Annotated in this window: 53 protein-coding genes and 1 tRNA gene (2 of these 54 cut by a window edge); 28 read left to right on the top strand and 26 right to left on the bottom strand. The window is 64.4% G+C overall.

Annotation, left to right across the window (positions count from 1 at the left end; genetic code table 11):
• From ACFDR6_RS16015 to ACFDR6_RS16005, 3 genes are all read right to left on the bottom strand, one after another.
• Positions 1–412, bottom strand: the 5' portion of a protein-coding gene (locus tag ACFDR6_RS16015) for a GFA family protein (RefSeq protein ID WP_212080031.1). It extends 92 nt beyond the left edge of the window; 412 of the gene's 504 nt are visible here — the first part of the coding sequence; the start codon lies at positions 410–412; its stop codon lies off the left edge, out of view.
• 122 nt (positions 413–534) lie between these two features.
• Positions 535–1,662: an alkene reductase gene (locus ACFDR6_RS16010; protein ID WP_375858834.1), complete on the bottom strand. Its 1,128-nt coding sequence runs from the start codon at positions 1,660–1,662 to the stop codon at positions 535–537.
• A gap of 115 nt (positions 1,663–1,777) precedes the next feature.
• The gene (locus ACFDR6_RS16005; protein WP_212080027.1) at positions 1,778–3,274 is read right to left on the bottom strand and encodes an aldehyde dehydrogenase family protein; all 1,497 of its coding nucleotides are present in this window, start codon (positions 3,272–3,274) and stop codon (positions 1,778–1,780) included.
• Between the two features lie 181 nt (positions 3,275–3,455).
• Between ACFDR6_RS16005 and ACFDR6_RS16000 the strand changes: the two genes are divergently transcribed.
• Positions 3,456–4,301 (top strand): SDR family NAD(P)-dependent oxidoreductase, encoded by an 846-nt coding sequence (locus ACFDR6_RS16000; protein ID WP_317242268.1) that lies wholly within the window; start codon positions 3,456–3,458, stop codon positions 4,299–4,301.
• A gap of 36 nt (positions 4,302–4,337) precedes the next feature.
• Here the strand turns inward: ACFDR6_RS16000 and ACFDR6_RS15995 are convergent, their stop codons facing one another.
• The 3 genes from ACFDR6_RS15995 to ACFDR6_RS15985 all read right to left on the bottom strand — a co-directional run bounded on the left by ACFDR6_RS15995 (position 4,338) and on the right by ACFDR6_RS15985 (position 5,742).
• Positions 4,338–4,544: a hypothetical protein gene (locus tag ACFDR6_RS15995; protein WP_008145196.1), complete on the bottom strand. Its 207-nt coding sequence runs from the start codon at positions 4,542–4,544 to the stop codon at positions 4,338–4,340.
• 193 nt (positions 4,545–4,737) lie between these two features.
• Positions 4,738–5,013, bottom strand: coding sequence for a YiaA/YiaB family inner membrane protein (locus tag ACFDR6_RS15990; protein WP_212080023.1), 276 nt, complete (start codon positions 5,011–5,013; stop codon positions 4,738–4,740).
• Positions 5,014–5,046: 33 nt separating this feature from the next.
• A complete protein-coding gene (locus ACFDR6_RS15985) occupies positions 5,047–5,742 on the bottom strand; it encodes a PspA/IM30 family protein (RefSeq protein ID WP_212080021.1) in 696 nt (231 codons plus the stop codon).
• Between the two features lie 101 nt (positions 5,743–5,843).
• Between ACFDR6_RS15985 and ACFDR6_RS15980 the strand changes: the two genes are divergently transcribed.
• The gene (locus ACFDR6_RS15980) at positions 5,844–6,452 is read left to right on the top strand and encodes a TetR/AcrR family transcriptional regulator (protein WP_375858833.1); all 609 of its coding nucleotides are present in this window, start codon (positions 5,844–5,846) and stop codon (positions 6,450–6,452) included.
• Positions 6,453–6,508: 56 nt separating this feature from the next.
• Positions 6,509–8,128, top strand: a complete 1,620-nt coding sequence (locus tag ACFDR6_RS15975) for an ABC transporter substrate-binding protein (RefSeq protein WP_375858832.1) — start codon at positions 6,509–6,511, stop codon at positions 8,126–8,128.
• Positions 8,129–8,225: 97 nt separating this feature from the next.
• Here the strand turns inward: ACFDR6_RS15975 and ACFDR6_RS15970 are convergent, their stop codons facing one another.
• Positions 8,226–9,569, bottom strand: coding sequence for a glycoside hydrolase family 3 N-terminal domain-containing protein (locus tag ACFDR6_RS15970; protein ID WP_375858831.1), 1,344 nt, complete (start codon positions 9,567–9,569; stop codon positions 8,226–8,228).
• Positions 9,570–9,758: 189 nt separating this feature from the next.
• Between ACFDR6_RS15970 and ACFDR6_RS15965 the strand changes: the two genes are divergently transcribed.
• From ACFDR6_RS15965 to ACFDR6_RS15955, 3 genes are read left to right on the top strand one after another with little or no spacing between them, the layout of a single operon-like run.
• Complete coding sequence (locus ACFDR6_RS15965) at positions 9,759–11,255, top strand: DUF4153 domain-containing protein (RefSeq protein ID WP_375858830.1); 1,497 nt, start codon at positions 9,759–9,761, stop codon at positions 11,253–11,255.
• 18 nt (positions 11,256–11,273) lie between these two features.
• Positions 11,274–11,978, top strand: coding sequence for a response regulator transcription factor (locus tag ACFDR6_RS15960; protein WP_375858829.1), 705 nt, complete (start codon positions 11,274–11,276; stop codon positions 11,976–11,978).
• A complete protein-coding gene (locus ACFDR6_RS15955) occupies positions 11,975–13,561 on the top strand; it encodes an ATP-binding protein (RefSeq protein WP_375858828.1) in 1,587 nt (528 codons plus the stop codon). The genes ACFDR6_RS15960 and ACFDR6_RS15955 overlap by 4 nt, the downstream gene beginning before the upstream one ends.
• Here the strand turns inward: ACFDR6_RS15955 and ACFDR6_RS15950 are convergent.
• Complete coding sequence (locus ACFDR6_RS15950) at positions 13,558–13,698, bottom strand: hypothetical protein (protein WP_008133926.1); 141 nt, start codon at positions 13,696–13,698, stop codon at positions 13,558–13,560. The genes ACFDR6_RS15955 and ACFDR6_RS15950 overlap by 4 nt on opposite strands.
• Positions 13,699–13,777: 79 nt before the next feature.
• Here ACFDR6_RS15950 and ACFDR6_RS15945 point away from each other — a divergent pair, with 79 nt between their 5' ends.
• From ACFDR6_RS15945 to ACFDR6_RS15935, 3 genes are all read left to right on the top strand, one after another.
• Positions 13,778–14,347 carry an alpha-ketoglutarate-dependent dioxygenase AlkB gene (locus tag ACFDR6_RS15945; protein ID WP_375858827.1) on the top strand — a complete coding sequence of 190 codons (570 nt, stop codon included), beginning with the start codon at positions 13,778–13,780 and terminating at the stop codon, positions 14,345–14,347.
• A 240-nt stretch (positions 14,348–14,587) separates the two neighbouring features.
• Positions 14,588–15,517 carry an alpha/beta hydrolase gene (locus ACFDR6_RS15940; RefSeq protein WP_317243842.1) on the top strand — a complete coding sequence of 310 codons (930 nt, stop codon included), beginning with the start codon at positions 14,588–14,590 and terminating at the stop codon, positions 15,515–15,517.
• A gap of 399 nt (positions 15,518–15,916) precedes the next feature.
• Positions 15,917–17,140 (top strand): ABC transporter substrate-binding protein, encoded by a 1,224-nt coding sequence (locus tag ACFDR6_RS15935; protein ID WP_212080766.1) that lies wholly within the window; start codon positions 15,917–15,919, stop codon positions 17,138–17,140.
• Between the two features lie 196 nt (positions 17,141–17,336).
• Here ACFDR6_RS15935 and ACFDR6_RS15930 read toward each other — a convergent pair whose 3' ends face one another.
• On the bottom strand, positions 17,337–18,899 hold the full coding sequence (locus ACFDR6_RS15930) for an adenylate/guanylate cyclase domain-containing protein (protein WP_212080012.1): 1,563 nt from the start codon (positions 18,897–18,899) through the stop codon (positions 17,337–17,339).
• 189 nt (positions 18,900–19,088) lie between these two features.
• Between ACFDR6_RS15930 and ACFDR6_RS15925 the strand changes: the two genes are divergently transcribed.
• Positions 19,089–20,180, top strand: coding sequence for an enolase C-terminal domain-like protein (locus tag ACFDR6_RS15925; protein WP_375858826.1), 1,092 nt, complete (start codon positions 19,089–19,091; stop codon positions 20,178–20,180).
• Between the two features lie 45 nt (positions 20,181–20,225).
• Here the strand turns inward: ACFDR6_RS15925 and ACFDR6_RS15920 are convergent, their stop codons facing one another.
• Positions 20,226–20,888, bottom strand: a complete 663-nt coding sequence (locus tag ACFDR6_RS15920) for a phytochelatin synthase family protein (RefSeq protein WP_375858825.1) — start codon at positions 20,886–20,888, stop codon at positions 20,226–20,228.
• 263 nt (positions 20,889–21,151) lie between these two features.
• Here ACFDR6_RS15920 and ACFDR6_RS15915 point away from each other — a divergent pair, with 263 nt between their 5' ends.
• From ACFDR6_RS15915 to ACFDR6_RS15905, 3 genes are all read left to right on the top strand, one after another.
• The gene (locus tag ACFDR6_RS15915) at positions 21,152–21,367 is read left to right on the top strand and encodes a dodecin family protein (protein WP_166813554.1); all 216 of its coding nucleotides are present in this window, start codon (positions 21,152–21,154) and stop codon (positions 21,365–21,367) included.
• 160 nt (positions 21,368–21,527) lie between these two features.
• The gene (locus tag ACFDR6_RS15910) at positions 21,528–21,839 is read left to right on the top strand and encodes a hypothetical protein (RefSeq protein ID WP_212080008.1); all 312 of its coding nucleotides are present in this window, start codon (positions 21,528–21,530) and stop codon (positions 21,837–21,839) included.
• Positions 21,840–21,993: 154 nt separating this feature from the next.
• Positions 21,994–22,185 (top strand): hypothetical protein, encoded by a 192-nt coding sequence (locus ACFDR6_RS15905; protein WP_375858824.1) that lies wholly within the window; start codon positions 21,994–21,996, stop codon positions 22,183–22,185.
• A 171-nt stretch (positions 22,186–22,356) separates the two neighbouring features.
• Here the strand turns inward: ACFDR6_RS15905 and ACFDR6_RS15900 are convergent, their stop codons facing one another.
• The gene (locus ACFDR6_RS15900) at positions 22,357–22,776 is read right to left on the bottom strand and encodes a hypothetical protein (protein ID WP_375858823.1); all 420 of its coding nucleotides are present in this window, start codon (positions 22,774–22,776) and stop codon (positions 22,357–22,359) included.
• Between the two features lie 89 nt (positions 22,777–22,865).
• On the opposite strand from ACFDR6_RS15900, the gene ACFDR6_RS15895 reads away from it, so the two are divergent.
• Positions 22,866–23,336: an NUDIX hydrolase gene (locus ACFDR6_RS15895; protein ID WP_375858822.1), complete on the top strand. Its 471-nt coding sequence runs from the start codon at positions 22,866–22,868 to the stop codon at positions 23,334–23,336.
• Positions 23,337–23,396: 60 nt separating this feature from the next.
• On the opposite strand, the gene ACFDR6_RS15890 is transcribed toward ACFDR6_RS15895, so the two are convergent.
• From ACFDR6_RS15890 to cpdR, 3 genes are all read right to left on the bottom strand, one after another.
• Positions 23,397–24,506, bottom strand: a complete 1,110-nt coding sequence (locus ACFDR6_RS15890; RefSeq protein WP_375859122.1) for an ABC transporter substrate-binding protein — start codon at positions 24,504–24,506, stop codon at positions 23,397–23,399.
• Between the two features lie 389 nt (positions 24,507–24,895).
• Positions 24,896–24,970 (bottom strand) — tRNA-Val (locus ACFDR6_RS15885).
• Between the two features lie 77 nt (positions 24,971–25,047).
• Positions 25,048–25,407 (bottom strand): cell cycle two-component system response regulator CpdR, encoded by a 360-nt coding sequence (gene cpdR, locus ACFDR6_RS15880; RefSeq protein WP_007597092.1) that lies wholly within the window; start codon positions 25,405–25,407, stop codon positions 25,048–25,050.
• A gap of 331 nt (positions 25,408–25,738) precedes the next feature.
• Between cpdR and ACFDR6_RS15875 the strand changes: the two genes are divergently transcribed.
• The 3 genes from ACFDR6_RS15875 (at position 25,739) to ACFDR6_RS15865 (ending at position 28,294) form a co-directional block, all read left to right on the top strand.
• A complete protein-coding gene (locus ACFDR6_RS15875; RefSeq protein WP_375858821.1) occupies positions 25,739–26,629 on the top strand; it encodes an N-formylglutamate amidohydrolase in 891 nt (296 codons plus the stop codon).
• A gap of 546 nt (positions 26,630–27,175) precedes the next feature.
• Positions 27,176–27,958, top strand: coding sequence for a histidinol-phosphatase (gene hisN, locus ACFDR6_RS15870; RefSeq protein WP_212080003.1), 783 nt, complete (start codon positions 27,176–27,178; stop codon positions 27,956–27,958).
• A gap of 18 nt (positions 27,959–27,976) precedes the next feature.
• Positions 27,977–28,294 (top strand): hypothetical protein, encoded by a 318-nt coding sequence (locus ACFDR6_RS15865; RefSeq protein WP_375858820.1) that lies wholly within the window; start codon positions 27,977–27,979, stop codon positions 28,292–28,294.
• A 360-nt stretch (positions 28,295–28,654) separates the two neighbouring features.
• Here ACFDR6_RS15865 and ACFDR6_RS15860 read toward each other — a convergent pair whose 3' ends face one another.
• Positions 28,655–28,828, bottom strand: a complete 174-nt coding sequence (locus ACFDR6_RS15860) for a hypothetical protein (RefSeq protein WP_212079998.1) — start codon at positions 28,826–28,828, stop codon at positions 28,655–28,657.
• Between the two features lie 184 nt (positions 28,829–29,012).
• On the opposite strand from ACFDR6_RS15860, the gene ACFDR6_RS15855 reads away from it, so the two are divergent.
• Positions 29,013–29,195, top strand: coding sequence for a hypothetical protein (locus tag ACFDR6_RS15855; protein ID WP_375858819.1), 183 nt, complete (start codon positions 29,013–29,015; stop codon positions 29,193–29,195).
• Between the two features lie 44 nt (positions 29,196–29,239).
• Here the strand turns inward: ACFDR6_RS15855 and ACFDR6_RS15850 are convergent, their stop codons facing one another.
• A complete protein-coding gene (locus ACFDR6_RS15850) occupies positions 29,240–30,130 on the bottom strand; it encodes a LysR substrate-binding domain-containing protein (RefSeq protein ID WP_212079996.1) in 891 nt (296 codons plus the stop codon).
• A gap of 170 nt (positions 30,131–30,300) precedes the next feature.
• Between ACFDR6_RS15850 and ACFDR6_RS15845 the strand changes: the two genes are divergently transcribed.
• The gene (locus tag ACFDR6_RS15845; protein WP_375858818.1) at positions 30,301–31,053 is read left to right on the top strand and encodes a sulfite exporter TauE/SafE family protein; all 753 of its coding nucleotides are present in this window, start codon (positions 30,301–30,303) and stop codon (positions 31,051–31,053) included.
• 28 nt (positions 31,054–31,081) lie between these two features.
• On the opposite strand, the gene ACFDR6_RS15840 is transcribed toward ACFDR6_RS15845, so the two are convergent.
• Together ACFDR6_RS15840 and ACFDR6_RS15835 are read right to left on the bottom strand one after the other, a co-directional pair.
• On the bottom strand, positions 31,082–31,492 hold the full coding sequence (locus ACFDR6_RS15840; protein ID WP_212079994.1) for a GFA family protein: 411 nt from the start codon (positions 31,490–31,492) through the stop codon (positions 31,082–31,084).
• Between the two features lie 63 nt (positions 31,493–31,555).
• A complete protein-coding gene (locus ACFDR6_RS15835) occupies positions 31,556–32,188 on the bottom strand; it encodes a LysE family translocator (RefSeq protein WP_317242251.1) in 633 nt (210 codons plus the stop codon).
• Between the two features lie 222 nt (positions 32,189–32,410).
• Between ACFDR6_RS15835 and ACFDR6_RS15830 the strand changes: the two genes are divergently transcribed.
• Both ACFDR6_RS15830 and ACFDR6_RS15825 read left to right on the top strand, forming a co-directional pair.
• The gene (locus tag ACFDR6_RS15830) at positions 32,411–34,207 is read left to right on the top strand and encodes an adenylate/guanylate cyclase domain-containing protein (RefSeq protein WP_375858817.1); all 1,797 of its coding nucleotides are present in this window, start codon (positions 32,411–32,413) and stop codon (positions 34,205–34,207) included.
• A 194-nt stretch (positions 34,208–34,401) separates the two neighbouring features.
• Positions 34,402–37,161, top strand: coding sequence for a di-heme-cytochrome C peroxidase (locus tag ACFDR6_RS15825; protein ID WP_375858816.1), 2,760 nt, complete (start codon positions 34,402–34,404; stop codon positions 37,159–37,161).
• Between the two features lie 21 nt (positions 37,162–37,182).
• Here ACFDR6_RS15825 and ACFDR6_RS15820 read toward each other — a convergent pair whose 3' ends face one another.
• Positions 37,183–38,130 (bottom strand): alpha/beta fold hydrolase, encoded by a 948-nt coding sequence (locus ACFDR6_RS15820; protein WP_375858815.1) that lies wholly within the window; start codon positions 38,128–38,130, stop codon positions 37,183–37,185.
• A 219-nt stretch (positions 38,131–38,349) separates the two neighbouring features.
• On the opposite strand from ACFDR6_RS15820, the gene ACFDR6_RS15815 reads away from it, so the two are divergent.
• Both ACFDR6_RS15815 and ACFDR6_RS15810 read left to right on the top strand, forming a co-directional pair.
• Positions 38,350–38,820 (top strand): Hsp20 family protein, encoded by a 471-nt coding sequence (locus ACFDR6_RS15815; protein ID WP_212079985.1) that lies wholly within the window; start codon positions 38,350–38,352, stop codon positions 38,818–38,820.
• 148 nt (positions 38,821–38,968) lie between these two features.
• Positions 38,969–39,739, top strand: coding sequence for an alpha/beta fold hydrolase (locus ACFDR6_RS15810; protein ID WP_375858814.1), 771 nt, complete (start codon positions 38,969–38,971; stop codon positions 39,737–39,739).
• Between the two features lie 124 nt (positions 39,740–39,863).
• Here the strand turns inward: ACFDR6_RS15810 and ACFDR6_RS15805 are convergent, their stop codons facing one another.
• Entirely contained in the window at positions 39,864–40,637 is a 774-nt protein-coding gene (locus ACFDR6_RS15805; RefSeq protein ID WP_375858813.1) for a hypothetical protein, read from the bottom strand.
• A 491-nt stretch (positions 40,638–41,128) separates the two neighbouring features.
• On the opposite strand from ACFDR6_RS15805, the gene gltB reads away from it, so the two are divergent.
• Both gltB and ACFDR6_RS15795 read left to right on the top strand, forming a co-directional pair.
• On the top strand, positions 41,129–45,874 hold the full coding sequence (gltB, locus tag ACFDR6_RS15800; protein ID WP_212079980.1) for a glutamate synthase large subunit: 4,746 nt from the start codon (positions 41,129–41,131) through the stop codon (positions 45,872–45,874).
• 156 nt (positions 45,875–46,030) lie between these two features.
• A complete protein-coding gene (locus ACFDR6_RS15795) occupies positions 46,031–47,482 on the top strand; it encodes a glutamate synthase subunit beta (protein WP_375858812.1) in 1,452 nt (483 codons plus the stop codon).
• Positions 47,483–47,672: 190 nt separating this feature from the next.
• On the opposite strand, the gene ACFDR6_RS15790 is transcribed toward ACFDR6_RS15795, so the two are convergent.
• Positions 47,673–49,430 (bottom strand): outer membrane beta-barrel protein, encoded by a 1,758-nt coding sequence (locus ACFDR6_RS15790; protein WP_375858811.1) that lies wholly within the window; start codon positions 49,428–49,430, stop codon positions 47,673–47,675.
• Positions 49,431–49,624: 194 nt separating this feature from the next.
• Here ACFDR6_RS15790 and ACFDR6_RS15785 point away from each other — a divergent pair, with 194 nt between their 5' ends.
• Complete coding sequence (locus tag ACFDR6_RS15785) at positions 49,625–50,632, top strand: KpsF/GutQ family sugar-phosphate isomerase (protein WP_212079973.1); 1,008 nt, start codon at positions 49,625–49,627, stop codon at positions 50,630–50,632.
• Positions 50,633–50,797: 165 nt separating this feature from the next.
• Here ACFDR6_RS15785 and ACFDR6_RS15780 read toward each other — a convergent pair whose 3' ends face one another.
• The gene (locus ACFDR6_RS15780; protein ID WP_375858810.1) at positions 50,798–51,349 is read right to left on the bottom strand and encodes a carboxymuconolactone decarboxylase family protein; all 552 of its coding nucleotides are present in this window, start codon (positions 51,347–51,349) and stop codon (positions 50,798–50,800) included.
• 73 nt (positions 51,350–51,422) lie between these two features.
• On the opposite strand from ACFDR6_RS15780, the gene ACFDR6_RS15775 reads away from it, so the two are divergent.
• Entirely contained in the window at positions 51,423–51,749 is a 327-nt protein-coding gene (locus ACFDR6_RS15775) for a winged helix-turn-helix transcriptional regulator (RefSeq protein ID WP_212079969.1), read from the top strand.
• A gap of 170 nt (positions 51,750–51,919) precedes the next feature.
• On the opposite strand, the gene ACFDR6_RS15770 is transcribed toward ACFDR6_RS15775, so the two are convergent.
• From ACFDR6_RS15770 to hemH, 4 genes are all read right to left on the bottom strand, one after another.
• A complete protein-coding gene (locus ACFDR6_RS15770) occupies positions 51,920–52,363 on the bottom strand; it encodes an NfeD family protein (RefSeq protein WP_212079968.1) in 444 nt (147 codons plus the stop codon).
• A gap of 55 nt (positions 52,364–52,418) precedes the next feature.
• Entirely contained in the window at positions 52,419–53,420 is a 1,002-nt protein-coding gene (locus ACFDR6_RS15765; RefSeq protein WP_212079967.1) for an SPFH domain-containing protein, read from the bottom strand.
• A 198-nt stretch (positions 53,421–53,618) separates the two neighbouring features.
• Positions 53,619–54,587, bottom strand: a complete 969-nt coding sequence (locus ACFDR6_RS15760) for an ABC transporter substrate-binding protein (protein ID WP_375858809.1) — start codon at positions 54,585–54,587, stop codon at positions 53,619–53,621.
• A 4-nt stretch (positions 54,588–54,591) separates the two neighbouring features.
• Complete coding sequence (gene hemH / locus ACFDR6_RS15755; RefSeq protein ID WP_375858808.1) at positions 54,592–55,629, bottom strand: ferrochelatase; 1,038 nt, start codon at positions 55,627–55,629, stop codon at positions 54,592–54,594.
• A gap of 81 nt (positions 55,630–55,710) precedes the next feature.
• Between hemH and ACFDR6_RS15750 the strand changes: the two genes are divergently transcribed.
• Positions 55,711–55,734 carry the 5' portion of an MAPEG family protein gene (locus ACFDR6_RS15750; protein WP_212079951.1) on the top strand. Its footprint extends 375 nt past the window's final position, so only the first 24 of its 399 coding nucleotides appear in the window; the start codon lies at positions 55,711–55,713; its stop codon lies beyond the right edge, outside the window.

Raw genomic sequence — 55,734 nt, 5'->3', positions numbered from 1 at the left:
TCAGCGGCACCAGCGGCTCGCCGGTATAGGCCCATTCCTGCAGCTCTTCGATCGCGATGTGATAGAGCGGCTGGCGGCCGGTGCGTTCCTTGAAAAGCGCACGGGGGATGTTGACCATGTGCGGCCCGCGCGGGCGCTCATAGGCGATCGGCGTGCCGCAATGCGAGCAGAAGCTGCGGGCGGTCTTCGTTGTCTTATCCTCGTATCGGCTAAGCGCCGACTTGCCCGAAATGATGCGAAACCGCTTCGTCCAGCTTCCGACATAGGTCGCGTAGGCCGCGCCGTGGGCGCGGCGGCTGGCGGCGGAGTGATCGTGCCAGGCCCAGCGCGCAGGGACGTCGATCTCGAAGCGGATTTTGCCGCAGAGGCATTGGCCGGTGGCTTTACCTGCGGCGGCTGCGGCTTTGGCCATGGTGTCTCCTCATCGTCATTCCGGGACGCGCCGAAGGCGCGGGCCCGGAATCCATCGAGCGGCAGTCCAAGAACGAAGATGGATTCCGGGCTCGACGCTTCGCGTCGCCCCGGAATGACTGGTCAGGCCGGCGTCAGTTCGTCATACGTCGGATAATCCGTATACCCCTTCTCCTCGCCGCCGTAGAACGTCGCACGATTGTACGGCGTGATCGGGTAGTCATGCTGCATGCGGCGCGGCAGGTCCGGATTGGAGATGAAGATGCGGCCGAAGGCGATGATGTCGGCGTGGCCATCGGCGATCGCCGCGTTCGCAGTCTCGCCGGTGAAGCCGCCGGCGGTCATCAGCACGCCACTATAGAGCGGCCGGAACAGCACCATCGCGGAGGGCACATTCTCCCAATGGACGTCGGCACGGCCGGCGCCGCTGGAGCGCGGCTCGATGAAGTGCAGATAGGCAAGCCCGAGCTTGTCGAGCGCCTTCACCACGTGGGTATAGAGCGGCATCGGAGCGGGCTCGCCGGAATCATTGGCGATGCCGTGCGGCGACAGCCGGACGGCGACGCGGTTCGCGCCCCAGACGTCGATCGCGGCTTGCGTGACTTCGAGCAACAGGCGCGCGCGGTTCTCGATCGAGCCGCCATATTGATCGGTGCGCTGGTTGCTGCGCGATTGCAGGAATTGCTCGAGCAGGTAACCGTTGGCGCCGTGGATCTCGACGCCGTCGAAGCCGGCGGCGAGCGCATTCCTGGCGCCTTGCCGGAAAGCTTCGACGATACCCTTGACCTCCTCGGTCTCCAGCGCGCGCGGCGTCTCATAGTCGGAGATCTTGCCGTCTGCCGTCATCGCCTTCATGCCTTCCGCCTTGATCGGGATCGCGGAGGCCGAAACCGGCAGCTCGCCGCCGTGGAAGGATGAATGCGAGACGCGGCCGACATGCCAGAGCTGGAGGAAGATGATGCCGCCCTTGGCGTGGACCGCGTCGACCACCTTGCGCCAGCCGGCGATCTGCGCCTCCGAATAGATGCCCGGTGTCGCCGGATTGCCGCGGCCATGCGAGAGCACCGGCGAGGCTTCGGCGATGATCAGGCCGCCCTTTGTGGCGCGCTGGCCATAATATTCGGCGTTGAGCGGCCGCGGTGAGAAAGTCTCGCGCTCGGCGCGCATGCGCGTCAGCGGCGCCATCGCGACGCGATGTGCAAGCTTGTACGGACCGACCTGCAACGGTTTGAACAACGCCTCGAATTTCATGTGGTCCCCGGATGTCTATGAAAGGATGTGGATCATATAGCGAGGGGGCGGTCGCCGGAAAGGCGCCGCCCCAAGTAGATATTCCCCCTCGTGGAAGGCGGAAGAGGACAGATCTTTAAGCCGTCTTGATCCAGACGGCCTTCACGTTGAGATATTCCTCGACATGCTGCTTGCCGGACTCGCGGCCGTAGCCGCTCATCTTGTAGCCGCCGAAGGGCACGGCAGGATCCATCGCCTGGTAGCAATTCACCCACACCGAACCTGCGCGCAGCGATTTTGCAACCGCGTGCGCCTTGCTGACGTCGCGCGTCCACAGGCCGGAGCCGAGGCCGAAGGTGGTATTGTTGGCGCGCTTGACGAGTTCGTCCATGTCCTTGAACGCGATCGCGGAGATGACGGGACCAAAAATCTCCTCCTGCGCGATGCGCATATTGTCCTGGACGCCCGCGAACACCGTCGGCGAGACGAAGAAGCCCTTCGACAGCGCGCCTTCGGTAGCTCGGCCACCGCCGGCGAGTGCCTTCGCGCCTTCCTTCTGGCCGATGTCGAGATAGCCGGTGACGCGCTTGAGTTGCTCTTCGGACACGAGCGGGCCGATCTGCACATTGGGATCGAGACCGTTGCCGACCTGCAGCTTCTTGCCGAACTCGGCGACGCGGCCGACGAACTCCTCGTAGATCGACTGCTCGACGAACAGCCGCGTACCTGCGCTGCAGATCTGGCCCGAATTGGCGAACACCGCCATCGCCGCGCCGGGCACGGCGGCATCGAGATCGGCATCCGCGAACACGATGTCCGGCGACTTGCCGCCGAGCTCGAGCGAAACACGCTTCAAGTTTCCGGCCGAGGCGCGGATGATCGACTGGCCCGTGACGTGCGAGCCGGTGAATGCAACCTTGTCCACGTCATGATGCGAGGCGAGCGCGGCGCCCGCGGTCTCGCCGTAGCCGGGCACGACGTTGATGACGCCGGGCGGAATGCCTGCCTCCATCGCCAGCTCGGCGATGCGCAGCGAGGTCAGCGGCGCCTCTTCGGCGGGCTTGAGCACCACGGTGCAGCCGGTCGCGATTGCCGGGCCGATCTTCCAGATCGTCGCGGTGAGCGGACCGTTCCAGGGGATGATGGCGCCGACGACGCCGATCGGCTCCTTCAACGTATAGGAGAAGATTTCGCCAGGCAGCGAGTTCTCGATGGTCTCGCCGTGGATCGCCGTGGTCTGGCCGGCGTAGTAGCGCAGCATGCCGACGGCGCGCAGGCGATAGGCGCGGGTGCGGCTGAGCGGCGCGCCCATGTCGAGCGTGTCGAGCTGCGACAATTCGTCGAAATTCTTCTCGACGAGATCGGCAAGCTTCAGAAGCAGGTTCTGCCGTTCGAACGGCTTGACCTTGCTCCAGGGTCCTTCGAAGGCGCGGCGGGCGGCGGCAACCGCACGATCGATGTCTTCCTTGTCACCCTCGGCGACCGTTGCGAGCAGCTCGCCTGTCGCGGGATTGCGGGTCTCGAAGCGCTTGCCTGAGGCTGCATCGACCCACTTCCCGTCGATCAGCATCTGCTTGTAGGACCCGTTCGCGAACGGATGACGCGTGATCGGAATAGCCTGCGACACAGCCATGGCTGCACTCCCTGTCAGGTGATTGATTGGTTCGATCTGGGCGGGATCGTTGCGTTGAAGGATACAGCGGTGCCGGATAGGCGTAAAGGCAGCGCGGAACGAAGACCTCCCATGCCGACTTGTGCGGGGTCACAGCAGCGCCATGTTATAGCTCGAGCAAGCCCCGCTCCGGAGACGTCCCATGCCACATCCCGCCATCGTGAAAAACAATGTTGCCGTGATCACCGGTGGCGCGTCCGGCATCGGATTGGCTGCAGCCATGGCCTTCGCGCGCGCCGGAATGAAGGTGTGTATCGCGGATGTCGATGAGGCTCGACTGACCGAGGCCGCAACAAAACTCTCATCCGTTACCGATGCCACAAAGGTGATGACCTCCGTCGTCGATGTCAGCAGGGCCGAGAGCGTGATGGAACTGGAGCGCGCCGTGGGCGCGCATTTCGGCGGAACCGACCTGCTCATGAACAATGCCGGCATCCAGCCGGGCAGCACGCTGCTCGGCGAACCCGACCATTGGCAGCGCATCATCGCCGTCAACATGTGGGGCATCATCAACGGCTCGCGCATCTTCGCGCCCCAGATGATCGCGCGTGGCAAAGGCGGCCTCATCATCAACACGGGCTCGAAGCAGGGCATCACTACACCGCCGGGCGATCCCGCCTACAACGTCTCCAAGGCCGGGGTGAAGGCGTTCACCGAAGCGCTCCAGCACGAGCTGCGCAACACAAAAGACTGTCGCATCACGGCACACCTGCTGATACCGGGCTTCGTCTTCACCGGCCTCACCGCAAAGGGGCGCACCGAAAAGCCGGCCGGCGCCTGGACGCCGGAGCAGACGATCGATTTCATGCTGGCGCGGCTGGAGATGGGCGATTTCTACATTCTCTGCCCGGACAATGACGTACCGCGCGTGCTCGACGAGAAGCGCATGGAATGGGCCGCCGGCGACATCATCGAGAACCGCCCGCCGCTGTCGCGCTGGCACCCGGACTATGCGGATGCATTCAAGAGGTTTGTGGAGGGGAACTAGATCTTTCCTTCTCCCTTGAGGGAGAGGGTTAAAACCCTACAGCGTCTCCTGCTGATGCCCACAATTCTTGCAGGCGAACTTGACCCGGGTCTGGCCTTTCTCCGCCTGGACCCGGTTCGGCGCGCCGCACTTGCCGCAGACGGCCTCGATGCGGGTCGCGCCCTGCTTGACGACGATGGTCTTCTTTTCCATCGATTCGCGGATCAGGCGCTCGGCCTCTTCACGCAGCGATTGTTTCGACAAAGCTCGTCTCCGCCTCTGAAAAGCGCGAGAGCCATATCCCACTTGCAGCCGAAGCACAATGCGCCACGGGGATCGCAACCATCAAGACGTCATTCCGGACGGTTGCGGACGCGAGAGCCGCGGCGCCAGTTGCTCCGCGGCTCTCTTGCTTCTCGTCCGGATCAGCTCGAGGCATTTTTCACGCGGCCATTCTTCACGCGGCCTTGGAAACCTCCATCAGCAGCCGCTCGGCCTTCGCGTCCTCGATGCGGTTCACCAGCCGGCTGCTCTCGTGATTGTCACGCACGGTCTTGGTCAGGGTGATGCAGGTCTGGACCAGCATCACGATACCCATGGTGAGATAACCCTTCATCCAGACGTCGATCGGCAGGAAGAAGACACCGATGGCGACGAGGAAAGCGGAGGCTGCAAAGGACGCGTAAGTGAAGCTCACCCAGGCGCTGCTGTGGGGCTGGCCGTTCTGGTTCATGATGGTCTCCTGTTGGCTCGAATGATGATGGGGTCAGGCAGCCGGCGTCCGGTTGGACTTCAACCGCGCCAGCACGTCGTCTGCAGTCGTCTTCAGCCGCGGGCCAAAGCCCTGCTCCGCCAATCTTTCGGCGGTGGCGAGGGGACCCATCGCCGCATCGAGCTCGACGAGCGCATCGTCGGCAGCCTGGGCTTCCATCTGCCGATCGCGCAGCCGCCTCAGGGTGCTCTCCGCCTCCGGCAACGTGGATTCGTAGGGACGCGCCGCTTCGATGCCGCTGCGGCGAAGCGAGCGCACCGCCTCCGAGGCGCGGGCGACGCGACGGCCCCGATCGAGCTCGGTGATGCGGGCCTGCGCATTTGCGACGTGCCGCTTCAGCCTGATGATCTCGGTCGCGAACAACGCACGGGCCGTCATCGCCGCATCGCGGTCGGCCTCCAGGCCTGCGATGGCCTCCGCCGCGTCCCTGGCGAGATCCTCACGGCCGCCGTCGAGTGCCGCAACCGCGCGCGTTTCCAGATCCGCGATACGGGCGACGGTCGCCGCGAGCTTGCGGCCTTCCTGCTGATCCTGCGCGATCGCCAAGGCCAGCGTCCGCTTGCTGCGCTCGACGGCCGCGGCCGCATCGCGCATCTGCTGGTCGAGGATCAGAAGGGCCGTACGGTCTTCCAGCTCTTCACCCGCGGCTGCCACGCTACCGCGGAAAAGTGTCACGACTGTCTTGAACATCTGTAGCTCCTTGTTATGAGCGTTGCTCATGATCCTTTGTAGCAAGATCCCTGAACATCGTTCAATAAAAATTTGAGCGACGCTCAAAATTTGGTTCGCCTATGTCTAAAGCCTTGAAACGTCGAGAGAAACTTCGGTCCGACCTGATCCTGGCGGCGGAGCGGATAATCGCCGAGCGCGGATTGTCCGGTCTGAAAACCCGCGATCTCGCCCGCGAGATCGGCTGCGCCAATGGCGCGGTCTACAATCTCGTGGCCGACATGGACGAGCTGATCCTGCGCGTGGGCTCCCGCACGCTGCTCCGGCTCGACGAGGCGCTCCGCGCCGCGGTCAGCGCGGGCGAGGCAATACCGCAAGAGACGCTGGTCCGCATCGCCATCGCCTATTGCGATTTTGCGGCGGAGAATCTCCAGCTCTGGCGTGCGCTGTTCGAGCACCGCATGGAGTCCGACAAGACCGTCCCCGACTGGTCCGTCGAAGACCAGATGCAACTGTTCCGCCACATCTACCAACCGCTGGCCACGCTATTTCCGAAGCGTAGCCCCGAGGAGCTCGGCATCACCGCGCGCAGCCTGTTCTCGGCGGTGCATGGCATGGTGGCACTGGGACTGGAGCAGAAGCTGGTTGCCGTGCCGCTGCCGGCGCTGCGCGAGGAAATCGCTCGCCTCGTGCGTGCGATGATCGAAGGGTTGATTGCGCACCAGAGCTAGCTGCGCATGGCATGCGCCTTGCCTCCTCATCGTGCAATTCTCTCGAGGAGGCGGCGATGAGCGCATCATCTTTCGACATCAACCGGCGTAGCGTCGTGCTCGGCGGCCTCGGCATCGCCGGGACGACCCTTGCCCCGCGCTTCGCATCAGCGCAGGCGCGCAGCGAGACGCTGCTGGTGGTGCAGGAGCTCGGGCCGAACTCGCTCGACATGCAGGGCGTCGGCTCCAACCAGACTGTGAACGGCCTGTCCTGGAACTGCTACGACCGGCTGCTGAGCTACGCCTCGAAGACGCTCCCTGACGGGACGCTCTCGTACGACCGCGAGAAGCTAGCACCCGAACTCGCCGAGAGCTGGCAGGTCGCCGCCGACGGCATGTCCTGCACCTTCAAGCTCCGCAAGGACGCGAAATTCCACGACGGCACGCCTGTTGCCGCCAAGGACGTCAAATGGTCGTTCGACCGTGCGGTGAAGGTCGGCGGCTTTCCGACCTTCCAGATGTCGGCGGGATCGCTGGAGAAGCCCGAGCAGTTCGTCGTGGTCGACGACCACACCTTCCGCATCGACTATGTCCGCAAGGACAAGATGCTGCTGTTCAACGTCGCGGTCGTCGTGCCCTTCATCATCAACTCCGAGCTTGCGAAAAAGAATGCGACGCCGGAAGACCCCTGGGCTTTGGCGTGGCTCAGGAACAACGAGGCCGGCGGTGGCGCCTACAAGATCGAGAGCTGGAAGCCGGGCAGCGAAACCGTGCTGGCGCGGTTCGACGACTGGAAGAGCGGCCCGCTGCCGAAAGTCAGGCGCGTGATCGCGCGCGACGTCCCCTCCGCCGGCACGCGCCGCGCCATGCTGGAGCGGGGCGATGCGGACATCTCCAGCGGCTTTGCGCCGCGCGATTTCGAGCAGATCATCAGGGAGGGCAAGGTCAAGGTGTCGGGCGTGCCGATCCCGAACGCGCTCTGGTCCCTCGCGCTCAACACCGCGAAGCCGCCGTTCAACAATGTGAAGCTGCGCCAGGCCATCGCCTGGGCGATGCCATATGAGCAGATCCAGAGCAGTGCGTTCTTTGGGCGCGCCGTTCCGATGTACGGCGGAGCGGCAGAGGTCTCAAAGCCGGTCTGGCCGCAGCCGTTTCCCTATGTCACCGATCTCGACAAGGCCAAGGCGCTGATGAAGGAAGCAGGCTTCGAGTCCGGCCTGGAGACGACGTTGTCGCTCGACACGGGTACCGCCACTGTCGGCGAGCCGACAGCGATCCTGATCCAGGAGAGCCTCGCCAAGATCGGCATCAAGGCGGCCATCGAAAAGATCCCCGGCGCCAACTGGCGCACCACGCTGAACAAGAAGGAGCTGCCGCTTGCGCTCAACCGCTTCAGCGGCTGGCTGGACTATCCCGAATATTACTTCTACTGGAATTTCCACGGCAACAACTCGATCTTCAACATCTCGTCCTATCAGAACAAGGAGATGGACGCGCTGATCGACAAGGCGCGGTTCACGGTCGATACCGCGGAGTACGACCGGTGCGTGAAGGATTTCATCGCGCTCTGCATGCGCGACGTTCCCGTCGTTCCGCTCAACCAGCCGATCCACGATGTCGCGATGCAGAAGGCCGTCACAGGCTACGAGTTCTGGTTTCACCGCGAACCGGACTACCGCCAGTTCGTCAAGGGCTGAGGCATGATCCGGAAAAGTGCGCAGCGGTTTTCCGAAAAGATCATGCCTAAGCAACAACATAAAGCGCGGTGACGATTCATACTGATTGCATCGCGCTTTAGTGCCTATCGACGAGGCGGAGCACACCTGACGCCGCGCGCGCCTGCTCGAGCGAGAAACCCCGCTCCAGCCGCGCCGCGCTCGCGCGCAGCATGGCCGCGTCGAGCCTGCCTTGCCGCGCCCCGTCAAGGGCGCAGGCGAAGACGCGGTAGAACTGCGTGCCGTCATAGGCGACCAGCAGCAGATCGACGCCGGCATTGATCGCCTCGACCACAGCCTTGCAGACGTCGTTCTGGTAGATCGCGCCCATCACGAGGTCGTCGGTCATCACCACCCCCTGGTAACCCCACGTCTCGCGGAGGATGCCCTGGACGACGCGTTTCGAATGCGATGCGGCGCGATCGGGATCGACGGCGGTGAGCGTGACATGGCCGACCATGAGCGCGCTGCGCGAATGCGCCAGCAGGCCGCGGAACGGGAGCCAGTCGGATGCCTCCAGCTCCTTCACCGGCGTGTCGAGATTGGCGCTGAAATGATGTGTGTCGGCACGCACCCGGCCGATGCCCGGAAAGTGCTTGAGCGTGGCACCGACGCCTGACTGCTCCAGCCCGCGCACATAGGCGCTCGCGATCGTGCTGACGACAGCCGGATCGGTCGCGATCGCGCGCTGCCCGATCAGCGTGTGGAAATCGAGCCGGTTGCGCCGCGCCGGCGGCTTGAGGTCGACCACCGGGGCGAGATTGAGGTTGACGCCGAGGTCCGCGAGTTCGCGGCCATGGATCCGGCCGAACTCTTCGGCCTTGGCCTGCTGGTCGTCTGGACCGAGTTCGGCGAGCGTCGCCAGCGCCGGCACCTTGGTCAGTGGCGGTGCGAGATGACCGACGATGCCGCCCTCCTGGTCGGCCGCGACGACCAGCGGCGGCAAGCCGGCGGCGCGCCTGATGTCCTGGAGCGCCGCGATCTCGGCGCGCAGCGTCTCGACGGTCCGGCCGCGGATGTTGTGCCGGGTGACATAGACGCCGCCAATCAATCCCTGCCCGGCAAGGCGCGCCACCTCGGGAAACGAGGAATAGCCGACCATGAAGTGCGGTCCGAGCTGACGCGCTTCCGCCGCGCTGACGCCGAGGACATCGCTCTTTCGCAGCTCGAACTTCAGATGCGCCGCCGACATCAGGACCGGCGGCAGGCACCAGAGCATGACGAGCAGCTTGCCCGCGACGGTGCGCCAACGCCCGCTGCGCAGCAGGAGGATGACGATCACGATGCTTGCGACGACAAGCGCGATGTTTCCGGCGCCGCGCAATGTCAACAGATAGGGATCGTTCTTGTTCGCAGCCGCGAAGGCGACGACAGGCGCGGCAAGCCAGAGCAGAATGAGGCCGATATTGCGGAGCAATTGCATGATGCATCACGTGCTGGGAGTGGCGAATGCTTCGCACCTATCAAAGCAATTTGCGCCGGGCGAGAGGCAAGAGGCCGTCTGCACGAAATCTGCAGAAGACTCCTGAAACCATGCAGACGTTGATCCCGGCTTCTGCACAAGCACCCTTCAGACTTCGTGATGCCACATATCACGAAAGGTCTTTTGGACATGACGAGCCTTGCTTCGACGATCGCAGCGGACCTCCAGCCGATCAGGGATCCCGCCGTTCCGGCCAAGCTCGGTCTCGCGCTGGCGCTGGCCGCACTGGCCGACTGGCTGTTCTACGGCGAACGCATCGGCCTGTCGCTGACGCTCTTTGCGGTCGCGATCGTTGGCGTGTCGGTGCTGTTCAATCATGCGGCTCTGGATCTGCGGCGTGCGATGACAGGCGTGGCCATTCTGGTCGCCGGTCTCGTACCTGTTATCGAGGAGCTCAACACGCTGTCGTTCCTGATCCTCGTCGCGGCGCTGCTCATGGCCCTGCTGCTCGCGACCAATCCGGAAACGACCGGTCTCGCCGAGCGTGCCCGCGCACTCCGCAACTTCGTCCTGCTCGGTCCCTTCAGTTTCTTTCCCGACGCGCTCCAGATCTTCAACATGTCGGCCTTCACCCGCGGCATCGCGCTGTGGCTGCTGCCGGCAGCGCTGAGCGCCGTCTTCGTCGCGTTGTTCGCAGCGGCCAATCCGGTCATCGAGCAATGGCTGTCCCTGCTCAATCCAAAACGCATCTTCGAATATATCAGCGTCCCGCGCGTGCTGTTCTGGACCGCCATGCTCGCGCTGGTCTGGCCCTTCATCCATGTGCGCTGGCGGCGCAAGAAGGTTGCCATCGCCAGCGAAGCCGGTGCCGTAGAGCCGCCCCCGCTTCCGCCCTTCGTCTCGCCGGAATTTCTGGGCCCCGCCGCCATTCTGCGCTCGCTGATCCTGTTCAATCTGCTGTTCGCGGCGCAGTCGATTCTCGACGGCATCTATCTCTGGGGGCACGCGGCGCTGCCCGCCAATATGACCTATGCGGCCTACGCCCATCGCGGCGCCTACCCGCTGATCGTAACCGCCCTGCTCGCCGCGGCCTTCGTGCTGGTGGCGATGCGGCCGGGCGGACCGGCCGAAAAGTCGAGGGTGATTCGGGCGCTGGTTTATCTTTGGGTCGGACAGAACGTGCTGCTGGTCGCCTCGTCCATCCTTCGGCTCGATCTTTACGTCGACATCTACATGCTGACCTACTGGCGCATCGCGGCCTTCATCTGGATGGGGCTGGTGGCGCTGGGATTGATCCTGATCATGGCCCGCATCGCTCTCAACCGGCCCAACCGCTGGCTCGTGGGCGCCAATCTGATCGCGCTCGCGATCGTACTCTATGGTAGCTCGCTCGTGAACTTCGACGCCCTCATCGCCGACTACAATGTCGCCCACAGCCGGGAAGCATCGGGGAAAGGCGTGCAGATCGACATCGACTATCTCCTGACGCTCGGCCCGCAGGCGCTGCCTGCCATCGACAAGGCGATCGCGCTGCGACCTGCCGCCGGAGAGGGCTACCTTGTGCCACGCCGCGACCGCCTTGTAGAACAGCAGCGTCAGGACCTGGCCTGGCGAAGCTGGGGGTTTCGCAACTGGCGGCTCCGGCACAGGCTGGATACGCAGGCGACGAACCAGCCGGCGGGCTGACGGGCAGCGGAGAGTTTCTTGGCGCATCGCATCCTCATCGTCGACGACGAAGGCCATATCCGCGAGGTCATCCGGGTCGCCCTGAAGAAGGCGGGCATGGACGTGATCGAGGCGCGCGACGGCAGGGAGGCGCTCGCCCGCGTCGCCGCCGACAGGCCCGATCTGATCGTGCTCGACATCGGCATGCCTGAGTTCGACGGGCTCGACGTCTGCCGCGAGATCCGCAAGGGCTCCGACGTTCCGATCCTGTTCCTGTCGGCGCGCGACGAGGAAATTGACCGCATCCTCGGCCTCGAGATCGGCGGCGACGACTACGTGACCAAGCCGTTCAGCCCGCGCGAGCTGGTGGCGCGGGTCAACGTCATCCTGCGCCGCCTCAGCCCGCGCAATGGCGAGGTCAAGGCTGGACCCACCGCGCTTGCCCAAGGCGGCCTGCTGCTCGATCCCGATCAGCATGTCGCGACGTTTGCAGGCACGCCGCTGAAACTCACCGCGATCGAGTTCGGTATTCTGCGCGCGTTCCTGACCCGGCCGACCTCGGTGTTCAACCGCGAGCAGCTGATGCGGGCAGCTTATCAGCTCAACATCCAGGTCTCCGATCGCACCATCGACAGCCACATCCGCAACATCCGCGCCAAGCTTGCGGCGCAAAATTGCGAGAACGTCATCGAAACCATCCACGGCGTCGGCTTCAAGCTCGGCCGCTGCGAGACAGAGGCATGAGGGCGGCCCCCGACAAATGGCGGCCGTCGCTGGGGCTCGTGATCTTCACGGTGCTGGCGACCGTCGCCGTGCTGCCGCTGGTCGGCCTGTTCTTCTTCCGCCTCTACGACAACCAGCTCATCCGCCAGACTCAGGCCGAGCTGATCGCGCAGAGCCGCGTGCTGGCGACGATCTATGCACAGGAGGTCACGACGAGGCTCGACAGCGGCCTCGCGCTCGGCGCCGAGGTGCCGCCGGGCGTGCTGCCCGACCCCGGCGATCAGGTCACCCCGATCCGTCCCGCGCTCGATCTCACGGCCAACGACCTGCTGCGGCGGCGTCCGGATGCGCAAGCAGCCCCCCAGCCCGCGCAGCCTGCCTATGTCGAGATCGGCGCAAGACTGACGCCGATCATCCGCGAGACCCAGAAGGTGACGCTGGCGGGCTTTCGCATCCTCGATCCGCAAGGCGTGGTGATCGCCGGGCGGCAGGAGGTCGGGCAGTCGCTCGCCCATATCGAGGAAGTCGCGGACGCGCTGCACGGGCAATACCGCGCCACCTTGCGCAACCGCGTGCCGGACAAGCCGCCGCCGCCGATCTATTCCTTCAGCCGAGGCCTCGGCATGCACGTGTTCTCGGCCATGCCCGTCATCGTCAACAACCGCGTCGCCGGCGTGATCTACACCACGCGGACGCCGAGTAACATTTTCGATCATCTCTACCAGGAGCGGGCCAAGTTCGTGCTGGCGGGGCTGGCCGTCATCCTCGGCACCATCGCGATCGGCCTGGTGTTCTCACGCACCATCACGCTGCCGATGCGCGAGCTGATCGACCGGGCCGCTCGAATCGGCCGGGGCGACCGCGAGGCATTCAAGCCGCTCCGCCATTACGGCACGCGCGAGTTCGCCCAGCTCTCGCACAGCTTCCTCGGCATGGCCGAGCAGCTGGCGCGGCGCTCGGACTACATCGCGACGTTCTCGGCCCACCTCACCCACGAGCTGAAATCGCCGCTGACCTCGATCAAGGGCGCGGCCGAGTTGTTGCAGGATTCGGTTCAAGGCAAATCCGAGGGCCTGACGCCGGCCGAGCAGAACACGTTCATCGCCAACATCCTGTCCGACACGCAGCGGCTGGAGGCGATGGCGCAGCGGCTGCGGGAACTGGCCCGTGCCGAAAGCCTGCCGCAGAACGAGCGTACGGAGCTCGCGCCGGTGATCGCCGACCTGAGGAGCCGGTTTCCGACAAGCGATATCTCGGCCAGTGGCAGCCTCGACCGGCCCATCGGCATGTCCGGCGAAAAGGCGCTGATCGTGCTGTCGCATCTCGCCGACAACGCGATGCGGCACAAGGCGCGGTCAATCAGGCTGGAGGCGAGCTTTGAGCGGACGACCTTGCGTTTGACGGTGAGCAATGACGGCGAACCGATCTCGGCACCGAACCGCGACAGGATCTTTGATGCGTTCTTCACCACCCGCCGCGATCAGGGCGGCACCGGGATGGGGCTGGCGATCGCACGCGCGGTGATGGCGAGCCATGGCGGCTCGATCAGCCTCAGGCCGACCGACGCGGGCGCGGCCTTCGAGCTTCAGTTTCCGATTGCCTAGATCGCGAACACCCAGGCGGCGACGATGGTGCCGATGGTGACCAGACCGGCGATGGTCCAGCCGGCGGCATATTCCAGCTCGGGATGACCGGTCGCCCGCATGATCTCCGTGGGATCGGCGGTATGCTTATGTGCCATGACAGCCTCGCACGTTACTCCCCGCGTCCTATGTAAGTCGCTTGGGGCGCCAAAAGGTTCCGTCACGGAAATGCGAGGAATGACGCAGTTGGGCTTGTTCGCCGAACCGCTGGCGGGGCCTGCCGGGCTTCGCCATGCGGACAATTTTATCGATGCCGCCCTCGAGCAGGAATTGATCGGCCGCATCGCAGCATTGCCGCTCCAGCGCTTCCAGTTCGGCGCGTTCGAGGGCAACCGCCGGGTGGCCTCGTTCGGCTATCGCTACGACTATTCGCTGCAGCGGCTGGCCGAAGCGGAGCCGATCCCGGGCTGGGTGACACCTGTCGTGCGCCAGGTCGAGCAATGGGCGGGGCTGCCGGAGGCCAGCGTCCGGCAGGTGCTCTGCACCGAATATGAGGTCGGCGTCGGCATCGGCTGGCACCGCGACAAACCGCATTTCGACAAGGTCCTTGGCCTATCGCTCGGCGCGCCCTGCAAGTTCCGTTTCCGTCGCCGCAGTGGCGAGCGATGGGAGCGCCACACGCTCGAAGCCCTGCCGCGCTCGCTCTACATGATGGACGGCGAGGCGCGGTCGCAATGGGAGCACAGCATCCCGCCGGTCGAGGCGCGCCGCTACTCCATCACGTTCCGGACGATGAAGCGGGCCTGACCGGTCGTCCAAAACAAAAAATGCGAAAACAACCCCATGCACAGTCGAGCGCAAGCGTCCCGGGCCTTCGGAGGTGCCTTCCAAACGCGGCGGCTTGCCGCACCGGCCGCCGTTCCGCGCCAGCCGCCTGCCCGCCAAGGGTGCCGTGAATTCGCCTCAAGGCCAGCCAACTAATGAGACGAATTGAAAAGACGGGCCATATCTGCGAGCCAGTATGAGACCCGCAAGGCCGACATCACCATGAAGAATTATCTGACATTTTTCCTGCTTCTGACCATGACCACAGCCTCCGCGCATGGACCTGTGCCGGCCCGGCTCTCGCCGCCGTCCGATCTCATGCAAGTGGGCCTCACCGATTCCGACACTACCGCCGGCGGCACCGCGCGGCTATGCGAACGGGTCACCTTCTCGCGCGGCCTGCGCTACGGCGAGAGCGAGGCCCACGTGCTCGACGTCGCCACCAGCGAGACCAAGGCGGATACGCCGCGGCCGGTGCTGCTGTTCGTGGTCGGCGACACTTTTGCCGGCGACCGCGCCGCGCCGGAACTGTCGCGCCAGGTCCAGGACCAGGCCATGTGCTTCGCCGCGCGCAACGACATGATCGGGGTCCGCGTCAACTATCGCCTCGCTCCCGCAGCGACCTGGCCGATGGGAGCGACCGACGTGGCGGCGGCGCTGTCCTGGGTTCACGGCAATATCGACCTGTTCAACGGCGACGCCCGCGAGATCGTCGCAGTCGGTTACGGCGCCGGCGCCTTTCATGTCGCGACCCTGCTGTCGCATCCCGAGTTTCAGACCGATCGCGCCGATGTCGCCGCCGTCGTGCTGGTGTCCGGCATCTACCGCGCCGGCAAGGACGCCAGCGACAGCGAGAAGGCCTATCTCGGCACCGACGCCAGCCAATATAACAGCCGCTCGGTCTTCCCCGGCATCCTCAATGTCGACGTGCCAATCGTGCTGGCCTGGGCCGCGGACGATTCCGCGGGAACCGTGGCGCAGGGCGAGACGCTGAAGAAGACGCTCTGTGGCGCCGGCCATTGTCCGCGCAGCGCGCTGCTGCGCAGCCGCGACGGCATCGCCAGCGCCTTCGGCCTCGACGGCTCCGGCGACAGCCTCGCCGAGCCGACGCTGCTGCTGGTGCGTCAGCTGGAGGCGCGGGGGCTGCCGTAGCGGGGGCTACTCAATATCGACCACTTACACCATTTGCTGGGCCATCCCTCTCCCCCGCCCTCCCCCGCAAGGGGGGAAGGAGCGCACCGGAGTGCGCGGTTGCACTGCGGCTCATCGAAGTGCTTGGTGAATCACCGCGCACGCGCACCGTGTGTCCCCTCCCCCTTGCGGGGGAAGGCTAGGGAGAGGGGTACCGCACGGGGACTCTCTCGATCAGGGAAGCGCTCCGTACGCAAACCGCCGCAACGGCCCGTCAACGTGCCTGCCATTTCATTCGTCCACAGATGCGCTCGCTGAAGTGCCGCCAAGCCACACGATCGCCAAACGCTTGACGTAGATCAACTCCCCTAGGTGCGGAATGAGCCGACCTCGTTGGGGGCCAACGACAAGGTGTCGAGCATGCGCGTCACCGGCAGATTGCTGTTCGTTCTGGTCGTTGCCTCGACATCGCTGGGAGCGATGTCCCTGCAGCGCGCGGAGCAACCCACCACCGACAAGGAAATCCGCATCGGCAACGTCATGCCGTATTCGGGACCGCTCTCGGAATTCGGTGCCATCGGCCAGGCAGAGGCCGCCTATTTCGACATGGTCAACGCGCGTGGCGGCATCAACGGTCGCAAGATCCGCTTCATATCGCGCGACGACAATTCTGATCCGGCAACCGCCCTGGAGCTGACGCGCAAGCTGGTCGAAACCGACGACGTGCATCTGATGTTCGGATCATTCGGCACGCCCGGCAATCTCGCCACGCGCTGGTACCTGAACGAGAAGAAGATCCCGCAGCTGTTCGTCGCCTCTGGCGACGAGGAGCTGAGCCAGCCAAGCGCTTTTCCCTGGACCATGGGCTGGCAGCCCTCGTTACGATCGGAAGGGCGCATCTACGCCAACTACATCCAGGCCTATTACCCCAGGAAGAAGATCGTCGTGCTCTGGCAGAACGACCAGTTTGGCCGCATGCTCTACAAGGGCATCCAGGAAGGGCTTGGCGACCTCAACCGCCATGTCCTCGTCGACATCGCGTTCGACATCAATGACGAGCATCTCGACGGGCATGTCTCGATCCTCAAGCGCTCCGGCGCCGATATCTTCGTCTTCCTGGGCGTGCCGTCGACTGCCTCCAAGGTGATCAAGCTGGCGGCATCAATGAATTGGCGCCCCGTCTTCATCGTCAACGATGCCTCAGCCACCATCGCCAATGCGATGGCGCCGGCGGGCCTCGAGAATTCAGCCGGCGTGATCTCGGCGGCCTTCTTGAAAGACCCAAGCGATCCTGCCTGGAAAGACGATCCCGCCATGAAGGAATGGTTCGCGTTCATGGACAAGTATCACCAGGTCGAAAGCACCAACAACAGCGCGGCGGTCTACGGCTACGCCGCGGCCGAAGCGCTGTCGAAAGTGCTGAGACAATGCGGCGACGACTTTTCGCGCGAGAACATCATGCGTCAAGCGGCCTCCCTCAGGGATCACCAGCCCTCCGTTACTCTGCCCAACATCAGGATGAGCACCTCGCCCAGCAACTATCTGCCGATCAAGCAGATGCGGCTCGTCCAGTTCGACGGCCGATCCTGGCAGCCTTTCGGCGAGGTGATCGAGACGGCCTTCACGGAGGGCGCGGCAAGGTGAGGTAACTCACACGGACCTTTTGCTGGGCTACCCCTCTCCCCCGCAAGGGGGGAGGGAGCGCAGCGGAGTGCGTGGTGGCACTGTGCTTCGGCGGATCGCTTCCATTGGCAACAAAGGTCGGTTCCCTCCCCCCTTGCGGGGGAGGGTTAGGGAGAGGGGTATCACGCGGGGAGTCTCTCGATCAGAAACCGCACCCTCACGCCGGCTTGAGCGAGGCCAGCGCGTTCTCCAGCAACGAGCGGACGCGGGCGGCATCGCCCGATTTCACCATGGCGGGGTCGAGATAGAGCTCGAGCCCCGGCGCACGCTCGGTGATGACGCCGCTTCGCTCTGCCGCCCCGTCGGCCAGCGCGTCGACCGAATAGGGAATGACCTCGCGGCTGATGCCCTTCATCGTGATCGCCGGCAGGGCATGGGCGCGGACGATGTCGCTGACGAGCGCAAAGGTCTCATAACTCAGCACGATGCCGCCGGGCTCGGCGATCGATTGCAGGCGCGCGGCGAGGTTCGCTTCCGCACCGATGATGGTGTAGTCCATGCGGTCGGCGCTACCGAAATTGCCGACATTGCAATAGCCCGAATTGATGCCCATGCGCGAGCGGAACGGCTGTTCGATGCCGGAGGCGCGCCATTTCGCGTTGAGCTCGGCCAGGCGCTGCTGCATGCGCCAGGCCATCTGGAGACAGGCCTGTGCATCGGCCCGGTCGCCCCTGGTCTCGGGATCGCCGAAGAAGATCAGCATGGCGTCGCCGATGAACTTGTCGATGGTGCCGCCATAGTCGTGGGCGATCGCCGACATCTCGGTGAAATACTCGTTGAGGAGCTGGGTCAGCTGCTCCGGCTGCAGCCGCTCGGCCGTGGCGGTGAAGTTCTGAATGTCGGAGAAGAAGATGGTGAGCTTCTTGCGCTCGGTGTGGATGGTGACGTCCTTCTGGCCCGAGAAGATGCTCTTGTAGATCTGGGGCGGGATATAGCGCGAGATCTTCATCGACAGCGACGCCAGGAAGTCGTTGGCGGATTCGAGCTCCTTGTTCATGGTCTTGATGCGGCTCGCCTGCCGGCGCTGAAGCGACATGAAGGCGAGGCCGCTGCCCGCGGCGATCACGAAATAGGCCAGCAGGTATTTGAACGAGAAGATGTTGGCGGCGATCGGCTGCGCGATGATGACCTCCTGGATGCCGCGGACGTCGCCGACCTTCCAGTCCTTCTTCGGGCTCTCGGGATGGCTGTTGTGGCAGCTCACGCAGGCCGGCCCCATCATGACCGGCGCAACCAAGCGGACCTTGTCGTTGAACAGCGAGGTCTCGGTGTCCACGATCTTCCGCTCGGGGTCCTGGCGCAGCGCATCGAGCGCATCCTTCTCGAACTTGTCGAGCTGGTGCGGCGCGCGGTTCTGGAACGGGAAGTCCGAGACGAAGCGGTAGGTGATGTTCTCCTGCTGCGCGCCGATCACGCGGCCGAGTTCCAGCGACAGCGTCGCCGGGATCGGGATCGCACCGGGAACGGATTCGTAATTGTGCACGACCTTGGTGGTGCCGTCGGGGTTGGCAAGCACGCGCCCGACCACGTTGGAGGCGTAATAGCTGCGCACGCTCGATATCACCGAATTGAGATCGACGGCCTGCCGCCGCAGCGCGGTCTTGCTGAGCTCTGTCAGGTCCAGCCACACCGCAAGCGGCAGAGCGAGCAGGAGGAAGGCGATCACCGTGCCCGTCAGGATGCCGCTCTTGCGCTGCTCTTCGGAGATCTCTTGTTTCACTCGCTGGCTCCGTTGTGTGCGATTTGTCGCAAATCCCTCGAAATCCGCGGCAAGGAATGCGGCGGCACAGAGCCAATAATTGCTGGCCGGCGCAACCCCATTTTATGGTGGTCGGGCGAAGCGGCTTTTCGTTTGATCACGGATGCTTAAGATCGGACCGACTTGCATCCGTCCCGCCGGGAGAGACCCATGACCGAGACCATCCGCATCAAGCGCCTTCAGGCGCGACCCGTGATCGTGCCGATGAACCTGCCGCTCCAGACTTCGACCGGATCGGTCGCCAAGGCACCGCTGGTGCTGATCGACTGCGAGACCGACCAGGGCGCGGTCGGGCACGCCTATCTGTTCTCGATCACACCATCGGCCTTGAAGCCGCTGACGGCGATGGTCACGGAAATGTCAGCGCTTATCGCCGGGGACGAACTGCTGCCGTTCGAGATCGAGCGCAAGCTGGCCCAGCGTTTCACGCTGTTGGGGCTCGCGGGCCTGCAACGGCTGGCGCAATCCGGCATCGACATGGCCGCCTGGGACGCGCTCGCACGAGCGAAGGGCCTGCCGCTGGCACGCCTGCTCGGCGGGGCACCGAAGCCGATCAGGGCCTACAATTCGAAGGGGCTCGGCATCATGCCGGCGGGCGCCGCAGTCGAGGAGGCGCACAAGCTGTTGGCCGAGGGATTCCAGGCCGCCAAGATCCGCGTCGGCCGGCCCGATGCGCGGGAGGATGTCGCCGTCGTCCGCGCTGTGCGCAAGGCCGTCGGCGATCAGGTCACGCTGATGTGCGACTACAATCAGGCGCTGACGGTGACCGAGGCGATCCGCCGTGGCGAGATGCTGGATAACGAGGGTTTGAGCTGGATCGAGGAGCCGATCCGCCACGACGACTATGAGGGCAGCGCCCGCATCGCGGACGAGCTTTTCACCCCGATCCAGATCGGCGAAAATTTCGACAGCGCCTTTTCGATGCAGGCGGCACTCTCCGCGGAAGCCTGCGATTACGTGATGCCTGACGTGCAGCGCATCGGCGGCGTCACCGGCTGGCTGCGCGCCGCCGCCCTCGCCCATGCCGCCGGCATCGAGATGTCCTCGCATTTGTTCTCGGAAGTCAGCGCGCATCTGCTCTGCGTGACGCCGACTGCGCATTGGCTGGAATATGTCGACTGGGCCGACGCGGTGCTTTCGACGCGGCTGAAGATCAAGGACGGTTTTGCGTTGCCGGGCGAGGAGCCTGGGAATGGGATCGCGTGGGACGAGGCGGCGGTGAAGAAATATCTCGTTGGGTGACCGTCCTGGCGAAAGTCGCCGAGAGCCAAGGCGACATGCGGTATATTACTCGATGAACAGCAGTCCCCGCTTTTGATCGCCGTCGAACGTATTCACGGCGTCGAACAGCCGCTTCCGCTCGACGAGCCATGGCTGGAAATCAACGTTGACATCGAGCACGAAAACGAGGTCCTCGGCTTCGAAATAGCCCCCAATTGGGGAATGATGTCCGCTACCAGCGCCAAAGATTTGAGCGCGATCGAAATTCACGATGTAGCGTCGCCCCGGATCGTTTGAGCGACGCAGATGCTCCAGAAACTGCATCTCGCTGAGATCACGCAAGACCGTAACGTTCCGGCTGGTATGCGACTGGGCGACTTTGGCCAGCTCGTCGAGCGTGAGTCCCATTATGCATACCCCCGTCCAGCAGCTCCACGTGCCGGCCAACACTTCGCCCTCCGTCCTTGCCGCCTCGCCAAGGGACCGGTACGCATTCGCAACAGCGGCAGGTCCGCAGCGAGAGCCATTTGACTGCCAATCGACGTGTCTTTGAAATGTGGCTGCCACGGGCAGGTGCCACGCACGCTCCATGAGTTCAGGAGTACGTGTTACCGATGAAGCTATGGCTTCTGATGGAACGTGGGTTCGACTGACGACCAGGGCCCCGGCACACACCAGACCCACGGCGACAACGATGCTGCTGATGCTTACGCGGTGCCATCGCTTCATGGGTCAGAACCTTAGCGGCAATGACGACATCGGCCTGCAGAACTCTATTCAGATCAGAAACCAACCAGCGGGAAGAGCATTCCATATGCGCGTCCGTCCGGGCTGAAAATGCAATCGCATCTTGCGACGGGCGCCCGAGTTCCTTCTTGCGCGAACAGAAAAAGTGACAGCCAAACGAACCTTTCTCCGCGGCATCCGCGGACAGGTATCGGCGTCGAGATCCAGATGCTAGATTTCCCGGCCCTACCGGATAGGAGGACGACATGCCCGAGAGCGTCTACAAGGTCATTGAACTGATCGGTACCAGTAAAGACTCGTGGGAGAAGGCGGCCGCCAACGCGGTCGAGCAAGCTGCCAAATCTCTCCGAGATCTTCGCATCGCAGAGGTCGTCAAGCTCGATATGCAATTGGATGACAAGGGAAAGGTCGAGGCCTATCGCGCCAAGCTCAACGTATCGTTCAAGTTCGAGGGCACCTGAGCCTCAGCACCTCGCCCCTTTGCGGGCGAGGATGGCTCATTGGAAAAGGCGTGTTGCGTGGTCCGCCCAACTGGACGCTGTGGCATCCCGGAATTTGGCACTGGTCCGATTGGGACCGATATGCTCTGATCGAGGGGCGCGCATGAGACGTGGTGGCCCCATGTACATGGTCATTCGCAAGTACACGAATGTTCGTTCGGTCGCGGACGCCGCCCGTCGCGCCAAGAGCGGCGTCGGTGAGATCCTGAGGCAATCGCAGGGATTTAGATCCTACCATGTGCTGGATGCGGGCGGCGGCATCGGTATCGCCGTGATGATATTTGATGACCGCGAGAGCGCCAACGCAGCCAACGCAAAGGTACTGGCGTTTGTTGAGGCTAGCCTACATGATCTCGATCTTGGGATTCCCGAAGTGATCAGCGGCGAACTTTTGGTGGACATGGAGTCTAATGGGTCTTCGGGCATAAGGTAGCCCCAAGCGCCGCCAGTCGCGTGGCGGCTGTGGCGCTTGCTCATGTCATCGACCTGAAGTCACCCTCACGTTTGCAACGATCGCGTCCTGGACCTGCGCGGGCCGCCCGTCCGGAATATTCGACTCCGGGTCCTTATCAAGGAGCAGCAACGCCATGAAGCAGCACACCTTCAAAGCATTTTCCATCACAGCGATCTGCTGGACACCGCTCGTGGTCACGGGCACTACGATGCCGCCAAGAGATCCTGATGAAGAGGACGAGGAAGAAGACGAGGAGGACGAAGAAGACGAAGGAGAGGATGACGTTGACGAACCAGCGGTCGTGCGCGAGCCAGACGAAGACTAGATCGGCGCTTGTTCGGCAGTCGGCGCGATAATGCCCCATCGGCTGCTCCGGTCGGCAGGACCGAGTCCGGTCGGCTGTGCAGCTTCCCGAGTTCTGCTCAGGGTTAGAAAGTGCCCTGCCAGGTCCGATTTCGCTGGTCGGCTCGCCTCCGAAAAGCTGACCTCCGAGCGGCTAGCAAAGGGCAGCCTTGGGCCAGAAGGCGAAGTGGGCGCTCTTTGCAAAAGCACCAAATGCAGCCTCGTAGCCAAGCAGTTCGCCAAAACGCCGTTCACGGTCGTCCGACCAGGCTCCGGGTTCGTTCAGAAGCGCGAGCATGGCGTCGACCCGCCACTCGTGGCCAGGTAAGATATAGAACAGCATCCGATATTCGAGCTGCGGCAGGTCAGGACACGGTTCGATCACTGCGCGCCTTATCAATCGACCCGCATCAACGTGTCTGTCGAACATCCGCCAGTACCGAATACAGACATCTGGTTCACGACCGACGATATCCATGAAATACGCAAGCGGCTTCGCCCCCCTCAGCATCAGGCCGAGTTCTCTGTTGGTGTGGACCAAATGAGTGAGCTGAGGGTGCCATTCGGAGTGCATGTCGCGTATCTTGACCGGGCAACGTTGATTTCCGCTAAGGGGCAGAATCCGACATCGTCATTCATGAGTACACGCGCTAACGGTGCCCTATGACCACATGGCGCCCACATTCCCGCATCCGCGTCGTCGCGATCGGCCTGCACTGGCGGGACGGGCGACTGCTTGCGGCCGAGGTTCGCGACGATGCTGGCCGGATCAAGGGGGTGCGGCCGCTCGGCGGCGAAATCGAGTTCGGCGAAAGCTGGCGGGCAGCCCTGGTGCGCGAGTTCAACGAAGAGCTCGGCATCGAAATCATGCTCAAGGGCGAGCCCTTGATGCTGGAAAACATTTTCGTGCACGAGGGAGCGACCGGGCACGAGGTGATGTTCATCTCGGAGGTCGAGTTTCCTGATGCCGCGTTCCGCGACCAGGAGCGCATCGATTTCAGGGAGGACAATGGGGCCCACATCGTCGCCCGCTGGTTCGACCTGGACGATCTCGATGTCGACGGCGCGCCGAGCCTGTTTCCGACCGGGCTGAAGGGCTTGCTGCTGGGCGCCGCCAAAGGCAGCCCCGCGTAAGGCCTCTCCCGATTTTTTGGACGCGGCGCGTCAAGCGGGAAGTCGCGTTCTGTCCGGCTGCTACTTCATCAGCCTGAAGCGGCCGCCTTCCACCTTGATTAAGAACGCCGAACGTTCGTCGTAGCCGTTGTGATCGGTGGAACTCATCGTTGACAGGCCGTTGTTCAGATACACGTCCTTGCCGCGCTCGAGCTCGTCGCGAAGGGCGGCGCGAAATTCCGCCGTGCCGGGTTTCGCGGTCTTCATGGCATTCGGTATCGCGGTCTTGAGCAGCGCCATCGAATCCCACAGATGCGCAGCGAAGATGTTCGGCTTGTGCCCGTTCGCCTTTTCGTAGGCGGACAGGAATTCGTCCCGGACCTTGCGGAACGGATCATCCGCCGGCAGATCGTCCGCGATCGTGAACGCCTCGCCGGTGAAGACGGCGCCTTCGACGCTGGCTCCGCCGAGCTTGATGAATTCCTCGGTGGCCACTCCGTGCGTCTGGTAGATCTTGCCGGAATAGCCGCGCTCCCGCAGCGCCTGCTGCGGCAGCACGGCCGGCGTGCCCGCGGAGGCAATGAAGACGGCGTCCGGATTTGTCGCGATCACCTTGAGGGCCTGGCCGGTCACGCTGGTGTCGGCGCGCGCATAGACTTCGTGCGTGGTCACGGTCAGGCCGAAGGTGGGAGCAAGCCTGCTCACTTCCTTGTAATAGCCCTCGCCATAACCGTCGGAGACGCCGATATAGCCGAGCGTCTTCACGCCCGATTTGGCGATGTGCTTGAGGATCGCGACGGCCATCAAATCGTCGTTGGGAACGACCTTGAAGGCCCATTTGCGCCGTTCGTCCATGGGTTGGACGATGGCTGTCGCCGCGGCGAGCGAGATGATCGGTGTCTTGGCTTCCCAGGCGACATCGAGCATCGGCATGGTCACCGGCGTCAGCGAGGAGCCGATGAGGACGTCGACACCGTCTTGAATGACCAGCCGCCGCGCATTCTGAATGCCCTTGGTCGAGTCCGATTCATCGTCGAGGGCGATATAGACGATCTTCTCGCCGCCGATTTCCTTCGGGAGCGCCGCAACCGTCCGCATCTGCGGCTGCCCGAGCGCCGAGCCGGGCCCCGAACCAGACACCACGATTCCCACCTTGATATCGGCATTTGCGCGGGGGATGGCGAGAACCATCGCGGTGCAAACGCACAAGGCTGCAAGGCAGCGCCGGATCATGATGTCCTCCCGAGTATTATATTTCGCTGACGCAATGTCGCGCGGGCCGCGGAGAAAGTCTGTCCCTATGGCTAGGGACAGATCCGATTTCGGGGGAGCGGCGGCGGTCAATCCTGCGTTCGCGATACGAACGCGTTCGCTCCATCCTGATGAGGAGCTGCTATCGATGAGATCGTGTTGTGTCGGGAGAGAACCCCGGCGGCAGTCCGTCTACGCTCTTCGAGCTCCGTCGGACACGCTTCGCATTCAGATCGGTGGCTTGCCGAGCCGTAGCTCGCGGCGGCAGCCCGCCTGCGCCCTTTGGGCTTCGGCGCGGCATCCTTCTCTCTGCTACCGCGAGCGAAGGATGGTGGGCACGACAGGGATCGAACCTGTGACCCCTACCATGTCAAGGTAGTGCTCTCCCGCTGAGCTACGTGCCCTAGAGGTCGTCTTCTAGATCGGGTGGGGTCCCTATAACGACTCAGGGGAGCCGGCGCAAGGACGGAACGGGGCCGATTCAGGCCGCCAGCATCTTGTTCACTTCACTGACCAATTCACGCAGATGCACGGGCTTGGACAGCACCTTGGCATTCTTGGGGGCGTCCGAATCCGAGTTCAGGGCGACCGCGGCGAAACCCGTGATGAACATGATCTTGATATCAGGATCCAGTTCCGAGGCCCGGCGGGCGAGCTCGATGCCGTCCATCTCCGGCATCACGATGTCGGTCAGCAGCATCTCGAACGGCTCTTCCCGCAGCCGCTGATAGGCGGCCATGCCGTTGTCGTGGGACGAGACCTGAAAACCGGCGTTTTCCAGCGCCTTGACCAGGAAACGGCGCATGTCGTTGTCGTCTTCGGCGAGCAGGATCTTTGGCATGGCAGGAATCGTCGCATCCCCAGAGGATATCAGCAGAGGTCACTAAGCCTGACAGAGGGTAAATTTGGGGTGAAAATCTTAACCCAGAGACGGCTGCCGTTGCCGGCCCGTTGTGAACCGAAATGCGCCTCGAAGCAATCGAGCCGCGGCGGCTCATCCCCGCCTCGCTGCCCGCACGGTTAAGACGTGTTCCAACAAGGCATCCCATCTTTTCACTTGGCAGAATGGTTGCGATTCCGGACAATGACGACACATAAGAGCCGCTCGATCGGCCGAATCGATGTGGTCTGGACCCGCCAGATCCCGGCGCGAAGGGACGAAGCCTGAGAAGATGACCCGGTTTGACGGCGAGGTGTCGCCAGCCTTCGAGATCGTGGAGCCCACGCACTGGCGTGCGCCCGTCATCTTCAACTCGCCCCATTCCGGCTCGACCTATCCGGACGAATTCCTCGCCGCCTCCAGGATCGACCTGCCGACGCTGCGACGGTCCGAAGATTCCTTCATGGACGAGTTGATCGGCCATTTGAGCGAGCGCGGCTTTCCGACCGTGCGGGTCAACTTTCCCCGCTCCTATGTCGACGTCAATCGCGAGCCCTATGAGCTCGATCCCCGCATGTTCACCGGACGGCTGCCAAGCTTTGCCAACACCCGCTCGATGCGGGTCGCCGGCGGCCTCGGCACCATTCCGCGCGTGGTCGGCGACGGCCAGGAGATCTACCGCGACCGCATCCTGGTGGACGATGCGCTGGAGCGGATCGAGACGCTGTACAAGCCCTACCACCGCGCCCTGCGCCGGCTGATCAACAAGGTGCACCAGATGTTCGGCACCGTGGTGCTGGTCGACTGCCACTCGATGCCCTCGGTCGGCGTGTCCCGCGACGAGCCGCGCCGGCCCGACGTCGTGATCGGCGACCGCTACGGCACGAGCTGCACGCCGCTGCTGCCCGACCGGGTCGAGGAGACCATGACCGGGCTCGGCTATTCGATCGGCCGCAACAAGCCCTATGCCGGCGGCTTCATCACCGAGCATTACGGCAATCCCGCGAGCGGCCTGCATGCGGTGCAGCTCGAGCTCAACCGCGCGATCTACATGGACGAGCGGCGGCGCGAGCGCAGTCCCCGCTTTGCGCAAGTGGCGACCGATTTCGGCGTTCTCGCCGACGTGCTGGCGACCACGATTCCGTTCGGCGACCTCGGCCCGTTCCAGGCCGCGGCGGAATAGGCGCCGGTATTTCTTCTTGAGATCGTGTGGCCTGCGGATAGCGCGAGCGTGTCTTCGCTTCGCACGTTTGCGCGCGCTGAACTGAAAGCCGAAGCCGCAGAAACAAGGCCGCAAGAAAAAAGGGCCGCTCGCGAATGACGCAAGCGGCCCAAGTCTAGGGAGGAAACGCCCAAGGAGGGCAGCGGTAACGCCAAGCGCTACCGCACCGCAACAATATGCGACCGCGACGCACAAAGTGCAAGGACTTTTGAGCCGTTTCCCATGCAATATGCACATGGCTCAGTTGCTTCCACGGAAACCCAGATTCAGTTTCTTTGATAAGGAAATTCAATGAGTTGATAGATGTTTGCATACGAACAAGGCATAGTCGGAACTAAGTTTTCAACGTCGTGATCGATATTTGGCCAAGAGATGCCTGAGATATGGCAGCCGGTCGCGGTATTCAAAATACCAGGGAGCAAACCAAGACAGCGCTGCAAGATCCTGCCGAATTGGGCTAGGCAGGAGGCGAGCTTCGTCCAACTTTCGCTTTCGAGGATTCGGCCTGTGACGGTGATCGACTTCTCCGCCTTCATCGGACGGCTTGCCACCGCCTCCGGCGAAACCATCCTGCCGTTCTTCCGCACCTCGCTGTCGATCGACGACAAAAGCAAGACCAGGGATTTCGATCCCGTGACGGAGGCCGACCGCGCTGCGGAGGCGGTGATGCGGCGGCTGATCAAGGCCAACTTCCCCCAGCACGGTATCGTCGGGGAGGAATTCGGCAACGAGCGCGAGGACGCCGACTATGTCTGGGTGCTCGACCCCATCGACGGCACCAAATCCTTCATCGGCGGGTTTCCGATCTGGGGCACGCTGATCGCACTGCTGCACAAGGGCGCGCCGGTGTTCGGCATGATGCACCAGCCCTTCATCGGGGAGCGCTTCTCCGGCGACAACGGCTCGGCCAATTACAAGGGGCCCTCCGGCGAGCGCCGGCTCCAGGTCCGCCGCTGCGCCAGGCTTTCGGAAGCCACGACCTACACCACCAGCCCCCTGCTGATGAACGAGCGCGACCGCGCCATCTTCGGCCGCATCGAGCAGGACGCGCGGCTGTCGCGCTATGGCGGCGACTGCTACTCCTATTGCATGCTGGCCGCAGGTCACGTCGACCTCGTGGTCGAGACCGAGCTGAAGCCTTACGACATCGCGGCGCTGATCCCGATCGTGACCGGCGCCGGCGGCGTCGTCACCACCTGGGAGGGCAAGCCGGCCCAGGGCGGCGGCCGTATCATCGCGGCCGGCGACGCCAGGGTCCACGAAGAAGCACTGAAGCTGCTCAATCAATGACAATCGCGAGCGGGCGGCTTGCATGACGATCTCACGCAGGCTGCTTCGCTCGAGCACAAGCCGCAGCACGCCACGGCCGCCGGATGCCGAGGTAAACGACGGGAAATTTCTCAGGTCGGGAGCCTGTTCGGGCATCCTGCTTCCGATCGCAACGTCGCAGAAGGCGGATCGGGCCGTCTGGTCGAACATAGTCACGACCAGACCGTGTTCGAGGACGAATTGAACATCAAGCCTTGCGCTGCCGACCCCGAACCGCACGATGACGCGGATCTCGACGGGGGGCCGGACAAGCCGGCGTCCCGATCATCCGTCAGCACCCTTTGCAGATGCTCTTGATCTTCCGATCAGCCTCTGAGCTCCCCGAAGTCTCCGAGCGGATCTGGTCATCGCCTTGCAGCGAGGGACCCGGCGTGACCGTCCCGTCGATCCGACCGACGTTGGCGCCACCCGCCGGATTGCCGGGCCGGCCAACTGTCGTGGACCCTCGCGGGCCGGCGCCACCGCCCGATTGGGCCGTTCCGGCGGCGTTGGTTCCGGGAGCCGTCGTCGTCCCCGACGAGGTGCCGGCACTGCCCGCACCTCCACCCGAGCCTCCGCCGCCCTGTGCTGTCGCTTGACTGACGGGCGCGCTTGCCAGGGCGGCGACCAGCACGAGAACGATCATCGAACCCGCATTGCACCTATTCCAGTCGGCCATCATCGATCCTGCCGATGGCCCTGATTGGTGGTGTTCTGCTTGATGTTACCGTGATGGCCCTGGGTGTCGAAATTCTCACGGCCGGGGACCTTCTCTTCGACCTCAACCGCTGGATCTGAACCGGGGCCTTTGTTGCTGCGCTGCTCTGCAGGTACGGGCGGCATCTTCGACATGGCTTGCTCCCTGGCTCGGTTTTGCCAAAGAGGAGCAATGACATGCGGCTGGGACTGTTCCTGGACCGATCGCCGCAGTGGCAGGTGAATGAGAGCGCGCGACGGAACGACCCATTTTGACCCGGGTTGGTCAGCATGCCCAGCGCGCCGCGCAACACATCCTGCAGTTCCGAAAGGTGAACATATGCCGAAGGCAGTTGAAAACGATCCGAGAGAGACGCCGCTCGACGATCCACGACAGCAGAACGACTTGCCGAGTCACCGGCAGACCGACAAGCCCTGGCAGGGCAATCCGGAGAAAGACCAGATCGATCCGAAGCGGCCACCGATCGACCTGGAGAAATGGCACAAATCGAACACGCACTAGCCGCGGTCCGTCAGGACGCGGCTCCTCGATCGCAATGGCACTGCTCACACCTTCGCCGCCCGCAGATGCTCCACCAGCATCTTGGCGGGCCGCGGCAGCGCCTTGAAGCTGCGGGCGCAGATGACGAGCTTTCGGTTGGCGAAGGCGTCGCGTAGCCGGACCATGGCGAGCGGCATCGTCTTGGCGCAGCGGCGGGCGGCGGCTTCGGGCACGAGGGCAACGCCGACGTCGGCAGCGACCATCTGGCAGATCGCGTCGAAATCGCGCAGGCGCGCCCGGAAATGCGGACGCATGCCGAGCCGGGCCGCGTGCTTGGCGATGTGCATCTGAAGCGCGGTGGCACTGGTCAGGCCGACGAAGTCGCAGGCTCCCGCCTCCTGAAAGTCAATCTGGCGGCGGCCGGCGAACGGGCCGCGACGTGAGGTCACCAGCGTCAGACGATCCTCACTGAACGCGAAACGCTCGATGTGTTCGGGCAGCGCGTGCTCTGCGGCAAAGCCCAGATCGGCCGCACCGCCGGTGATCGCCGCCGCGATGTCGGTGCTCTCGCGCTCCTCAATGTCGATGGCGACGTCGCGATGCTCGCGCAGGAAGCCGGCCAGTGCTTTCGGCAGATGCTCCGACAGGCCCGACGTGTTGGCGAGGAAATGCACGCTGGCGCGGACGCCGCTGGCAAAGCCGGCAAGATCGCCGCGCATGGCGTCGATCTGATGGATCACGAGCCGGGCATGATCGAGCAGGCTCTCGCCGGCCGCGGTCAACTCGACGCCGCGCCGCCCGCGCTTGAGCAGCGTGACGCCGAGCGCATCCTCCAGACCCTTGATGCGCGCGCTGGCCGAGGCCAGCGCCAGGTTCGACCGCTCCGCGCCGCGGGTGATGCTGCGCTGGTCGGCCACGGCGATGAAGAGCTGGAGGTCGACGAGGTCGAAGCGCATGGCAGATCTGTGCTTTCATTGGCGGAGCATGATCTTCTCGGAAAACGCTGCGCACCTTGCGCTAACGCGGCCCTTCGTGTCCGGATCATGTCCTAGTCTTCGTGCCAACCGAAGGCACTCTCCGTAAGCTCCAGATTGTGCCGTCGCGCAGCTTCGGTCAATGTGCAGGAATGATCGACCCGCTGCTCATCCTCATCGCCGCCGTCTTCCTGCTTGCGGGATTCGTCAAGGGCGTGGTCGGGCTCGGCCTGCCCACGGTGTCCATGGGACTGCTCGCGGTGAGCATGGCCCCGAGCCGCGCGATCGCCATCGTGATCGTGCCGGCCATTATCACCAACATCTGGCAGACTTTCGTTGGCCCGTATTTGCGCGACATCCTGAGGCGGCTGTGGCCACTGATGATCGGCACCGTGGTCGGATGCTGGCTCAATGCCGGGGCGCTGACCGGCCCCCATGCGCGCTACGGCACGATCGTGCTCGGCGCCCTGCTGATCGTCTATGCCGTGATCGGTCTGAACAAGTTCCAGTTTCGCGTCGCTCCGCAGAACGAGAAATGGGTCGGCGGCGTGGTCGGTGTCGTCACCGGCGTGATCTCGGCCTCAACCGGGGTGCAGGTGATTCCCTCGATGCCGTTCATGCAGGCGATCGGCATGGAGAAGGACGAGCTAGTGCAGGCGCTCGGCGTGTTCTTCACGACCGCGACGTTGGCGCTCGCCTTCAACCTGACCGCCGTCGGATTGATGACGCCGACGAATATCGTTCCGGGCACCGTCGGGCTGGCCATGGCCTTTGCCGGCATGTACGTCGGCCAGTCGGTGCGGGCACGGATGCCGGCGGAAGCGTTTCGCCGCTGGTTCCTGATCGCGATGATTTTGCTCGGCCTTTATCTTGCCGGCAGCGCGCTGCTGAAGGAATTCGGCTAGGTCAGGCCCTGCCTGGTCACCAGGAAGCCTACGCTTTCGGCTCAAAGCCCGGCACCCATTTTTCGAATCGAGGCAGATCGTCCTCGATCTCCCACCACGACGCCCGCGACGAGGTGAAGACGTGCATGCGAGGCCTGACTTGCGGATCGTCGTCGAGCAGGCCGGCGGGAATGCTGACGGTCGGAAGATAACTCGCCTTGCCCGGCGTCAGGCAACCGCAGGTCTTGCAGCGATAGCGGAAGCTCCCCGGCGCGGATTCGTAAGCCACCGTCGCGTCCTCGCCCGTCACGAAGCGAAATTTGTCGGCATCGACATGGGCGTAGGTCGCGAAGGCCGCACCGGTCAGCTTGCGGCAATTGGCGCAGTGGCAGTGCGTCAGCGCGCGCACCTGATCAATCTCGAAACGCACGGCGCCGCACAGACAGCTTCCTCGAACCATTCAAACCTCCCCGCACGACCTCTTTCGGGTCGATCGCGTCCGTATCCTCATTCGTTCGAATGCTTAGCGGCTCTCCAGCATGGCAACGCGGATGCCGAGATAGATGAAGAGGCCGCCGAGCGCACGGTTGACCCAGGCGATCGCGCCCTCGGAACTCCGCAGGCTGTGGGCGGCCCTGGCCGCGAACGCCGCCAGGATCAGGCACCACAGCGTACCCGTCGAGATGAAGATCAGGCCGAGCGTCAGGAAGGCCAGCGGCTTCTGCGGTGAATCGGCTGCGACGAATTGCGGCAGGAAGGCGAGGAAGAACAGCGCGACCTTGGGATTGAGCGCATTGGTGAAAACGCCCTGGAGGAAGACCCGCCGCAGCGAGCTTTGCACCGGCTCGTCGATGCTTGAAGCCAGCGCCGGGCGCGACCACAGCATTTGAAGCCCCGTCACGACGAGATAGGCCGCACCGACGAGCTTGAGGATCGAGAACGCCGTCGATGAGGCCATCAGCAGCGCCGAAAGGCCGATCGCCGCGGCCGCGACATGGACAAAGCAGCCGCAGCTGATGCCGAGCGCCGCAGCGGCGCCGCCCCGCCAGCCCATCTGCATGCTGCGGCCGATGACGTAGACGGAATCAGGCCCCGGCGTGATGTTGAGCAGCACCCCCGACAGGATGAAGAGCCAGATTTCGTGAATGCCCAGCATGCGAGGTGTCCCTGCCGCCGTCCGGGCGGTCGCCATTCCGCTTAGTCGGTTCGTCGGTCCCCGTCCACCGCCGGGATCGCGTAGGATTTACCTCGAATTTGCAACGCGGATCACACTTCCGCTCGGCCGCATCTGCTTTATAAAGGCAGGGTTCTTGAAATGCGGGATTCGAGGCGACTGCCATGCCGTGGCCGGTCCGCCCTCCCTTGGAGCTCCGAGGATATGGAAAGACGTCTGGCCGCCATCGTCTGCGCCGATGTCGCCGGCTATTCGCGCATGATGGGCAGCGACGAAGCCGGCACCCATGCCGCCTTCAAGGCTCATCGCAGCGCGATCCACCCCATCATCCTCAATCACGGCGGCCGCGTCGTCAAAAACACCGGCGACGGCTTCCTGCTCGAGTTCCCCTCGATCGTCGGTGCCACCGAGGCCGCGATCGCGATGCAGACCCTGATGGCGGAGCGTAACCACCATCTGCCGGCCGACCGCGCCATGCAGTTCCGGCTCGGCATCCACATGGGCGACGTCATTGCCGACGAGGACGAGGTGTTCGGTGACGATGTCAACATTGCCGTCCGCCTGGAATCGGTCGCGAGTCCCGGCGGCTTCGCCATCTCGGCCAAGGCCTATCGCGAGGCGAGCAAGCATCTCACCGCGCTGCTGACCGATGCCGGCAACCATCGCTTCAAGAACATCAAGGATGCGGTCGGGGTCTGGACCTGGACGCCCGAGGGCGCGCCGGCTCTCGCCCCCGAGCCGAGGGAGGCATCCGCCCTCTCGCAACAGTACCGCACCGCGATCGTCGGCGTGCTGCCCTTCGCCAATCTCAGCGACGCCCAGGACGAATATTTCTCCGACGGCCTGACCGAGGACCTGATCCACGCGCTGTCGCTGCAATCCTTCTATCGCGTGCTGAGCCGCAACTCGACCTTCGCCTTCAAGGGCAAGAACACCAGCACGCGCCTGATCGCGCGCGAGATCGACGCCACCTATCTGATCCAAGGCTCGGTGCGGCGCGCAGGCGCCAAGATCCGCGTCACCGCCGAGCTGATCGCGCCGGAGACCGGCGAGCAGCTCTGGACCGGCCGCTACGACCGCGACATCGGCGACTTGTTCGCGATGCAGGACGAGATCACCACCAGCCTGTCCGCCGCCATCGCCACCGAGATCGTCCGGGCCGAGGCCTCCGCGCCGGCGCGCCTCAGCACCGACGTGACCGCCTGGGACCGCTTCCTCAAGGGCCTGTCGCATTACTACCGGCAGACCAAGGAAGACCTGGCCACCGCCGTCGACCTCTTCCGCGAGGCTATCCGGCTCGATCCCAAACTGTCGATCGCGCACGCCTATCTCGGCACGATCCAGATCCAGAGCATCCAATTCGGCTGGGTCAAGGGCACGCGGGAGATGTGGGCCGAGGCGATGAGCCTCGCCGAGACCAGCGTCCGGCTCGACCCGCGCTCCTCCTTCGCGTTCTCGATCCTGTCCTGGGCCCATGCGATGGAGGGCCATTACGAGGCCGCGATGGACGCCGCCAAGCGCGCGGTCGCGCTCAACCCCTACGACAACGGCGCGCGCGGCGTGCTCGGCATCTGCCATTTCGTCATCGGCGAGCATCGCGAGGCGATCGAGCTGTTTTCAATGGCTTCACAACGTGACAACAGCGACCCGCGCTACCAATGGGCGGCGCTGAACGCCTTCAGTCACTACCTGTTGCGCCAATATGACGCGACCCTGTCATGGGCTCGCGAGCAGCTCTACATCAACCCGAACCACATGCAGGCGCTGGCGATCCGCGCCGCGGCATTGGCCCAGATGGGACGGAGCGACGAAGCGAGCGAGGCCGTCGGCGTGCTGATGGCGAACTATCCAACCCTGAATGTCGAAAGACACTTGCGTAACTTCCACTGGAAGCGGCCTGAGGACATCGCCCATTACCGCGAGGGGCTGCTCAAGGCCGGCGTGCCGCTCGGCAAGCTGACCCTGGTGCAGAGCGGCGTCAAACGCGCCGCCGAGTCCTGAACGGCGGCCGCGGCTCTCGGCAATCGTGGTCCGATCCCTTGGCGATCCGGACCAGCTTTTATTGACACGACAGTGAATTCGGCCACACTTCGCTGCACGCTGAAGTAGTATAACCTGCTGTCGGTTTGTTAGGACTTTCCGCGCTCTAACAGCGCGCCTGCGTATTTCGATTCGCTGTTTTCAGGATTTGGGCCATGCATCATCCCACTTCGAAGCCGCCCTTCGATCCCTCGATCCCGGTCTCCCCGAATAATCCCTGCCCGTTCCTGCGCGGTCTCGTCGGCGAAGGTTTCGTCGACGGCGGGACTGTTCCGCTCAACACGCTGTCGCAGACCATCGCGAATGCGACTGGCGAGACCGGGCTGAAGAAGGTCTCGGCCCGCATCCAGGTCCGCGGCGTTGCGCTGATCGCCAACGGCATCAAGCACATCCTGAAGAGCATCTGGTCGGGGGCGCAACTCGACGCGCTGCGCGGCGGCCCGCTCGACAAGCGCGGCGCCGGCTCGCGCATCCTCGGCGTCGACGGCAAGGTCAACGAGGGCGAGATCGCGCGGCTCGCAAGCTTCGGCCGGACCTACACCGACCCCAACACCGGCAGCAGCGAACCCGGCCTCAACGCCGCGGAAATCAAGACCTTCATGCAGGATAACATCAAGCGCGCCGGCAGCGCCGCGCGCTGGTACTACCCGCTGCTGATGAAGTTCGAATGGCCGATCCTTCTGAAGATCATCGGCAAGGGCAAGCCGGGCGAGGAGCGTTATCTCAGCGTGGCCGACGTGCGCACGCTGTTCGAACAGCGCCAGCTGCCCGATCGCATCAACCAGCGGATATTGTCGCAGCCGTTGCTGTCGAATTGTCAGCTCCGCTTTCGCTGGGCGGTCGCGCTGACAGCGTTCGTCATCGGCCTTGGCCTCGTCGCCCTGGTGGCCGTCGCCGAATTCCCCAACCAGGTCCGCGCCATGCTGCCCCAGAAGGGCATCCTGGTGAATCTTCTGCCGCCGCCCTTACCTGCGGTTCCGGAGACCAAGGCCGCCTTCTGGCTCGAGCAGAACTGGTCGCTGAAGGACCGGCACTGGTTCCACCATGCCAGCCAGGGCACCGCGACCTTCCCGGTGCCCTATGAATGGTTCGTGGCGCTGGAGCAGCCGCGGCTTCATCTGTTCTCGAAGCCGGGCTTGATCAAGGACAGCGCCTATCTCGAAAGCTTCGGCTTCATCCCGAGCCCGCAGTCAATCCACACCGACACGACGACACTGCGCCGCTTCGGTTACGCCAATGTCTATGAGACGACGCAGGTGCCGGATTGGTCGACCAGATGGACGCCGGCGGAGAACGTCGACGGCCTGCCGGTCGGCTTCGCGCGGATGACCGGCGTCGTCGATCCCGCGACCGGCCGACGCGAGGACGACATGATCGGGCTGACCTGCGCGGCCTGCCACACCGGCCAAATCCACTACCAGGGCGTGGATGTTCGCTTCGACGGCGGCCCGGCCATGACCGACCTGAAGAAGCTGGAACTCTCCACCGGCCTCTCGATCGCCTACACGCTGTACGTCCCGTTCCGCTTCCAGCGCTTTGCCGACCGCGTGCTCGGCCCCGACGCCAGCAAGACGGATCGCGCCGCACTCAAGCAGAAGCTCAGCGCGATCGGCTCGTTCCTGATCGACTGGGCGCAAACCCAGCAGAAGACGATTGAAGGCAAGAAGACCTGGAACGGCCGGCAGCAGCAGGACACGGAGGAAGGGTTCGGCCGCCTTGACGCGCTCAACCGCATCGGCAACCAGGTCTTCTCGCAGGATCTCGCGCTGAGCGGGGTCAAGGGCTTCGAGAAGAACCTGCACGCCCAGGACGCGCCGGTCAGCTATCCCGCGATCTGGACGGTGCCGTGGCTCAAGTTCGCGCAATACGACGCCTCGATCGAGCAGCCGCTGATTCGCAACGCGGGCGAAGCGCTCGGCGTCACCGCGCTGCTCAACCTGTCCGACGCCTATCCGGCGGATCGGCTGTGGCGCTCCTCGGTCAACGTAAGGACACTCGGCTGGATCGAGGACATGCTCAGGGGACCTGATCCGTTCAAGTCGGCCGACCCGAAGTTCGGCGGCCTGCTGGCGCCGAAATGGCCCTCGCAGATCCTCGGCGACGCCTGGAGGATCGATCAGAGGAAAGTCGAGAATGGCCGCAAGATCTACGCCGAGATGTGCTCCGGATGTCATTTGCCTGATATCAACACCCCGGCGTTCTGGTCCTCGTCGCATTGGGAGCAGAGCGGCGACAGCAAGGTGCTGAACGCCGTCACGATTCCGCTCAAGGAAATCAACACGGATCCCGAGCAGTCGCTTGTCTTGAGCAACAGGATCGTCGATGTGCCGAGCTTCCTGAAGGTGAATACGGCCGACCTCCAGACCTGGTGGCAATGCGAGGTCCCAACGGCGAGCAAAAGGCCCAACGAGATGGTCTATGCGCTAGGCCTCATGACGGTGGTCGACCTGGCCGTCCGCAAATGGATGGACGACGAGAATATCCCGGAGGCGGAGCGGGGGAAGATTTGGAATCTGGCGCGCAAGAACTGTCTCAATCCAGCCCCTGATCCGCGCTATCGCGCGCGGCCGCTGAACGGCATCTGGGCCACCGCGCCCTACCTGCACAACGGCTCGGTGCCTTCGCTGTACTGGCTGCTGAAGCCGGCAAGCGAGCGCCCGCAGAAATTCTGCATGGGGCGCCGCGACTATGATCCCGTGACCGTCGGCTTTGCCGTCAGCGCGGACGAAAAGTGCAAGACGGGCGAAACGCTGTTCTCCGCGGGGTCGGAGCAGGATCCGATCCAGGGCAACAGCGTGCTCGGCCATTCCTTCGAGCGCAAGGACGGCGAGCCGAAACGCCCCGGCGTGATCGGCCGCATGTTCAAGGACGATGCCGAGCGCTACGATTTGATCGAGTATCTGAAGACGTTGTAGCGCGATCTCGCGCTCAATTCCTCACTTGAACAGCGGCGTGCCCGGCACGAAGGCGTCGAAGGCGGCCCAGAACTGGGAGCGGTAGCGATCCTGCTCCTGGAGGATCTCGTGCTTGGCGCCTGCGATCACGAGATGGGAGCCGGCGCGCAAGTGATAGGCAAATTCCTCGATCGCCGCAGTGGAGACCACGGCGTCATTGGAGGCCGCCAGCATCAGGATCGGCTGGCGGATCTGCGTGGGATAGTTCACGCGCTTGAAGGTGTGCATCGCGCGGAAGGCGGTATCGGCCCAGGCCACGGTCGGTGACGCCAGCCCGAGCGTCGGGTCCTCCTCCAGGATCGCGGCATTGCGTGCATAGCGCACGGGATCGCTGGTCACGGGATTGTTGATGAAGGGATCGAGTCCGGTGAGGCGGTCGCTGCCGCCGGGGACGTAACGGCCGCCCTGCCCGAGCAGGCGCATCGTCTTGAGGAGCGCACGCACCGGAAGCGAGGTGGTGCGGCCGGGCAGGTCGATCATCGGTGCCGACAGCACCATGCGGTCGAACCAGCGCTTGCCGGCATGCGCCACCCGCAGCATCACCGTGCCGCCCATGGAGTGGGCCAACGCGAAGAACGGCGGCGGGCAATCCGGCAGCACCACCTGCTGCACGAAGGCCTCGACGTCGACCTCGAAATCGGAGAAATCGCGCACATAGCCCTTGCGCGGGTCGCGCAGGCGGCGCGAGGAGTGGCCCTGCCCGCGCCAGTCGATCATCGCCACCGCAAAGCCGCGATCGCGCAGGTCGCGCACGGTCTCGAAATATTTCTCGATCTGCTCGCTGCGCCCGGTGAAGACGCAGACGGTGCCCTTGCGGCCCGCCGGCGGCGCCCAGCGGGCAAAGCGAAGCTCGACACCATCGGGCGTCTTGATGGTGCCGCTGACGACGTTTTCGGGAACGGGATTGGACGGGATCGAGACCAGCGTCATGATTGGAGGTGCTTGGGCGCGAAGTGCTGCGAATCAAGGGGCCAAAGCGCCGAAAAGGTGCAAATGCCGCCCTCTTGAACGCCGTCTCGTTCCACCCATATCACCTTCGTGCAGGCCGCTACCAGTGTTTCGGAACCGGAACATCAGGCTGCACACAGGCTAAAGCCCGGCCCGATTGGCGGGCGGGTTACCAACAGTCGCTCAATGGAGGACTTGACCATGCGTAGCTACGATCTCACCCCGTTCTATCGTTCCACCGTCGGCTTCGACCGCCTCTTCAGCCTGCTCGACCAGGCCGGTTCGGACGGCAGCCCCGGTTATCCCCCCTACAACATCGAGCGTACCGGCGAGAACGCCTACCGCATCACCGTTGCGGTCTCGGGCTTCGCCAGGGACGAGCTCTCCATCGTCGCGAAGGAAAACACGCTGACGATCAAGGGCGAGAAGGTCGCCAACGAGAACAGCAAGAACGAAGTGATCTACCGCGGCATCGCCGCGCGTGCCTTCGAGCGCGCCTTCCAGCTCGCCGACTTCGTGCAGGTGAAGGACGCCTCGCTCGAGAACGGCCTGCTTCACGTCGATCTCGTCCGCGAGATTCCCGAGGCGAAGAAACCGCGCCAGATCGCGATCAACACCGGCACGCCAAAGGCGCAGGTGATCGAGAACTCGGCCGCGCAAGCCGCCGCGTAAACCGCGCACGCCACCCCCAGGTTACGAAAACGCCCCGGTGCCCCGGGGCGTTTTTTGCGCCGCATCACAGAGCGGTGAACGCGCGTAACGCCGCGGCCTCGCGCGCCGTCTTTTGGGCATCGAACCCGAAACAAGACGGAGAACGATCATGACACTCTGGCGCAGCCTTTTCGTCGCCGCGGGCCTGCTCACGGCCCCCCTTAGCCTTGCTCAGGCCCAGACACCGCAGACCGTGAAGGCGACCAACGTCGTGCTGGTGCACGGCGCCTGGGCCGATGGCTCGAGCTGGTCGGAGGTGATCCCGATCCTCCAGGCCGCGGGCCTGCATGTGACGGCCGTGCAGAATCCGCTGTCGTCGCTGGCGGACTCCGTCGATGCAACCAAGCGCGCGCTGGCCGAGCAGGACGGGCCGACCGTGCTGGTCGCGCATTCCTGGGGCGGCACCGTGATCAGCCAGGTCGGCACCGACCCGAAGGTGACCGGGCTGGTCTATGTCGCCGCCCGCGCTCCGGATGCGAACGAGGATTTCGTCGCCCTGTCGAAGCAGTTTCCGACCGGCCCGGTACGCGCCGGCATCGTCGAGCGAGACGGTTACACCAAGCTCTCGGAGGACGCCTTTCTGAAGTACTTTGCCAATGGCGTGAAGCCTGAGCAGGCCAAGGAGCTGTACGCCGTGCAATGGCCGACCGCGGCCTCGATCTTCGCCGGCCGCACCACGGAAGCGGCGTGGCGTTCGAAGCCGAGCTGGTATGCGGTGTCGAAGAGCGACTACACGATCAATCCGGATCTCGAACGCTTCCTCGCGAAGCGCATGAACGCCACCACGGTCGAACTCGATGCCGGCCACCTCTCGCTGGTCTCGCATCCGAAGGAGGTGGCGAACCTGATCCTGGAAGCGGCGGGGTATCCGCGGAGCTGAGGCGATCGCCTCAATGCAAAAGGCGCCCGAACATTTCAGGCGCCTTTTGTTTGCCAGCCTCTATCCCCGAACGCAGGGACGACACCAAGGATGGAGCAAGCGCTGTCGCGGCAAACTCGCAGCGCTAATCCAGCCCCTGCGCGGCCGGCATGTCCTGCGTCGGCAGGATCGACGGTGCCGGCTTGGCCTGTCCGACCGTCGATGCCACGGCTTGCGGTGCAGCCTCCACCGGCTTCGCCTGTGCGGTGGCAGTCTGCTGCACCGGTTGAGCCTGCGGCGCTTGAGCCTGCTGCGCCACCGGTTCAGCTGGCTTGGCGGCGGCGACCGGCGTCTCAGCGCGCCGCGGCGCAGCCTTGGGCAGCGGCACGGTCCGGCTCGCCACATGCGGGATCGCGGCCGGCGGCCGCGGCGGGCCACTGCGAACCATGGTCGGCGGCGGCAGCGCGCTTTGCGGGCCGTAGGGCGCGACCGCACGCTCGTCATAGCCGGGCGCCATGCCATAGGCGTCAGCGGCCGGCACGAAACGGATGATCCGCCCGTCGCGGGCGTCGATCACGAGCCGGCCGTCGTCGCCGCGGCGGTCGATCACCGCGATGGTGTAGACGCTGCCGCGCAGGCGCGGGATGCCGAGCGGCGAGAAGCCGTTTTCCCGCAACACTGCATACACCTCCGTAGACGGCAGCAACTCCGGGGCCGGACCGCGCTCCTCGTAGCCATACCCGTAGCCGTAACGCGGCGGCGGTGGCGGTGCGACCTCGGGCGGCCCGTAAGGTCCGTCGAAATCGGACACGGGTATCACTGCCCCTCGCCCAATACCGCTCGCCGGAACCTGCGCCTGAGCAGTGGTTACAGCCAGCACCAGCGTGGCAGCAGCCACACATCCTGTGAAAAACTTCATGGTCGACACGCTCCTGTCAGGCCCTGGATGACTTGCGCTCTTTCGCTTCTTGCGGCGTGGCGCGCCTTCCGAAGGGCCGATCCGAAGCTTCATTTGGGATTTCGGCGCCCGCAGGGCCGGATCGGGGCGCGTTTGCTTCAAAACCGGGGCCGCGCAACATTCGGAAAGCGATTGATTGACATATCGGGAATCGGGACTTCCGCGCGCTTGTGTGATAGACAAAAATTTGGCAAGGTGATGTTTAGGACAGGAAGACTGTCTCAATTTTGCTTGCGGTTCCGGCACAGGGATTGCAGCGAAAACTGGCACTTTCGAGCGCCGGCGAGGTACCAGGCAAAGCCGTTCTCGGGGACGAAGAACGCCTAGGCCTGAATTTAAGAAAATGCGGCTCGCAACGGACGAGCGGTGACCCAGAGGCGGGTGCCGCGGAACGCCCAAGGTGCGCCGAAGATGGCGGTGAGGCAGCTTGCCGCATGGAGAGGATTGGAACAATGAACGGGTCGCAATTCGAGCGCGCAAACATCGTGGCAGAAGAGCTGTCGGCGACGGTCGCCTCGAAAACGACCGATCCGATGACCGATCCGATTCAGGAGCACAATTCGCGCCCGCCGGCCGAAGGCCTGTACGATCCGAGTCTGGAGAAGGATTCCTGCGGCGTCGGCTTCATCGCCAACATCAAGGGCCGGAAGTCGCACGAGATCGTCGCTGACGCTCTGAATATCCTCTGCAACCTCGAGCATCGCGGTGCCGTCGGCGCCGATCCGCGCGCCGGTGACGGCGCCGGCATTCTGGTGCAGATCCCGCACGCCTTCTTCAGCCGCAAGGCGAGCGAGCTCGGCTTCACGCTGCCGGCGCCCGGCGAATACGCCATCGGCGCGCTGTTCATGCCGCGCGACACCGCGTGGCGCAACGTCATCAAGAGCATCATCGCCGACCAGATCAAGGAGGAGGGCCTGACCCTGCTCGGCTGGCGCGACGTGCCGACCGACAATTCCTCGCTCGGCGTCACCGTGAAGCCGACCGAGCCCGCCTGCATGCAGGTGTTCATCGGCCGCAACGGCACCGCCAAGACCGAGGACGATTTCGAGCGCCGGCTCTACATCCTGCGCAAGTCGATCTCCCAGGCGATCTATCAGCGCCGCGACCGTGGGCTTGCGGGCTATTATCCCTGCTCGCTGTCTTGCCGCACCGTGATCTACAAGGGCATGTTCCTCGCCGACCAGCTCGGCAAGTACTATCCCGACCTGCACGAGACCGATTTCGAGAGCGCTCTCGCGCTGGTTCACCAGCGCTTCTCGACCAACACCTTCCCGGCCTGGTCGCTGGCGCATCCCTACCGCATGATCGCGCATAACGGCGAGATCAACACGCTGCGCGGCAACACCAACTGGATGGCGGCGCGCCAGGCTTCGGTGAGCTCCGAACTCTACGGCAAGGACATCAACCGGCTCTGGCCCATCTCTTATGAGGGACAGTCGGACACGGCCTGCTTCGACAACGCGCTCGAATTCCTGGTGCAGGGCGGCTACTCGCTGCCGCACGCGGTCATGATGATGATTCCGGAAGCGTGGGCCGGCAATCCCCTGATGGATGAGAAGCGCCGCGCGTTCTACGAATATCATGCCGCGCTGATGGAGCCGTGGGACGGCCCCGCCGCGATCGCCTTCACCGACGGCCGCCAGATCGGCGCCACGCTCGACCGCAACGGCCTGCGGCCGGCGCGCTATCTCGTCACCAAGGACGACCGCATCGTGATGGCGTCCGAGATGGGCGTGCTGACGATCCCCGAGGACCAGATCATCACCAAGTGGCGCCTGCAGCCCGGCAAGATGCTGCTGGTCGACCTCGAGCAGGGCCGGCTGATTCCGGACGACGAGATCAAGGCCGAGCTCGCCAAGAGCCATCCCTACAAGGAGTGGCTGGAGCGGACCCAGATCGTGCTGGAAGAGCTGCCGAAGGTCCCGACGACAGGCGTGCGCTCGAATTTGTCGCTGCTCGATCGCCAGCAGGCGTTCGGCTACAGCCAGGAAGACATCTCGATCCTGATGACGCCGATGGCGTCCACCGGCGAGGAAGCCGCGGGCTCGATGGGCAACGACACGCCGATCTCGGCGCTGTCGGACAAGGCCAAGCCGCTGTTCACCTACTTCAAGCAGAACTTCGCGCAGGTCACCAATCCGCCGATCGACCCGATCCGCGAGGAGCTGGTGATGAGCCTCGTCTCGATCATCGGACCGCGGCCGAACCTGTTCGACCTGCAGGGCCTTGCCACCACCAAGCGTCTCGAAGCGCGTCAGCCGATCCTGACCGATGCGGACCTGGAAAAGATCCGCTCGATCTCGGACGTGGCCGACACCCACTTCAAGTCGCGCACGCTGGACACCACCTTCCACGCCGGTCTCGGCGCGGCGGGCATGGACCAGGTGCTCGACGAGCTCTGCGCGCGCGCGGAAAGCGCGGTGCGCGAGGGCGTCAACATCATCATTCTGTCCGATCGCATGGTCGGCACCGACCGGGTGCCGATCCCGTCGCTGCTGGCCTGCGCCGCCGTGCATCATCATCTGATCCGCACCGGCCTGCGCACCTCGGTCGGCCTCGTCGTCGAGTCCGGCGAACCGCGCGAGGTGCATCACTTCGCTTGCCTGGCCGGCTACGGCGCCGAAGCGATCAATCCGTATCTGGCGTTCGAGACCATCATTGCGATGAAGGACCGCCTGCCCGGCTCGCTCGACGACTACGAGATCGTCAAGCGCTACATCAAGTCGATCGGCAAGGGCCTCTTGAAGGTGATGTCCAAAATGGGCATCTCGACCTACCAGTCCTATTGCGGCGCGCAGATCTTCGACGCGGTCGGCCTCAAGGCCGACTTCGTCGCAAAATTCTTCGCGGGCACGCACACCCGCGTCGAGGGCGTCGGCCTTGGCGAGATCGCCGAAGAAGCCGTGCGCCGCCATGCCGACGCGTTCGGCGATGCTCAGGTCTACAAGAGCGCGCTCGATGTCGGCGGCGAATATGCCTATCGCAGCCGCGGCGAGGACCATGCCTGGACCGCCGAGTCGGTGTCGCTGCTGCAGCACGCCGCACGCGGCAATTCGCAGGAGCGCTATCGCGCCTTCGCAAAAATCCTCAACGAGCAGTCCGAGCGCCTGCTGACGCTGCGCGGCCTGTTCCGGATCAAGAACGCCGACGAAGAGAAGCGCAAGCCCGTCCCGCTCGACCAGGTCGAGCCGGCCAAGGACATCGTCAAGCGTTTCGCGACGGGAGCGATGAGCTTCGGCTCGATCTCGCGCGAGGCGCACACCACGCTCGCGATCGCCATGAACCGGATCGGCGGCAAGTCGAACACCGGCGAGGGTGGCGAGGAAGCCGACCGCTTCAAGCCGATGCCGAACGGCGATTCGATGCGCTCGGCGATCAAGCAGGTCGCCTCCGGCCGCTTCGGCGTCACCACGGAGTATCTCGTCAACTCCGACATGATGCAGATCAAGATGGCGCAGGGCGCCAAGCCCGGCGAAGGCGGCCAGCTGCCCGGCCACAAGGTTGACGCGACCATCGCAAAGGTCCGGCACTCGACGCCGGGCGTCGGCCTGATCTCGCCGCCGCCGCATCACGACATCTACTCGATCGAGGATCTGGCGCAGCTCATCTACGACCTCAAGAACGTCAACCCCACCGGCGACGTCTCGGTCAAGCTCGTCTCCGAGATCGGCGTCGGCACGGTGGCGGCGGGCGTCGCCAAGGCGCGCGCCGACCACGTTACCATCGCGGGCTTCGAGGGCGGAACGGGTGCATCGCCCCTGACCTCGATCAAGCATGCCGGCAGTCCTTGGGAGATCGGCCTCGCCGAAACCCACCAGACCCTGGTGCGCGAGCGGCTGCGCAGCCGCATCGTGGTCCAGGTCGACGGCGGCTTCCGCACCGGGCGTGACGTCGTGATCGGCGCGCTCTTGGGCGCCGACGAGTTCGGCTTCGCCACGGCGCCGCTCATCGCGGCAGGCTGCATCATGATGCGCAAGTGCCATCTCAACACCTGCCCGGTCGGCGTCGCGACCCAGGACCCCGTCCTGCGCAAGCGCTTCACGGGCCAGCCCGAGCACGTCATCAACTACTTCTTCTTCGTCGCGGAGGAAGTCCGCGAGATCATGGCCTCGCTCGGCTTCCGCACCTTCAACGAGATGGTCGGCCAGGTTCAGCTGCTCGACCAGACCAAGCTGGTCGCGCACTGGAAGGCCAAGGGCCTCGACTTCTCGAAGCTGTTCGTCAAGCAGAAGGAAGAGAAGGGCCAGAAGATCTATCACTCCGAGCGACAGAACCATCATCTGGAGGCGGTGCTCGATCGCACGCTGATCGAGAAGGCGACGCCTGCGCTCGATCGCGGTGCGCCGGTGAAGATCGAGGCCAGTATCAACAGCACCAACCGCTCCGCGGGCGCGATGCTGTCCGGCGCGGTCGCCAAGATCTACGGCCATGCCGGCCTGCCGCACGACACCATCCATGTCAGCCTCAAGGGCACCGCGGGCCAGGCCTTCGGCGCGTGGCTCGCCCACGGCGTCACCTTCGAGCTCGAAGGCGAAGGCAACGACTATGTCGGCAAGGGCCTCTCGGGCGGCAAGATCATCGTCAAGCCGCCGAAGAACTCCGCCATCGTGCCGGAGGAGAGCATCATCGTCGGCAACACCGTGATGTACGGTGCGATCGAGGGCGAGTGCTATTTCCGCGGCATCGCCGGCGAGCGCTTTGCCGTGCGCAATTCCGGCGCGGTCGCGGTGGTCGAGGGCGCGGGTGATCATTGCTGCGAATACATGACCGGCGGCATCGTGGTCGTGCTCGGCAAGACCGGGCGCAACTTCGCGGCCGGCATGTCCGGCGGCATCGCCTATGTGCTCGACGAGACCGGCGACTTCGACAGGCTGTGCAACATGGCGATGGTCGATCTCGAGCCGGTGCTGTCGGAAGAGCTGATCAACGCCGGCACCTATCACCATTCCGGTGACCTCGAGGCGCACGGCCGGGTCGACGTGTTCAAGAACCTGCTCGCCTCCGACGTCGAGCGGCTGCACGTGCTGATCTCGCGCCATGCGAAAGCCACCGGCTCCAAGCGCGCCGCCGACATCCTTGCCAATTGGAAGGACTGGCTGCCCAAATTCCGCAAGGTGATGCCGGTCGAGTACCGGCGCGCGCTGCGCGAAATGGCCGCCAACGCGGACGCCGAGCCGAAAATCGCGATCGGGGCGTAAGATAAAGCCCTCATGGTGAGGAGCGCGAAGCGCGTCTCGAACCATGAGGTCACCATCCGGGCCTCTATCCTTCGAGACGCGGCGCGCAGAGCGCGCCGCTCCTCAGGATGAGGAGTGAGAGATCAAAACGACCAAGCGGCAGGGACTTCGGGTTTAATGGGCAAGATCACGGGTTTTCTCGAAATCGAACGGCACGACCGCAAGTACACGCCGGTCGCCGAGCGCGTGAAGCATTACAACGAGTTCGTCGTTCCCTTGACCGAGAAGGAAGTGCGCGACCAGGCCGCGCGCTGCATGAACTGCGGCATTCCCTATTGCCACGGCACCGGCTCGGTCGCGCCCGGCACGCCCGGCTGCCCGGTCAACAACCAGATCCCCGACTGGAACGACCTCGTCTATCAGGGCGACTGGGAAGAAGCCTCGCGCAACCTGCACTCGACCAACAATTTCCCGGAGTTCACGGGGCGCATTTGTCCTGCACCATGTGAAGCCTCCTGCACGCTCAACATCGACGACAACCCGGTGACCATCAAGACCATCGAATGCGCAATCGTCGACCGCGCCTGGGACAATGGCTGGCTCAAGCCGGAGGTTGCAGCCGTCAAGACCGGCAAGAAGGTCGCGGTGATCGGCTCGGGCCCAGCCGGCATGGCCTGTGCGCAGCAGCTCGCGCGCGCCGGCCACGACGTGCATCTGTTCGAGAAGTTCGCCAAGGCCGGCGGCCTGCTGCGCTACGGCATCCCCGACTTCAAGATGGAGAAGGGCGTCATCGACCGCCGCGTCAAGCAGATGGAAGGCGAAGGCGTCACCTTCCACTACAACAGCCATGTCGGCGCTGACGGCAACATCGATCCGCGCGAGATGCTCAACGAGTACGACGCCGTGGCGCTGACCGGCGGCGCGGAAGCCCCGCGCGACCTGCCGATTCCCGGCCGCGAGCTATCAGGCATCCACTACGCCATGGACTTCCTGCCGCAGCAGAACCGCCGCGTCTCCAGCGAGCCGCTCGGCGGCGTCCAGGAGATCCTGGCCGGCGGCAAGCATGTCGTCGTCATCGGCGGCGGCGACACCGGAAGCGACTGCATCGGCACCTCGCTGCGCCAAGGCGCGCTCTCGGTGACCCAGCTCGAGATCATGCCGGCCCCGCCCGAGCGCGAGAACAAGGGCCTGACCTGGCCGAACTGGCCGCTGAAGATGCGGACGTCGTCGAGCCAGGCCGAAGGCGCAGTGCGCGAATACGCCGTGCTGACCCAGAAGTTCTCCGGCGAGAACGGCCAGGTCAAGAAGCTGCACTGCGTGCATGTCGACGACAAGTTCAAGCCGATTGCCGGCACCGAGTTCGAGTTGGAGGCCGAGCTCGTCCTGCTCGCCATGGGCTTCGTGCATCCCGTGCATGAAGGCCTGCTCAAGCAGCTCGCTGTCGAGCTCGACCCCCGCGGCAACGTCAAGGCCAACACGCTCGACTACCAGACCTCGCGCCCGAACGTGTTCTCCGCCGGCGACATGCGGCGTGGGCAATCGCTGGTGGTCTGGGCCATCCGCGAGGGCCGGCTGTGTGCAAGGTCGATCGATACGTTCCTGATGGGGAAGACGGATCTGCCGCGGTAGAGGCGGTCATTCCGGGGCGCGCCACTTGGCGCGAGTCCGGAATCCATCGAGCCTCAGGGTCGGTGGATAAATGGATTCTCAGGTGCGCAATTGCGCACCGTAGCTCGCGCTTCGCGCGCCCCGGAATGACAGCGGAAAGAGCGGCGCCTTGCATCGTGATCGCGCTGAATGCGCTCGGCAGCAGGCGACTCTAATTCTGCAGCCTCACCCCGAGCATCACCACAGTCCCCTGCGAGCTTGACCCCGCGACGCTCGAATCCAGGATGTCATGCCGGAGCGTGCCCTTGACCCAGATGTTGCGGTTGAGCTTGTAGATCAGGTTGCTTTCGAACGAGTAGGTCTTGTCGTTGCGGTTCTGGCCCTGGTAGTCGAGCGTGCCGTAGGTGAACTTGCCGACGGCGGTCAGCCAGCGGCGGAAGTCGTGGTCGACTTCGGCGGAGTAGGTGCGCACCAGCACGCCGGAGGAGCCGGGGATGGTCGTCTCGGCGATCTGCGTGTCGGTGAAGAACTTCACCGTGGTCAGGCCGCTCGCGTTCCAGATCAGCGAGCCCGTGGTCAGGAAGCCTGCGAGCTGGCTGAGGCGCGGATCGGTATAATTGCGCGCGGAATAGCCGACCGAGATTTCACCGGTGAGGATGCGCGAAAACTCGAACGACGAGCCGACCTTGGCATAGCCGCCGTTTGAATCGCGGAAATAGCCGTTGCGGTCGGCGGCCTGATCGTGGATTCGGGTGTCGCCCTGGACCTCGACGAACGGCTTCAGGCCGGGCTTGAGATCGTAGGAGAAGCGCCCGATCCCGCCATACTGGTTGAAGTTGCGGTCGTCATTGCTGAAAGTCGAGCCGTCGGTGAGCTTCGAATCCGTATAGGCGGTGCGATCGACGGTGGCGCCGACGGCGACCTGGAAACGGTTGAAGGTCTGGTCGAAGCCGACGGTGGTGCCGTAGGCGGCGTAAACAGGATATTTCTGCAGGCCGGCCTGCACGTTCGGGCTGCCGGGATTGTCGGTGGCGAGGCGCAGGCGCAGCTGCGAGGTCAGCTTGAGATCGCGGTCGACGTCGAGCCGGCCGTCGACATGGCCGGTGAAGTCCGGACGATTGGCCTCGACCGGCGAAGGCGAGGCAAAACCGTTGATCGTCGCCGGCATGTTGTTGGTGTAGCCGGAGAACGAGCCGCGCAGGTCGGCGACCAGCGCGTGGCGTTCCCAGTCGGACGTCACCAGGAGATCGGGCGCGACAACGTAGACCGGCGATCCGACCGGCCTGTTGAGACGCGTCGGATTGGTATCGTAGCCGGTGGAGAGTTCGAGTCCGCCCTTGATCAAAAAGCTGCCGGCATAATCGCCGACGGCTCCAAACGGATCGTCATCTGCCTTGAGGCGGCGACGCAGCGGCTGGCCGGGCACGGTGCCTGCCATCGCCGCCGGCACCGGCGCCTTGTTGGCGGAGGCAGATGGCGGCGGTGCAATCTTCGGCAGGCCGAGCGTGGACGGCGGCGGCGCTGTGGTCGGCGCCGGCGAGCCGGGACCGGCCGCGCGCTTCGGCTTCGGCTGCCCGGGATAGAGCTTGGGTTGCTGCCGCTTGCGGTTGAGGGCGTCGTAACCGGAGCTGCTCGCGCCGCTCGCGGCGGGCAATCCATATGTCGGGACCTGACCGATGCGCGAGGTCGCCGGCGTTTGCTGGCGCTTGCGCGGATCGGCATTGGGATCGGGCAGCGCGGGGAGCGTATCCGACGGCGCCTGCGGCACGCCCGCCGTGCGGCGCGTCGGCAGCGTCTCGGGCGAGGCGAAGCCGCCGCGGTTGGGGTTGAACAGATCGGGCGTGAGGCTCTGGGCGGCCGCGGGGAGGCTTCCGAGGGTCGTCAGCGCAAGACAGGGGACAAGACACGGCAAAGCCGCGCGCAGAACGAGCACGCGTTTGCTCCGGCCGGTGCCTGGAGACGACCCCACGATGGAATAACTCCAACGAAATCAAACACTTTTACGATCGTCCCCACCGGCTGGCGGGAACCATCGTTAATGGAGTTAAAACAATTATGGTTAATGACCGGTTGAGGCTTCGGGCAGGCTCGTCGCCTCGCGGGCTGCGGCGTGCTAATGAGGCGCCGACCGGGGCGAACGCCCCCTCCTCCCTGGACCAGAGCATGCCGAGTTCGAAACCGCTGATGACCTCATCATCCGGCCACATCCCCGACAGCGTCGAATCCGCGCTCCGCACGCTGGAGACGGAGAGCGGCGGCATCAACGCGCTCGCAGCCGCCCTGCGCGGCCCGCTGGGCGAGACGTTTGCCAGAGCGGTCGACCTGATCCGCAACGCCAAGGGCCGCGTCATCGTCACCGGGCTCGGCAAATCAGGCCATATGGGGCGCAAGATCGCCGCGACGCTGGCCTCGACCGGCACGCCCGCCTTCTTCGTGCACGCCGCCGAGGCCGGCCATGGCGACCTCGGCATGATCACCACCGACGACGTCATCATGGCGCTGTCCTGGTCCGGCGAGCAGCCGGAGATGAAGAACGTCGTGAACTATTCGGCGCGCTTCGCCATCCCCATGATCGCGGTGACGTCGAACGCAGCGTCCTCGCTCGGACAAGCCGCCGACATCGTGATCGAGCTGCCGAAGGCGCGCGAGGCCTGCCCGCACAATCTGGCGCCGACCACCTCGACCATGATGCAGGTCGCGGTCGGCGACGCCATCGCGATCGCGCTGCTCGAAGGCCGCGGCTTCACCGCGCTGGAGTTCGCGCATTTCCACCCCGGCGGCAAGCTGGGCGCGATGCTGAAATTCGTCCGCGACTACATGCGCACCGGTGCCGAGATCCCGCTCAAGCCCATGGGCACCAAGATGTCGGAAGCCGTGGTCGAGATGTCGGCCAAGGGTCTCGGCTGCGTCTGCATCGTCAACCAAGCCAACGAGGTCGCAGGCATCATCACCGACGGCGATTTGCGCCGCCACATGCGTCCCGACCTGCTGACGGCATCGGTCGACGACATCATGACGAAGCAGCCGAAAACCGTGCCGCCCTCGATGCTCGCCACCGAGATGATCGAGGTGCTGAACACAAGCAAGATCACGACGCTCGTCGTGACCGAGGCGGGCAAGGTGGTGGGCATCGTGCATCTGCACGATCTGCTGCGGGCGGGCGTGGCGTAAGCGGGCCCCGTTTCTCTCCGCCGTCATTCCGGGGCGCGCCCGCTTGGGCGCGAGCCCGGAATCCATTTATCTCAGTGGACGCTGCACGATGGATTCCGGGTTCACGCTTCGCGTGCCCCGGAATGACGAGGAGGGAAAGGCGATCCTCGCAATGACGGGGGAGACCTATACCGGAAACCGCGCCGCGTTCTCCTCCAGCGGCAGCCACAGCCCGTTCGCCAGATACGACACGGTGCGATAGAAGCCGCACAGCAACATGATCTCCAGGATCTGCGCCTCCTCGTAATGCGCGGATAGCGCGGCGAATTCAGCATCGTCCAACGTCGCGCGGTGATGCAGCGCATCTACGGCCGCGATCAGCGCCTGCTCGCCCGGTGACCAGAACGACGACGTCGCATCACCCTGCACGGTAGCACGCACTTCATCCTCGCTGAGCTTCGCCGCCCCGGCAAATATCGCGACATGCACGCCCCATTCATATTCGCATTTGTTCAGCGCACAGGTGCGGTCGATGACGATCTCGCGCTGGCGGAGCGACAGTGGACCGGGATCGAGCAGGCCACCGGCACGAAACTTGTCCCAGGCGCGGCCGTGACCCGCCATCACCCGGAACAGCATCAGCGGCGGCGCGCCGCGCATGATGCGATCGAACTGCGCCTGGATCTCCGGGGGATAAGGCGGGGTAAGCGGGGCGATGCGCTGCGTGGATTGGGACATGAGCCGTCTCCATTGCTACAACTATAGTAGCAGAATGCTACATTATTTGTAGCAATGTGCAAGGGGGGCGACGATGTCGAAGCAGACACACACGAAGACGCGTCCGGCGCGGGGATCCCGCACCGGACGACCGATCATGGCGCTGCTGGATCTGCTCGGCCGGCGTTGGAGCCTGCGAATATTGTGGGAATTGCGTGGCGAGTCCCTCACCTCCCGCGCATTGCGCACCGCCTGCGACGAGGCCTCACCGACAGTGCTGCAAGCGCGGCTGACGGAGTTGCGCGAAGCGGGATTCGTGGAACTCGGCGAGGCGGGAGGTTATGGACTGACGCCGCTGGGGCGAGAACTGTGCGAGACGTTCATGCCGCTGCACCGGTTTGCGGAGAAATGGAAGAGGTAGCGCTCTGTTACCCTCCCCTGGAGGGGGAGGGTCGCTGCGCATGAAGCGAAGCGCAATACGTAGCGGGGGTGGCGGTGCCTCAACATCCAACAGTGCCCGAGTGGAGCGATCACCCCACCCCGCTCGCGCTACGCGCGATCGACCCTCCCCCTCCAGGGGAGGGTAAGAGACTACGCAGCCGCCACGGTCAGATTTGCGCCATCCACCTGCACCACCTTCACCCGCGTTCCCGCCGGCGTATCGGGCCCGGCCACACGCCACACCGTGTCGCCGATGCGCACGGTGCCGCTGCCGTCGATGATCGGCTTCTCCAGGGTGAACTCGCGCCCGAGCAGCGCCTCGGTACGCTTGTTGAGGAAGGGGCTGGCGCTCGCATCCGGCTTCGGCCGGGCGAGGCGGCGCCACACCGGCACGGCGGCAGCGGCGAACACCGCGAACATCACGAGTTGGATCTGCCATGACATGGCAACGGCGAACGAGACCGTCCCCACCAGCAGCGCGGCGAGCCCGAGCCAGAACAGGAATATGCCCGGCGCCAGCACCTCCAGCGCCATCAGGATGAAGCCGAAGATCAGCCAGTTCCAGCTACCGAGCGATACGAACATGTCGGTCATGACACGACCTTCCATCATTGGCGCGAGCCCCTTTCAAAGGCTGATGCGCCGGTCATTATCCCTGCCGCGGCGGCACCGCCGGCGGCGTGCTGCCGGTCGGCGGCACTGAGCCGGGGCGGCGAGCGGCAGAGCCAGAGGCCGCGCTCTCGCCGAACGTGGCCTTGGCGATCTCGCCGATGCCGGCGAGCGAACCGAGCATGCTCGTGGCTTCGATCGGCAGCATGATGATCTTCTGGTTCGGCGCGTCCGCGAACTGGCCGAACGCTTTGATATATTTGTCGGCGATGAAATAGTTCAACGCGGCGACGTCGCCCTTGGAAATGGCTTCGCTCACCATCTGGGTGGCCTTTGCCTCGGCCTCCGCCGAACGCTCGCGCGCCTCGGCGTCACGGAACGCCGCTTCCTTCCGGCCCTCGGCCTGCAGGATCTGGCCCTGCTTGGCGCCTTCGGCGCGCAGGATTTCCGACTGGCGCTGGCCTTCAGCGGCGAGAATGTCGGCACGCTTGACGCGTTCGGCCTTCATCTGCCGGCCCATGGCTTCGACGAGGTCTGCCGGAGGCACGATGTCCTTGATCTCGATGCGGTTGACCTTGACGCCCCAGGGCGAGACCGCGGCGTCGACGACACGGAGCAGGCGCTCGTTGATCTCGTCGCGATGCGACAGCACCTGGTCGAGATCCATCGAGCCCATCACCGAGCGGATGTTCGTCATGGTCAGGACCGTGATGCCCTGGTTGAGATTTGAGACCTCATAGCTCGCCTTCGCGGCATCGAACACCTGGTAGAAGGCGACGCCGTCCACCGTCACGGTGGCGTTGTCCTTGGTGATGACCTCCTGCTCGGGAATGTCGATCACCTGCTCCATCATGTTGATCTTGCGTCCGACCCGGTCGAAATAGGGTACGATCAGATTGAGCCCGGGGCTGAGCGTCTGGGTGTATTTGCCGAATCGCTCGATGGTCCAGTCATACCCCTGCGGCACCGTCTTCACGCCGGCCACCAGCGTGACGATGACGAGCACCACCAGAACAATCGCGAAAATACCGAAACCGCTCATATTTCCTCCAAGGCGGAAAGAAGCCGGGAAAAGCCCTTTTCCCGCGCAGTCATTGGTCGGGATCACGACCTTACCGGTTCAGCGGTCGCAAGTAACGTCGGTACCGGCGCAATTCTGAATAAGACGGGCAGAGAGGGAGCGGCCTCGATATGCATGTGCGGAAGGCCCTTGAAGCACGCAGGCCCGCTGCGGACGCTTTCATTCGATGACATCGTTCGCGATCGCGAGCAAGCCCGCGGGAAGCGTGATGCCAAGCGCCTCGGCGGCTTTCAGGTTGATCGTCAGCTCGAACCTGGTGGGGTTCTGCACCGGCAGGTCGGCTGGTCGCGCGCCCTTCAGGATGCGATCGATATAGTCCGCAGCGCGGCGCAGCTGCTCGGTGCTGTCGGTGCTGTAGGCCATCAGCCCACCCTCCCCGACGAAGGTACGGCTCCAGAACACCGCCGGCAAACGAGCCTCGCCGATCGCCGCCAGCAGCTGCGTGCGATTGGCCATGGTGAAGAAATCAGGCAGAACCAGAAAGCCGCCGTCCCTGCGCGTAGCCAGCGCCGCGATCGCGCCCGCGTCGTTCACCGGCGCGGGCTCGACGGCCACGTGAAGAGTCCGCGCGGCGTCCTCGATCGTGCGCAGCATCAGGGACGCGAACGGCGCGGTATCGGGATTGTAGACGACGAAGACGCGGCGAACGGGCGGGGTGACCTGCGTCAGCATCTCCAGCCATTTGCCGGCCAGTGGGCCGTCGTAATCGGTGAAGCCGGTGACGTTGCCGCCGGGATGCGCGAGGTTTTCGACAAAGCCCTGGCTGACGGGATCGGTCACGACGGCGAACACGATCGGGATCGTCGCGGTGCGCCGTCGCAACTCTTCGACCGAGGGCGTGCCGACCGCAAGCAGAATGTCGGGCTTGAGCGCGATCAACTCGTTGGCGAGCTCCGCGATGCGCGCGCGGTCACCGCCGCCGCTGCGCCAGTCGATCTTGAGGTTGTCGCGCTCCTTCCAGCCGTGACCGGCGAGCGCCTCGACAAGGACCATGCTGCGCGTCTGGCCGATCGCATCATCGGCCGCCGTGACCGAGAGCACGCCGAGCCGGCGCGCGGGTTGCTGCGCCGCTACCTTCGACGGCAACACCGCGATCATCCCAAGCGTCAGGAGTTCGCGGCGGTTCACGGCTCTATATCCAGCCCTGAAGCTCACGCAGCACCAGGGTGCGGATTACATCCATGCCCGGTTCGCTGTCGTTGAGGCAGGGGATCGCGGAAAACTGCTCACCGCCATTGTGCTTGAATATCTCCGCGTTCTCCTGCGCGATCTCTTCCAGCGTCTCCAGGCAGTCGGCGGCAAAGCCCGGCGTCACCACAGCGATGCGGCGCAGGCCTTCCTTCGCGAGCCGCTCCATGGTCTTGTCGGTGTAGGGCTGGAGCCATTCGTCATTGCCGAAGCGCGACTGGAAGGTCAGCAGCAGCTTCGTCTCGTCCATGCCGAGCCGGCGGCGCAGTGCCTCGGTCGTGGCGATGCAGTGCTGCTGATAGGGATCGCCCTTGTCGACATAGGATTTCGGCATGCCGTGGAAGGACGCCACGATCAGCTCAGGCTCGAAGGACAGCGTTGCAAGATGCGTCTCGATCGAGACGGCAAGCGCCTCGATATAGGCCGCGTCCTCGTAATAGGGCGGCGTCACCCGCAGCGTCGGCTGATTGCGCAGTTGGGCGAGCACGCGGAACACTTCGTCGCAGACGGTCGCCGAGGTCGAGGCGGAATATTGCGGATAGAGCGGGACCGCCAGGAGGCGCTCGCAACCTTTCGCGATCAGGGCGTCGATGCCCGACTTGATCGAGGGATTGCCGTAGCGCATCGCCCAGTCCACCACGACGTGGCCCCTGTCCGAAAGGGTGACCGCGAGCTTCTCGGCTTGCGACCGCGTGATGGTCTTCAGCGGCGACTCGTTCTTCTCGGTGTTCCAGATCTTCTGGTAATCCAGCGCCTTGGTACGAGGACGGCTGCGCAGGATGATCCCGTTCAGGACCAGCTTCCAGATCAGACCCTGGTCCTCGATGACGCGGGCGTCCGAGAGGAACTCCTTGAGATACACCCGCACGCCCGGAGCATCGGCCGTATCCGGTGTTCCGAGATTGATCAGGACCACACCGACGCGCGGCAAGGCAGATTGGGTGGCCGGTCTCGCGGCCTCGAGGGGGACGACACTGGTCATGGCTCTGTGGGTCGCGCGTTGGTCCTAACTTGTCAAGGTGAGCCCGGCATCGCTAGGGTCGCACCCAGGCGGGAGGGGTTCATGACACTGGCGGAATGGTGCGTC

The sequence above is a fragment of the Bradyrhizobium tunisiense genome, from assembly GCF_042263385.1.
Classification (GTDB): Bacteria; Pseudomonadota; Alphaproteobacteria; order Rhizobiales; family Xanthobacteraceae; genus Bradyrhizobium; species Bradyrhizobium tunisiense.
The sequence above is the reverse complement of the archived record's forward strand: the minus strand, read 5'-3'. Positions and strand labels throughout refer to the sequence as shown.

Excerpts from the sequence above, each read along its gene's own strand:
- ACFDR6_RS16010 (WP_375858834.1), bottom strand. The coding sequence starts at position 1,662 with ATGAAATTCGAGGCGTTGTTCAAACCGTTGCAGGTCGGTCCGTACAAG.
- ACFDR6_RS16005 (WP_212080027.1), bottom strand. The coding sequence starts at position 3,274 with ATGGCTGTGTCGCAGGCTATTCCGATCACGCGTCATCCGTTCGCGAAC.
- ACFDR6_RS16000 (WP_317242268.1), top strand. The coding sequence starts at position 3,456 with ATGCCACATCCCGCCATCGTGAAAAACAATGTTGCCGTGATCACCGGT.
- ACFDR6_RS15990 (WP_212080023.1), bottom strand. The coding sequence starts at position 5,013 with ATGAACCAGAACGGCCAGCCCCACAGCAGCGCCTGGGTGAGCTTCACT.
- ACFDR6_RS15985 (WP_212080021.1), bottom strand. The coding sequence starts at position 5,742 with ATGTTCAAGACAGTCGTGACACTTTTCCGCGGTAGCGTGGCAGCCGCG.
- ACFDR6_RS15980 (WP_375858833.1), top strand. The coding sequence starts at position 5,844 with ATGTCTAAAGCCTTGAAACGTCGAGAGAAACTTCGGTCCGACCTGATC.
- ACFDR6_RS15975 (WP_375858832.1), top strand. The coding sequence starts at position 6,509 with ATGAGCGCATCATCTTTCGACATCAACCGGCGTAGCGTCGTGCTCGGC.
- ACFDR6_RS15970 (WP_375858831.1), bottom strand. The coding sequence starts at position 9,569 with ATGCAATTGCTCCGCAATATCGGCCTCATTCTGCTCTGGCTTGCCGCG.
- ACFDR6_RS15965 (WP_375858830.1), top strand. The coding sequence starts at position 9,759 with ATGACGAGCCTTGCTTCGACGATCGCAGCGGACCTCCAGCCGATCAGG.
- ACFDR6_RS15955 (WP_375858828.1), top strand. The coding sequence starts at position 11,975 with ATGAGGGCGGCCCCCGACAAATGGCGGCCGTCGCTGGGGCTCGTGATC.
- ACFDR6_RS15950 (WP_008133926.1), bottom strand. The coding sequence starts at position 13,698 with ATGGCACATAAGCATACCGCCGATCCCACGGAGATCATGCGGGCGACC.
- ACFDR6_RS15945 (WP_375858827.1), top strand. The coding sequence starts at position 13,778 with ATGACGCAGTTGGGCTTGTTCGCCGAACCGCTGGCGGGGCCTGCCGGG.
- ACFDR6_RS15940 (WP_317243842.1), top strand. The coding sequence starts at position 14,588 with ATGAAGAATTATCTGACATTTTTCCTGCTTCTGACCATGACCACAGCC.
- ACFDR6_RS15935 (WP_212080766.1), top strand. The coding sequence starts at position 15,917 with ATGCGCGTCACCGGCAGATTGCTGTTCGTTCTGGTCGTTGCCTCGACA.
- ACFDR6_RS15925 (WP_375858826.1), top strand. The coding sequence starts at position 19,089 with ATGACCGAGACCATCCGCATCAAGCGCCTTCAGGCGCGACCCGTGATC.
- ACFDR6_RS15920 (WP_375858825.1), bottom strand. The coding sequence starts at position 20,888 with ATGAAGCGATGGCACCGCGTAAGCATCAGCAGCATCGTTGTCGCCGTG.
- ACFDR6_RS15915 (WP_166813554.1), top strand. The coding sequence starts at position 21,152 with ATGCCCGAGAGCGTCTACAAGGTCATTGAACTGATCGGTACCAGTAAA.
- ACFDR6_RS15910 (WP_212080008.1), top strand. The coding sequence starts at position 21,528 with ATGTACATGGTCATTCGCAAGTACACGAATGTTCGTTCGGTCGCGGAC.
- ACFDR6_RS15905 (WP_375858824.1), top strand. The coding sequence starts at position 21,994 with ATGAAGCAGCACACCTTCAAAGCATTTTCCATCACAGCGATCTGCTGG.
- ACFDR6_RS15900 (WP_375858823.1), bottom strand. The coding sequence starts at position 22,776 with ATGCACTCCGAATGGCACCCTCAGCTCACTCATTTGGTCCACACCAAC.
- ACFDR6_RS15895 (WP_375858822.1), top strand. The coding sequence starts at position 22,866 with ATGACCACATGGCGCCCACATTCCCGCATCCGCGTCGTCGCGATCGGC.
- ACFDR6_RS15890 (WP_375859122.1), bottom strand. The coding sequence starts at position 24,506 with ATGGTTCTCGCCATCCCCCGCGCAAATGCCGATATCAAGGTGGGAATC.
- cpdR (WP_007597092.1), bottom strand. The coding sequence starts at position 25,407 with ATGCCAAAGATCCTGCTCGCCGAAGACGACAACGACATGCGCCGTTTC.
- ACFDR6_RS15875 (WP_375858821.1), top strand. The coding sequence starts at position 25,739 with ATGACCCGGTTTGACGGCGAGGTGTCGCCAGCCTTCGAGATCGTGGAG.
- ACFDR6_RS15860 (WP_212079998.1), bottom strand. The coding sequence starts at position 28,828 with ATGTCGAAGATGCCGCCCGTACCTGCAGAGCAGCGCAGCAACAAAGGC.
- ACFDR6_RS15855 (WP_375858819.1), top strand. The coding sequence starts at position 29,013 with ATGCCGAAGGCAGTTGAAAACGATCCGAGAGAGACGCCGCTCGACGAT.
- ACFDR6_RS15850 (WP_212079996.1), bottom strand. The coding sequence starts at position 30,130 with ATGCGCTTCGACCTCGTCGACCTCCAGCTCTTCATCGCCGTGGCCGAC.
- ACFDR6_RS15845 (WP_375858818.1), top strand. The coding sequence starts at position 30,301 with ATGATCGACCCGCTGCTCATCCTCATCGCCGCCGTCTTCCTGCTTGCG.
- ACFDR6_RS15840 (WP_212079994.1), bottom strand. The coding sequence starts at position 31,492 with ATGGTTCGAGGAAGCTGTCTGTGCGGCGCCGTGCGTTTCGAGATTGAT.
- ACFDR6_RS15835 (WP_317242251.1), bottom strand. The coding sequence starts at position 32,188 with ATGCTGGGCATTCACGAAATCTGGCTCTTCATCCTGTCGGGGGTGCTG.
- ACFDR6_RS15830 (WP_375858817.1), top strand. The coding sequence starts at position 32,411 with ATGGAAAGACGTCTGGCCGCCATCGTCTGCGCCGATGTCGCCGGCTAT.
- ACFDR6_RS15825 (WP_375858816.1), top strand. The coding sequence starts at position 34,402 with ATGCATCATCCCACTTCGAAGCCGCCCTTCGATCCCTCGATCCCGGTC.
- ACFDR6_RS15820 (WP_375858815.1), bottom strand. The coding sequence starts at position 38,130 with ATGACGCTGGTCTCGATCCCGTCCAATCCCGTTCCCGAAAACGTCGTC.
- ACFDR6_RS15815 (WP_212079985.1), top strand. The coding sequence starts at position 38,350 with ATGCGTAGCTACGATCTCACCCCGTTCTATCGTTCCACCGTCGGCTTC.
- ACFDR6_RS15810 (WP_375858814.1), top strand. The coding sequence starts at position 38,969 with ATGACACTCTGGCGCAGCCTTTTCGTCGCCGCGGGCCTGCTCACGGCC.
- ACFDR6_RS15805 (WP_375858813.1), bottom strand. The coding sequence starts at position 40,637 with ATGAAGTTTTTCACAGGATGTGTGGCTGCTGCCACGCTGGTGCTGGCT.
- gltB (WP_212079980.1), top strand. The coding sequence starts at position 41,129 with ATGAACGGGTCGCAATTCGAGCGCGCAAACATCGTGGCAGAAGAGCTG.
- ACFDR6_RS15795 (WP_375858812.1), top strand. The coding sequence starts at position 46,031 with ATGGGCAAGATCACGGGTTTTCTCGAAATCGAACGGCACGACCGCAAG.
- ACFDR6_RS15785 (WP_212079973.1), top strand. The coding sequence starts at position 49,625 with ATGCCGAGTTCGAAACCGCTGATGACCTCATCATCCGGCCACATCCCC.
- ACFDR6_RS15780 (WP_375858810.1), bottom strand. The coding sequence starts at position 51,349 with ATGTCCCAATCCACGCAGCGCATCGCCCCGCTTACCCCGCCTTATCCC.
- ACFDR6_RS15775 (WP_212079969.1), top strand. The coding sequence starts at position 51,423 with ATGTCGAAGCAGACACACACGAAGACGCGTCCGGCGCGGGGATCCCGC.
- ACFDR6_RS15770 (WP_212079968.1), bottom strand. The coding sequence starts at position 52,363 with ATGACCGACATGTTCGTATCGCTCGGTAGCTGGAACTGGCTGATCTTC.
- ACFDR6_RS15765 (WP_212079967.1), bottom strand. The coding sequence starts at position 53,420 with ATGAGCGGTTTCGGTATTTTCGCGATTGTTCTGGTGGTGCTCGTCATC.
- hemH (WP_375858808.1), bottom strand. The coding sequence starts at position 55,629 with ATGACCAGTGTCGTCCCCCTCGAGGCCGCGAGACCGGCCACCCAATCT.